At 71.4% G+C, this 57,671-nt stretch carries 42 protein-coding genes, 1 other RNA gene and 1 pseudogene (2 of these 44 only partly in view); 28 read left to right on the top strand and 16 right to left on the bottom strand.

Annotated features, from left to right (window positions below; genetic code table 11):
• The 5 genes from ABZ453_RS10775 to ABZ453_RS10755 all read right to left on the bottom strand — a co-directional run.
• Window positions 1-1,591, bottom strand: partial view of a bifunctional glycosyltransferase family 2 protein/CDP-glycerol:glycerophosphate glycerophosphotransferase gene (locus ABZ453_RS10775; RefSeq protein WP_359013706.1) — the 5' portion only. The gene continues 593 nt to the left of window position 1, outside the view; only the first 1,591 of its 2,184 coding nucleotides appear in the window; its start codon is at window positions 1,589-1,591; its stop codon lies beyond the left edge, outside the window.
• 134 nt (window positions 1,592-1,725) lie between these two features.
• Window positions 1,726-2,607, bottom strand: coding sequence for a carbohydrate ABC transporter permease (locus tag ABZ453_RS10770; protein WP_208785405.1), 882 nt, complete (start codon window positions 2,605-2,607; stop codon window positions 1,726-1,728).
• Window positions 2,604-3,956, bottom strand: a complete 1,353-nt coding sequence (locus ABZ453_RS10765; RefSeq protein ID WP_359013704.1) for a sugar ABC transporter permease — start codon at window positions 3,954-3,956, stop codon at window positions 2,604-2,606. The genes ABZ453_RS10770 and ABZ453_RS10765 overlap by 4 nt, the downstream gene beginning before the upstream one ends.
• 10 nt (window positions 3,957-3,966) lie before the next feature.
• Window positions 3,967-5,349, bottom strand: coding sequence for an ABC transporter substrate-binding protein (locus tag ABZ453_RS10760; RefSeq protein ID WP_359013761.1), 1,383 nt, complete (start codon window positions 5,347-5,349; stop codon window positions 3,967-3,969).
• Window positions 5,350-5,514: 165 nt separating this feature from the next.
• On the bottom strand, window positions 5,515-9,411 hold the full coding sequence (locus ABZ453_RS10755; protein ID WP_359013759.1) for an FHA domain-containing protein: 3,897 nt from the start codon (window positions 9,409-9,411) through the stop codon (window positions 5,515-5,517).
• A 431-nt stretch (window positions 9,412-9,842) separates the two neighbouring features.
• Here ABZ453_RS10755 and ABZ453_RS10750 point away from each other — a divergent pair, with 431 nt between their 5' ends.
• The 4 genes from ABZ453_RS10750 (at window position 9,843) to ABZ453_RS10735 (ending at window position 15,091) form a co-directional block, all read left to right on the top strand.
• The gene (locus ABZ453_RS10750; RefSeq protein ID WP_359013702.1) at window positions 9,843-11,510 is read left to right on the top strand and encodes a serine/threonine-protein kinase; all 1,668 of its coding nucleotides are present in this window, start codon (window positions 9,843-9,845) and stop codon (window positions 11,508-11,510) included.
• Between the two features lie 120 nt (window positions 11,511-11,630).
• Window positions 11,631-12,866, top strand: a complete 1,236-nt coding sequence (locus ABZ453_RS10745) for a serine/threonine-protein kinase (RefSeq protein ID WP_359013700.1) — start codon at window positions 11,631-11,633, stop codon at window positions 12,864-12,866.
• Between the two features lie 224 nt (window positions 12,867-13,090).
• Entirely contained in the window at window positions 13,091-14,197 is a 1,107-nt protein-coding gene (gene prfB, locus ABZ453_RS10740; RefSeq protein ID WP_356766300.1) for a peptide chain release factor 2, read from the top strand.
• A gap of 291 nt (window positions 14,198-14,488) precedes the next feature.
• A complete protein-coding gene (locus ABZ453_RS10735) occupies window positions 14,489-15,091 on the top strand; it encodes a hypothetical protein (protein WP_359013698.1) in 603 nt (200 codons plus the stop codon).
• A gap of 96 nt (window positions 15,092-15,187) precedes the next feature.
• Here ABZ453_RS10735 and ABZ453_RS10730 read toward each other — a convergent pair whose 3' ends face one another.
• Complete coding sequence (locus tag ABZ453_RS10730) at window positions 15,188-15,379, bottom strand: hypothetical protein (protein WP_133046263.1); 192 nt, start codon at window positions 15,377-15,379, stop codon at window positions 15,188-15,190.
• Between the two features lie 233 nt (window positions 15,380-15,612).
• On the opposite strand from ABZ453_RS10730, the gene ftsE reads away from it, so the two are divergent.
• From ftsE to ssrA, 5 genes are all read left to right on the top strand, one after another.
• Window positions 15,613-16,302 carry a cell division ATP-binding protein FtsE gene (ftsE, locus tag ABZ453_RS10725; RefSeq protein WP_030943440.1) on the top strand — a complete coding sequence of 230 codons (690 nt, stop codon included), beginning with the start codon at window positions 15,613-15,615 and terminating at the stop codon, window positions 16,300-16,302.
• Window positions 16,303-16,338: 36 nt separating this feature from the next.
• The gene (gene ftsX / locus ABZ453_RS10720) at window positions 16,339-17,256 is read left to right on the top strand and encodes a permease-like cell division protein FtsX (protein WP_133046265.1); all 918 of its coding nucleotides are present in this window, start codon (window positions 16,339-16,341) and stop codon (window positions 17,254-17,256) included.
• Between the two features lie 68 nt (window positions 17,257-17,324).
• Window positions 17,325-18,512, top strand: a complete 1,188-nt coding sequence (locus tag ABZ453_RS10715) for a S41 family peptidase (RefSeq protein ID WP_359013696.1) — start codon at window positions 17,325-17,327, stop codon at window positions 18,510-18,512.
• A gap of 104 nt (window positions 18,513-18,616) precedes the next feature.
• Complete coding sequence (gene smpB / locus ABZ453_RS10710; protein ID WP_359013758.1) at window positions 18,617-19,159, top strand: SsrA-binding protein SmpB; 543 nt, start codon at window positions 18,617-18,619, stop codon at window positions 19,157-19,159.
• A 98-nt stretch (window positions 19,160-19,257) separates the two neighbouring features.
• Window positions 19,258-19,652: a transfer-messenger RNA gene (gene ssrA, locus ABZ453_RS10705) on the top strand.
• 52 nt (window positions 19,653-19,704) lie between these two features.
• On the opposite strand, the gene ABZ453_RS10700 is transcribed toward ssrA, so the two are convergent.
• From ABZ453_RS10700 to ABZ453_RS10665, 8 genes are all read right to left on the bottom strand, one after another.
• A complete protein-coding gene (locus tag ABZ453_RS10700; RefSeq protein ID WP_359013694.1) occupies window positions 19,705-21,537 on the bottom strand; it encodes an AMP-dependent synthetase/ligase in 1,833 nt (610 codons plus the stop codon).
• Window positions 21,538-21,795: 258 nt separating this feature from the next.
• Window positions 21,796-24,744 (bottom strand): glycoside hydrolase family 3 C-terminal domain-containing protein, encoded by a 2,949-nt coding sequence (locus ABZ453_RS10695; RefSeq protein ID WP_359013692.1) that lies wholly within the window; start codon window positions 24,742-24,744, stop codon window positions 21,796-21,798.
• Window positions 24,745-24,795: 51 nt separating this feature from the next.
• Window positions 24,796-25,803, bottom strand: coding sequence for a LacI family DNA-binding transcriptional regulator (locus ABZ453_RS10690; protein WP_359013690.1), 1,008 nt, complete (start codon window positions 25,801-25,803; stop codon window positions 24,796-24,798).
• Window positions 25,803-28,052, bottom strand: a complete 2,250-nt coding sequence (yicI, locus tag ABZ453_RS10685; protein ID WP_359013688.1) for an alpha-xylosidase — start codon at window positions 28,050-28,052, stop codon at window positions 25,803-25,805. Before yicI ends, ABZ453_RS10690 begins: the two co-directional genes overlap by 1 nt.
• A gap of 10 nt (window positions 28,053-28,062) precedes the next feature.
• Window positions 28,063-28,887: a carbohydrate ABC transporter permease gene (locus tag ABZ453_RS10680; RefSeq protein WP_359013686.1), complete on the bottom strand. Its 825-nt coding sequence runs from the start codon at window positions 28,885-28,887 to the stop codon at window positions 28,063-28,065.
• A complete protein-coding gene (locus tag ABZ453_RS10675) occupies window positions 28,884-29,843 on the bottom strand; it encodes a sugar ABC transporter permease (protein ID WP_359013684.1) in 960 nt (319 codons plus the stop codon). The genes ABZ453_RS10680 and ABZ453_RS10675 overlap by 4 nt, the downstream gene beginning before the upstream one ends.
• Window positions 29,840-31,135, bottom strand: a complete 1,296-nt coding sequence (locus ABZ453_RS10670; protein WP_359013682.1) for an extracellular solute-binding protein — start codon at window positions 31,133-31,135, stop codon at window positions 29,840-29,842. The genes ABZ453_RS10675 and ABZ453_RS10670 overlap by 4 nt, the downstream gene beginning before the upstream one ends.
• A 101-nt stretch (window positions 31,136-31,236) precedes the next feature.
• Window positions 31,237-32,526, bottom strand: a complete 1,290-nt coding sequence (locus ABZ453_RS10665; protein ID WP_359013680.1) for an MFS transporter — start codon at window positions 32,524-32,526, stop codon at window positions 31,237-31,239.
• 84 nt (window positions 32,527-32,610) lie between these two features.
• Here ABZ453_RS10665 and ABZ453_RS10660 point away from each other — a divergent pair, with 84 nt between their 5' ends.
• The 7 genes and pseudogenes from ABZ453_RS10660 (at window position 32,611) to ABZ453_RS10630 (ending at window position 41,654) form a co-directional block, all read left to right on the top strand.
• Window positions 32,611-33,582 carry a LysR family transcriptional regulator gene (locus ABZ453_RS10660; RefSeq protein WP_359013678.1) on the top strand — a complete coding sequence of 324 codons (972 nt, stop codon included), beginning with the start codon at window positions 32,611-32,613 and terminating at the stop codon, window positions 33,580-33,582.
• A 288-nt stretch (window positions 33,583-33,870) separates the two neighbouring features.
• Window positions 33,871-34,710 carry a hypothetical protein gene (locus ABZ453_RS10655; RefSeq protein ID WP_359013676.1) on the top strand — a complete coding sequence of 280 codons (840 nt, stop codon included), beginning with the start codon at window positions 33,871-33,873 and terminating at the stop codon, window positions 34,708-34,710.
• Window positions 34,710-36,920 carry a bifunctional polysaccharide deacetylase/glycosyltransferase family 2 protein gene (locus ABZ453_RS10650; RefSeq protein ID WP_359013674.1) on the top strand — a complete coding sequence of 737 codons (2,211 nt, stop codon included), beginning with the start codon at window positions 34,710-34,712 and terminating at the stop codon, window positions 36,918-36,920. The genes ABZ453_RS10655 and ABZ453_RS10650 overlap by 1 nt, the downstream gene beginning before the upstream one ends.
• On the top strand, window positions 36,917-38,134 hold the full coding sequence (locus ABZ453_RS10645) for an acyltransferase (protein ID WP_359013672.1): 1,218 nt from the start codon (window positions 36,917-36,919) through the stop codon (window positions 38,132-38,134). Before ABZ453_RS10650 ends, ABZ453_RS10645 begins: the two co-directional genes overlap by 4 nt.
• A 72-nt stretch (window positions 38,135-38,206) precedes the next feature.
• Window positions 38,207-38,831: pseudogene (locus ABZ453_RS10640) on the top strand (Uma2 family endonuclease).
• A gap of 166 nt (window positions 38,832-38,997) precedes the next feature.
• Window positions 38,998-40,377, top strand: a complete 1,380-nt coding sequence (locus tag ABZ453_RS10635; RefSeq protein ID WP_359013671.1) for a nitrate/nitrite transporter — start codon at window positions 38,998-39,000, stop codon at window positions 40,375-40,377.
• A gap of 116 nt (window positions 40,378-40,493) precedes the next feature.
• Window positions 40,494-41,654, top strand: a complete 1,161-nt coding sequence (locus ABZ453_RS10630; RefSeq protein ID WP_359013669.1) for a uroporphyrinogen-III synthase — start codon at window positions 40,494-40,496, stop codon at window positions 41,652-41,654.
• An 81-nt stretch (window positions 41,655-41,735) separates the two neighbouring features.
• Here the strand turns inward: ABZ453_RS10630 and ABZ453_RS10625 are convergent, their stop codons facing one another.
• Complete coding sequence (locus ABZ453_RS10625) at window positions 41,736-42,275, bottom strand: anthrone oxygenase family protein (RefSeq protein WP_359013667.1); 540 nt, start codon at window positions 42,273-42,275, stop codon at window positions 41,736-41,738.
• 165 nt (window positions 42,276-42,440) lie between these two features.
• Between ABZ453_RS10625 and ABZ453_RS10620 the strand changes: the two genes are divergently transcribed.
• The 6 genes from ABZ453_RS10620 to ABZ453_RS10595 all read left to right on the top strand — a co-directional run bounded on the left by ABZ453_RS10620 (window position 42,441) and on the right by ABZ453_RS10595 (window position 49,820).
• Window positions 42,441-43,037 (top strand): ABATE domain-containing protein, encoded by a 597-nt coding sequence (locus ABZ453_RS10620; protein WP_208779849.1) that lies wholly within the window; start codon window positions 42,441-42,443, stop codon window positions 43,035-43,037.
• A 329-nt stretch (window positions 43,038-43,366) separates the two neighbouring features.
• Window positions 43,367-43,888, top strand: a complete 522-nt coding sequence (locus tag ABZ453_RS10615) for a sigma-70 family RNA polymerase sigma factor (RefSeq protein ID WP_010039908.1) — start codon at window positions 43,367-43,369, stop codon at window positions 43,886-43,888.
• Between the two features lie 47 nt (window positions 43,889-43,935).
• Window positions 43,936-44,700: a zf-HC2 domain-containing protein gene (locus tag ABZ453_RS10610; RefSeq protein WP_359013664.1), complete on the top strand. Its 765-nt coding sequence runs from the start codon at window positions 43,936-43,938 to the stop codon at window positions 44,698-44,700.
• A gap of 104 nt (window positions 44,701-44,804) precedes the next feature.
• Window positions 44,805-47,390 carry a UvrD-helicase domain-containing protein gene (locus tag ABZ453_RS10605; RefSeq protein ID WP_359013662.1) on the top strand — a complete coding sequence of 862 codons (2,586 nt, stop codon included), beginning with the start codon at window positions 44,805-44,807 and terminating at the stop codon, window positions 47,388-47,390.
• Between the two features lie 392 nt (window positions 47,391-47,782).
• Window positions 47,783-49,198: an NAD-dependent malic enzyme gene (locus tag ABZ453_RS10600; protein WP_359013660.1), complete on the top strand. Its 1,416-nt coding sequence runs from the start codon at window positions 47,783-47,785 to the stop codon at window positions 49,196-49,198.
• A 340-nt stretch (window positions 49,199-49,538) separates the two neighbouring features.
• On the top strand, window positions 49,539-49,820 hold the full coding sequence (locus tag ABZ453_RS10595; protein ID WP_006139383.1) for an HU family DNA-binding protein: 282 nt from the start codon (window positions 49,539-49,541) through the stop codon (window positions 49,818-49,820).
• A 167-nt stretch (window positions 49,821-49,987) separates the two neighbouring features.
• Here ABZ453_RS10595 and murA read toward each other — a convergent pair whose 3' ends face one another.
• Window positions 49,988-51,328: a UDP-N-acetylglucosamine 1-carboxyvinyltransferase gene (murA, locus tag ABZ453_RS10590; RefSeq protein WP_359013658.1), complete on the bottom strand. Its 1,341-nt coding sequence runs from the start codon at window positions 51,326-51,328 to the stop codon at window positions 49,988-49,990.
• Between the two features lie 255 nt (window positions 51,329-51,583).
• On the opposite strand from murA, the gene ABZ453_RS10585 reads away from it, so the two are divergent.
• From ABZ453_RS10585 to ABZ453_RS10560, 6 genes are all read left to right on the top strand, one after another.
• On the top strand, window positions 51,584-52,156 hold the full coding sequence (locus ABZ453_RS10585) for a YqgE/AlgH family protein (RefSeq protein WP_208779845.1): 573 nt from the start codon (window positions 51,584-51,586) through the stop codon (window positions 52,154-52,156).
• A 29-nt stretch (window positions 52,157-52,185) separates the two neighbouring features.
• Window positions 52,186-52,467: a DUF3039 domain-containing protein gene (locus ABZ453_RS10580; protein WP_133046286.1), complete on the top strand. Its 282-nt coding sequence runs from the start codon at window positions 52,186-52,188 to the stop codon at window positions 52,465-52,467.
• Between the two features lie 229 nt (window positions 52,468-52,696).
• Window positions 52,697-54,322 (top strand): beta-N-acetylhexosaminidase, encoded by a 1,626-nt coding sequence (locus tag ABZ453_RS10575; protein ID WP_359013655.1) that lies wholly within the window; start codon window positions 52,697-52,699, stop codon window positions 54,320-54,322.
• A 261-nt stretch (window positions 54,323-54,583) separates the two neighbouring features.
• Window positions 54,584-55,477, top strand: coding sequence for an FAD binding domain-containing protein (locus ABZ453_RS10570; RefSeq protein WP_356766253.1), 894 nt, complete (start codon window positions 54,584-54,586; stop codon window positions 55,475-55,477).
• On the top strand, window positions 55,474-57,474 hold the full coding sequence (locus ABZ453_RS10565; protein ID WP_359013652.1) for a 2Fe-2S iron-sulfur cluster-binding protein: 2,001 nt from the start codon (window positions 55,474-55,476) through the stop codon (window positions 57,472-57,474). Before ABZ453_RS10570 ends, ABZ453_RS10565 begins: the two co-directional genes overlap by 4 nt.
• A protein-coding gene (locus ABZ453_RS10560; protein ID WP_359013650.1) for a molybdopterin cofactor-binding domain-containing protein crosses the window boundary here: on the top strand, window positions 57,471-57,671 show its beginning. It continues 2,109 nt past the right edge of the window; the window shows 201 of its 2,310 coding nt (coding positions 1-201); the start codon lies at window positions 57,471-57,473; its stop codon lies off the right edge, out of view. Before ABZ453_RS10565 ends, ABZ453_RS10560 begins: the two co-directional genes overlap by 4 nt.

Here is a 57,671-nt window from a genome sequence, read left to right as displayed (position 1 = left end):
GGTAGTCGCGGGGGGCCGGGGCGTACAGCAGCGCCACCGAGTCCGTGGGAATGCCCAGGGACTCGCGCAACCGGGTCACATCTGCCGAAGTCGCCTTCTGGAACACGTCGTTGCGCGGTGAGCCGAGTTCCAGGGTGGTGTAGGCGCCCGGGAAGACACGTTCCCAGGTGAGGGTGGAGTGGCGGTTGGCGGACAGCAGGTGATCCCAGGTGTCGACGTCGTCGAGGAGCCGCCCGAAGTCCAGGTCCCGCGCTGCGGCCGGGCGTTCCTGGAGGTCGAGGCCCATGTGGCCGAGGGGGGTGCCCTGGTGGGCCCGGACCAGGATCTGGCCGGGGCGCTTGACCAGCCGGGGGTCGAGGGCGGTGTCGGCGACGAGGTACTTGCAGCGCGCCAGGGCCGTCCAGTGGGCGGCCGCGTCCGGGGCGTCGAGCCAGGTGGTGCGGATGTGCGGGACGAGGGCTCGGAACGCCTCCTCCAGGGCGCCCGGGGTGCCGCCACGGCCGTTGGACGCGGTGAACACGGCGCGGTCGGCGCGCACCGGCAGACACCGCTGGACGCGGTAGTGGACGCGCAGGGCCGTCGTGCGCAGGGACCCGAGCAGGCGCGTGGTGCGCTTGAGGGCGGTGCGGTGCAGGGCGGAGGCCGCCCGCAGGGTGCGGTACGTGCGGTGCAGACCCCAGCGGATCAGGGTGTGGCGCGGGGTGAGACGGGCGCCGGGGACGCGGTGGCGGCGGTAGTGGGCGCGGGCCCTGCGCAGGAACTCGGCGCGGGCCCCGCGCGGCAGCCGGCCCGGGCGGGTGAAGACGACGGCCAGGTGGTCGACCATGCGGCGGAACAACACCGGCCGCCAGCGGTCGAGTTCGGGGCGGCCGTCGACGTACGCGAAGACCCGGTCGTACTGCTCGAAGACGTCGAAGTGGCTGCGGCTCGTGGTGCCGAGGATGCTGCCCTGGCGGCGCTGGCGGTAGTGCACGCACACCCGGTCCAGGGTCGCCAGCGAGCCCGCCGCCATCAGGGCCGGGAACGTCCACGGGGTGTCCTCGTAGTAGCCCGGCGGGAAGGCGAGGGCCTCGCGCTCGACGAACTCCCGCCGGTACGCCTTGTTCCAGGCCACCATCAGCACGTTCAGCAGGCCGGGGCGGTCCTCCAGGCGGAAGGGCGCCGGGCCCTGCTCGGTGAGCTGCGCCGCGGCCTGGTTGCGGACGGTCTCGCCGGTGCAGTACGTGCGCGCGTAGTCGTAGACCAGGACGTCCGGCTCGCCCGTCTCCTTCAGCCGGTCGGCGATCATCCGCAGGGCGTGCGGGGTGAGGGTGTCGTCGCCGTCGAGGAAGACCAGGTAGTCGCCGCGGGCCTGCGCCAGACCGGCGTTGCGGGCGCGGCCGAGTCCCTGGTTCTCCGCCAGGTGCACGGGCCGCACCCGCGGGTCGCGGGCCGCGAACTCGTCGATGATCGCGCCCGAGCCGTCCGGCGAGCAGTCGTCGACGGCGATCAGCTCCAGATCCGCACAGGACTGCGACAGCACCGACTCCAGGCATGCGTGCAGATACGCCTGAACCTTGTACGCGGGGACGATGACACTGAACCTGGGCAAGGGGACATCCATGGGTCGCAGCGGGCGGTAGGACCTTGCCCGGGAACGGCCGATGGAGTGATTTGGTTACGGTTTCCTACGGCATACGGGGGACACCAGGTGAACGGTGTCCCCCGTTTCGGTTACCTCGGGGGCTACTTGACGGCGCCCGCCATGACCCCGGAGACGAACTGCCGCTGGAACGCGAAGAACACGACCAGCGGGATCACCATCGAGATGAACGCGCCGGGTGCCAGCACGTCGATGTTGTTGCCGAACTGCCGTACCTGCTGCTGGAGTGCGACGGTCAGCGGCTGCGACTCCGAGTTGGAGAAGACCAGCGCGACCAGCATGTCGTTCCACACCCACAGGAACTGGAAGATGCCCAGCGAGGCGATCGCCGGGGCGCCGAGGGGGAGGACGACGGTGAGGAACAGCCGGGTCTCGCCGGCGCCGTCCAGCCGTGCCGCTTCCAGGAGTTCACGGGGGATCTCCGCGAAGAAGTTGCGCAACAGGAAGATGGCGAACGGCAGTCCGAAGCCGACGTGGAAGAGGACCACGCCGATGATGTCGCCGAAGATCCCGATCTTGCCGAAGAGGTCGGCGAGCGGGATCAGCGCCACCTGGACGGGCACCACGAGCAGCGCGACCACGACCAGGAACCACCAGTCGCGGCCCTTGAAGTCCATCCAGGCGAACGCGTATCCGGCCATCGCGCCCAGCAGCACGACCAGCAGCGTCGCCGGGACGGTGATCCACACGGTGTTGAACAGCGCGTGCGTGATCGCGTCCTTCTCCAGCAGCGACTGGTAGCTCTTGGCGGTCAGCTGGCTGGGCGCGGTGAACACCTTCCACCAGCCCGAGGTGGCGATGTCGGTCGGGTCGCGGAACGAGGACACCAGCAGCCCGAAGGTGGGCACCAGCCAGAACACGGCGACCACGATCAAGAAGACCCGCAGCACCCCGCCCGCGGCGCCGCTCGCCACCCGCGCGGCGAAGGAGCGCTTGGCGCGCACGGTCGAATCGAGGGCGGTCACCGTTGCCTCTCCCTTCGCAGACGCCGGATGTTGACCCACATCACGGGCAGCACCAGCAGCAGCAGGATGACGCCGATCGCGCTGCCGACGCCCTCGTTGCCGCCACCGCCGAACGACGACAGGAACAGCTGCAGGGCAAGGACGTTGGCGTCGTCCTGACTGGGCTGCGGGGCGATGATGTAGACCAGGTCGAAGATCTTCATCACGTTGATCATCAGCGTGACGAGGACGACGACCAGGACCGGCGCGAGCAGCGGCACCGTGACCCGCCGGAACACCTGCCACTCGTTGGCCCCGTCGACCCGGGCCGCCTCCAGCAGGTTGCGGTCGACGCCGGCGAGGCCCGCCGCGATCAGCACCATCGCGAAGCCCGCCCACATCCACACGTACGCGCCGATGATCGCCGGCGTCACCAGCGTCGGGCCGAGCCAGTCGATGCCGCTGTAGGGCGCGGAGAAGTTCGAGGCGGGCAGCCGTACTTGGGCCCCCTCGGCCTTCGCCGGCAGGGTGAAGGTGCCGTCCGCGCCGCTCTTGGCGGAGGCGACCACCTTGCCGCCCTTCACGGCCTCCACCTTGACGCCCTTCAGCGCCTTCTCACCCGGGTCGACCTTGCCCTTCGTGCCGCCGCCGCCCAGCTTGAAGTCCAGCCAGACGGTACCGGTGATCCCGCTGCCGGTCGCCGCCCTGGCGTTCTCCGGGTTGCCGGGGAGCCGGTTGGGCGCGATGCCGACCAGCGGCAGCATCACCGGGGTGCCCGCGTGCACCGTCCCGGTCGAGGTGAACGAGCCGCCGCCGGACGGCTTCAGGTCGCTCGCCGTCGCGTTCGGCCGGGCGTCGGGATAGACCGACGACGACACGAACGTGTCGTGGATCGACTTCGCGACCGCGTTCGCCGCGCCCAGGTTGGGGTCCTGCTCGTAGACGAGACGGAAGATGATTCCGGCCGCGAGCATCGAGATCGCCATCGGCATGAAGACGATCAGCTTGAACGCCGTTCCCCAGCGCACCCGTTCGGTCATCACCGCGAAGATCAGCCCGAGCGCGGTGACGACGGCCGGAGCGACCGCCACCCAGATCGCCGTGTTGCGGACGGCGGTCAGGGTGCGGCTGTCGCTGAAGATGTCGCCGTAGTTCTTCAGCCCGACGAAGCCTGAGCCGCCGGCGTCGTAGAGACTGCGCCAGACCGAGTACCCGATGGGGTAGACCACGAGCGCACCGAGCAGCACGAACGCGGGCAGCAGGAACAGCACCGCCACCCACAGCCGTGTCCCCGTGACGCTCTTGCGCGGTTGGGCGGCGGGCGTCGGCAGTGCGCCGGCGCCCCCCGTCGCTTTCGCCACAGACGTCATGGCCCGACCGTCAGCCGGCGCCGTACGCCTTGGCGGCGTCGGCCTCCAGCTTCTGCTGGGCGCCCGCGACGTCCTTCGGGTTGCGCAGGAAGTCCTGCAGGTCCTTCCACTCGCCGATACCGGCCGTGCCGCCGAACGCCGCCGGCGCCTGGTCGGACATGTCGAAGCGGAAGCTGTCACCGGCGGCGAGCAGCTGCTGGGCGATCTGCTTGGTGATGGCGTCCTTGTAACTGGACATGTCCATCTCCTTGTTGGGGGAGAGGATGCCGCCCTGCGCCGCCCAGATCTGCGCCGCGTCCGTCGACGCCAGGAACGTCAGCAGGGCCTGCGCCCCCTCACCGCCCTTCAGCGCCACCGCCACGTCGCCGCCGCTGACCACGGGGGCCTGCGAGCCGACCGCCGGGAACGGGAACACCTTCGCGTCCGTGCCCAGCTTCGCCTTGGTGTCGCCGTTGATGTTCGCCGCGACGAAGTCGCCCTCGAAGACCATCGCGGCCGGGGTGTCGCCGGAGAAGGTCTGCGTGACCGACTTCGGGAACTCCGTGTTCAGCGCGCCCTTGGTGCCGCCCGCGATCAGGTCGTTCTTGCCCCACAGCTGGGCGAGCGTGGTCAGGGCGTCCTTGACCGAGGGATCCGTCCACTTGATCTTGTGGGCGGCCAGCTGGTCGTACTTCTCCGGACCCGCCTGCGAGAGATAGACGTTCTCGAACCAGTCGGTGAGCGTCCAGCCGTCCGCGCCGCCGATCGACACCGCCGGGGAGCCGGCGTCCGACAGCGTCTGCGCGGTGGTGAGGAAGTCCTTCCAGGTCTTCGGGGTGTCCTTGAGGCCGGCCGCGTCGAAGGCCTTGGTGTTGTACCAGACCAGCGACTTGTTGGCGGCCTTGGCGTAGACGCCGTACTGGGTGCCCTTCCAGGCGCCGAGGTCGACCCAGCCCTTGGAGAAGTTCTTCGTCAACTGGGCCTTGGCGTCCGCGCCGAGCGGCTTGAGCCAGCCCTTGTCCGCGAACTGGTGCAGGACGCCGACCTGGGGCAGGAACGCGACGTCCGGCGGCTGACCGCCCTGGATCTTCGTACCGAGGAACGTGGACGTGTTGTTGCCCGTCGGCACGAAGTCGATCTTGGCGCCGGTGCGCTTCTTGAACTCGTCCATGACCTTCATGAAGTTGTCCTGCTCGGCACCGGTCCAGACGGCGGCGACCTCCAGCGTCTGGCCGTTGAGCTTGGGGAGTTTCAGGCCGCTGCCACCGCCGCTCGCGCTCGGCGAACTGCCGCCCGAGCCGCTGCTCTTGTTGTCGCTGCCTCCGCAGGCGGCCAGCGAGAGCGCCGCCGCGAGGAGGGCGGCCGTGACCGCGACGGTCCTGCGTTTCCGGTTCCTGGTGCTCGTACTGCGCATCATTGCCCCGTTCTTCGTTCGTCGTCGAACGTCGAGCGCTGTCCCGTGCGATCTGGTCTACGCCGCGGGGTTGAGGGCGGCAAGACCGCGTGATGTGTCAACCGGGGGATCGTGACCGCCTCGTGACCAGGTGTCAGGCGGGCGCGCGGACACGCCCCGGACGGGTCACAGCAGCGAGGGGACCTCCGTGGCCGAGACCTCCCGGGCCGCCCGCTCCAGAGCGCTGGCGAGGAGGGCCAGGTCCGTCGGGCCGTTGCCCAGTTCCCGTACGGGGCGGCGGGTCGGGGGGTCGCCCATGCGGGGCCAGTCGAGCGGGACGACCGTGGGGCGCTGGGTCGCCGTGCGGGGGATACGGCCCGTGACCCGGCCGCCCTGGAAGGGCAGCGCCCGCCCGTCGGACCAGGTCAGCCGGCCGCGCCCGGGGGCGGGGTCGTCCGGGCCGGAGTCCGGGGCCTCGAGGGTGACGCGCAGGGTGGCCCGACGGGCCGGCTCCGACTCCGCGGTACGGCCGCCGGGTCCGGCCGCGGCGACCAGATGGACGCCGAGCCGCTCGCCCTCCCTCGCCACCGCCTCCAGGGCGCGTATCACCGAGCCCGCGGCGGGGCGGCCCGGGGAGCCGAGGGCGGGGGAGACGAGGGCGTCCAGGTCGTCCACGACCACGACGAGACGGGGCAGCGGGGGCGCGGCCTCCGTCTGCCGGCGGGCCGCGCCGGGGCGCAGCCGCATCGTCGCGCTGGGCGGGGTGTCGAGGTCGGCCGCGCCGGTGCCGCCGGGCGCCGCGCCGCGGGACGGTGTGCCGCGCTGGGCCACCATGCGGCCCGACAGCGCGCGGCCCGTGTGCCACTCGGCGAAGTCGGAACGGCCGAGCAGCTCCGCCCGGCGCTTCAGCTCCGCGCTCAGCGACTGGGCGAACTCCCGCATGCGGACGGGGTCGTTGGCGGTCAGGTGGGTCGTCACGTGCGGGAGGTCGGTGCACACCCGCAGGCCGTCCGACTGACCGTCGATCAAAACGACGCCGAGCCGGTCGGGGCGTTCGGCGGCGGCCAGCGACGCGACGACGGCCCGCAGCAGCTCGGTGCGGCCGCTGGCCGCGGGGCCCTCGATCAGCAGGTGCGGTCCGTCGGCCGTGAGGTCCACCGAGACCGGGCCGCGCGGCCCGGCGCCGAGTACGGCCCAGGCCCGTCCGCCGAGCGCGTGCGGGTCGTCCGCCGCGTCGGCCCAGCGCGCCATCAGGGATGCCGGGGTGGCCCTCGCCAGCCCCAACTCGTCCAGCAGCCGCGCCGACTGGGGCAGCGGCACGGACACGCGCGTGTCCCGCTCGACCCCGGAACCGTCCGGCCGCAGCGGTGCCAGGGCCCGCGCGAACCGCTCGGCCCAGGCAAGCGAGACGGCGTCGACGGCGGCGACGGTGCCGGGGGATATGGGGCCGGCGTGGGAGGGGCGGACCGGGGTCGGTTCGGGGGAGTGAGGGGGTATCGCGGCCGGGCTCGGGGAGGTACGGGGGCCGCCCGTGCCGACGGCAGCGGCGGAACCGGTACCCGCGTCTGCGCCCGGGGATGAGGCGGTGGTGCCGGTGCCGGTGTCGTGGCCGGGGGTTGAGGTGGCGGTGTCGGTGCGCCTGCCATGGCCGGGGGTTGAGGTGGTGCTGCTCGTGCCGCGGCTGGGAGCCGCCGTGCCGGGGGCGGGGGCGGGGGCGGGGACGGGGGCTGGGGCTGGGGAGCCTGCGTCCGGGCCTGCGGCCGAGATGCCGGACCCTGCGCCTGAGCCGGTGGTGGCGTCGGCGGTGATGAGACGGTCTGCGGGGGTCGTCGAGCCGGTGCGTGCTGACGCGGCCTCGGCCGCTTCGCCCGTCCCGTTCCCCGTCGCCGCCCCGCTCCTGGCGACCCGCATCAGCCGCAGTGCCGTCGCCACGTCGCCGCTGAGCAGGGCCACCGCTCCGCACGCACGGAACGTCGGGGCGATCGAGCAGGCCGCCTCGTACGTGTCGGTGACCGGGGACGCGGGCGACGCGGGTGCCGTCTCGGCGAGACAGACGACGTGGATGCCGGCCTCGGGGCCCCGCAGCGCGAGCCGTGCCACCGCCTCGCGCACCGTGGCGCCTCCGGGGTCGCCGTCCACCACGAGCACGGTGTACGGCCCGGCGAAGGCGGCGCCGTCCTCGTCGTCGGTCCGCGCCCAGGAGGGCCGGCGGACGGGTTCCTGCCGGGACGGACGCAGCGGGGCCGGGCCCGCCTCCGTGAGCTGGTCCTCCAGCCGGCGCAGGAGTTCGTCGGCGCGGGCCGTGGCCTGTTCGCGGTCGTAGGCGAGCAGGAGACGGCAGTCCTGCCCGTGGCCGGGGCGGAGATGGGGGAGCCAGCCCAGCCAGGACCACTCGGCGGTGCGCTCCTCCAGGGGCCGCGCGCGGTCCGCGCTGATCAGGACGATCTCCAGGGTCTGCGGGGAGTGCAGCGCGGCGAGCTGGGCCACGACCGCGCGGGCCAGCCCCGAGAGCCGGTTGCGGGGGCCGGCCAGGCCCAGGGCGCCGACCTCGCGCAGGTCCGCCGTCACCGGTACGGCGGGCAGCAGCCCGGAGCCGTCGGGCGCGGCCCGGTCCGCCGTGCCGAGCCGCACCGTGAGCGCCTCGGGGTGGGCGGGGCCGCGCTCCCACAGCCGGGGTCCCGGCCCGAGCGCCGTCAGCAGCAGGGCCGCCGGGTCCGGCCAGGTCTCCGGAGCCTGGGGGCCGACGGCGACCGGGGCGGGCCCGTCGGAGGTGACGGGGGGTGCGCTGTCCTCGTCGTACGCCTGCTCGGGCACCGCCTGCTCCGCACGGCTTCCGGCCAGCCGCCGGGCCCACGCCGACAGCCCCCCGCGCCTGCGCACCCCCTGCGGAATGTCGGTGCCCCGCAGGGGAGTGCCCTTGCGGCGGGCGGTCGCGGGGGTGGGGCCGATGAAGGAGCCGCCTTCGGCGCGTGCGTGTGCGTCGGCGCCTTCGAGCGGATGCGTGCCGGTGCCCGACGGCTCGTCGGCGCCACCTCGCGGGCGCGTCCCGGACGGTCCGCCGTCACTCGCCGGGCCGTGCGTGGCGGCACCGGGGTCCGACTCCAGCGCCCCGAGCCGACCCGCGTGCGTCTCCCCCGTGTCGTACGGCCCCGCTGTGCCGTACTCCGTCGCGTGGCCGTCGCCCGCACCCGTGCCCGTCTTCTCGATCCGCGGTGCCCCGCCCTGGCCCGGCACCACGACGGGCTCACCGGTCCCCGCGCGTACACCGCGCGACGGGGTGGCCGTGCCGCCCCCGTCCGCCACGCGTGCGTGCGGCACCGCCGGCGCCCCGCCCACGCCGTCCGCACCGCCGCCCGGTGCCGAACCGCCCAAGCCCACCGTGGCGCCCCCGGCCGCCCGGCCCGTGCCGTCGGCGGCGCTCCCGGAGGGAACCCGTACGCAGCCCTCGCCGTCCGGTGTCGTGGGCACCCGCGCCCCCGGTCCGCCCGCCGGTGCCAGCCGCAGGGCCGACTCGCCGATCCGCAGCAGCGCGCCCGGGGTGAAGCGCACCGGGCGGGTGCTCACCCGGCCGCCGTTCAGGGTCGTGCCGTTGGTGGAGCCGAGGTCGGCGACCGAGACGCGGCCGTCGGCGGCCACCGTCACGGCGCAGTGGACTCGGGAGACGTCCGGGTCGTCGAGCGGGACGTCGGCGTCGGCGGAGCGGCCGATGCGGATCTCGCCGCCGTGCAGCAGATGGACACCGCCCGCGTCCGGGCCCGCGACCACGTGCAGCTGGGTCGGGGCCTCGTCCAGCTCGGGGTGCGGCTCGGGCTCGGCGGGCGCGCCCAGCGCCAGCACCGCGCCGTCGATCAGCGGGGGCTCGCCCAGCGTGCAGCGCCGGTCGTCGAGCCGTTCCCCGTCGGCATACAGCACGACGGAGCCGGCCGCGGCGGCCTCCCCGGAGACCGCCGAGGCCAACGCGGAGGCGACCGCCGCCAGGGCGGTGCCGGCCGGTGCGGTGACCAGCATGTCGCAGCTCGCGGCGCGGCCCCGCGCCCGGTCGGGCGGGCCCAGCGGGTCCACGACGGTCAGCCGGATCTGCATCGCCGTCAGCGATCCCTTCTGCGCGGGCGCGGCGCGGACGCGGACTCGGGGAGATCCGTCGGACACTCCCGCCCCCCACCCCACACGAGCCCCACCCCACACGAGCACGTCGGCCAGTACGGAAGGCATCCTCGCACCTGCCACTGACAACACGCCCATGCCCCGGTCCCAAGTGATCTTGATTGGTCAGCTCTGCCCCCAAAAGTGCCTGACCAGTGGTGCGCGGGTGATCAGTTGAGATCGGTCACGTCCGGGCCGCGGCAACCGGCCGACCGGGTCGAGCGTCTTTCCTTCGAACGGGGACGGGAACCGGTACGTAAGTGGCACCGGAAGAGACAACGGAAGAGGCACGGAAAGCGGACAGGATGCCGCCCGGCGTGGCGGCACTACAGTGGGTCGGAACAGCAGGCAAGCGACAGGGAGCGCATGACGTGCGGCCGGTAGGCAGCAAGTACCTCCTGGAGGAGCCGCTCGGACGCGGCGCCACCGGGACCGTCTGGCGAGCCCGCCAGCGGGAGACCGCGGGGGCCGAGGCCGCCGTGGCCGGCCAGCCCGGCGAGACCGTCGCGATCAAGGTCCTCAAGGAGGAGCTGGCGAGCGACCCGGACATCGTGATGCGGTTCCTCCGCGAGCGGTCCGTCCTGCTGCGGCTGACCCACCCCAACATCGTCCGGGTGCGTGACCTGGTCGTCGAGGGCGATCTGCTGGCCCTCGTCATGGATCTCGTCGACGGTCCCGACCTGCACCGCTACCTGCGCGAGAGCGGCCCCTTCAGCCCCGTCGGCGCCGCCCTGCTCGCCGCCCAGATCGCCGACGCGCTCGCCGCCAGTCACGCCGACGGCGTAGTCCACCGCGACCTGAAGCCCGCCAACGTGCTGCTCGCGCAGAACGGCGGCCAGATGCACCCGATGCTCACCGACTTCGGCATCGCGCGCCTGGCCGACTCCCCGGGCCTGACCCGCACCCACGAGTTCGTCGGCACGCCCGCGTACGTCGCGCCGGAGTCCGCCGAGGGCCGCCCGCAGACCTCCGCGGTCGACATCTACGGCGCCGGGATCCTGCTGTACGAGCTGGTCACCGGCCGTCCCCCGTTCTCCGGCCAGTCGGCGCTCGAGGTCCTGCACCAGCACCTGAGCGCCGAGCCGCGCCGCCCCTCCACCGTCCCGGACCCGCTGTGGACGGTCATCGAGCGCTGTCTGCGCAAGAACCCGGACGACCGGCCCAGCGCGGAGAACCTCGCCCTGGCCCTGCGCGTGGTCGCCGAGGGCATCGGCGTGCACGCGAACTCCGCGCAGATCGCCGCCGCCGAGGGCGTGGGCGCCCTGCTCGCCCCCGACCCGCAGCCCGCCGCCGTCCCCGGCTCCGCCGACCCCACCCAGGTCCTGCCGCACGGCGCGGGCGCCTACGACCCGAACGCCGCGACCAACGTCCTGCCGACCACCGGACGCCCCGGCCCCGTCGGCGCCGCGGACCCCACCGCCGTACTCCCGAACACCGGGGCCGCGGACCCGACCGCCGTCATGCCGCCCGTGCCCCCGGGGCAGCAGCCCGAGCAGCCGCACCCCTGGCAGACCCAGCTGCGCGCCGCCCGCGACCGCAACGAGCAGACGCAGGTGCAGTACCTCGACCCGAACGAGGACCCGCTGCGTCGGCGCCCGCAGCGCCAGGTCGCCCGCCCGCAGCAGCCGCCGCCGCGCCCCCAGCAGCAGCGCCCGCCGCAGCGCGCCCCGCGCGGTCAGCAGGGGTACGGCTACCCGCAGCAGCAACAGCCCCAGCAGTACGCGCCGCCGCAGCACCAGCAGCCGCAGCGGTACGCGCCCGCGCCCGAGCCGCAGCGGCCGGTCCGCGAGCCCCGGCAGCCGCGTCAGCCGAGCCCCAACCGGATGAAGATCCCCGGGCTCGGCTGCCTCAAGGGCTGTCTGTTCATGGTCGTCATCCTGTTCGTCGCGGGCTGGCTGGTGTGGGAGCTGACCCCGCTGCAGGACTGGATCGGCACGGGCCGGGGCTACTTCTCGGAGCTCAAGCACTGGTACGACAACGTCAGCGGCTGGATCGGTGATCTGGGCAGTTCGTCCGGAAGCGGTGGCGGCGGCAACTGACCGCCCCGACCGTTGGCTTGGTGATTTGTCGACATCTGGCGGGTGATTTCCGTCTCCACGGTGAAGGCCGGCCCCTTTGACGCGTAGCTTTGGCGACAACACGCGTCAGTAGGAGCAGTCTTGGGACGGAAGATCGGCAGCCGGTACACCGCCAACCAGATCCTGGGGCGGGGCAGCGCCGGCACGGTGTGGCTGGGCGAGGGTCCGGAGGGGCCCGTCGCCATCAAGCTGCTGCGCGAGGATCTCGCGTCCGACCAGGAACTCGTCGGCCGCTTCGTGCAGGAGCGCACGGCGCTGCTGGGCCTGGAGCATCCGAACGTCGTCTCCGTCCGTGACCTCGTCGTCGACGGCAACGACCTGGCGCTGGTCATGGACCTCGTGCGCGGCACCGACCTGCGCACCCGCATCGACCGCGACCGGCGGCTCGCGCCGGAGGCGGCGGTGGCGATCGTCGCGGACGTGGCCGACGGGCTCGCCGCCGCCCACGCGGCCGGGGTCGTGCACCGGGACGTGAAGCCGGAGAACATCCTCCTGGACATGCAGGGCCCGCTCGGCCCCGGCGGCGCGCACCCGGCGCTGCTGACGGACTTCGGCGTGGCCAAGCTGATCGACTCGCCGCGCCGCACCCGGGCCACGAAGATCATCGGCACCCCGGACTACCTGGCGCCGGAGATCGTGGAGGGGCTCCCGCCGCGGGCCGCGGTGGACATCTACGCCCTCGCGACCGTGCTGTACGAGCTCCTGGCGGGCTTCACGCCGTTCGGGGGCGGCCATCCGGGAGCCGTGCTCCGGCGGCATGTGACGGAGACGGTGGCGCCGCTGCCCGGCATTCCCGACGAGCTGTGGCAGCTCCTCGTCCAGTGCCTGGCCAAGGCCCCCGCCTCCCGGCTGCGCGCCTCCGAGCTGGGCGTACGGCTGCGGGAGCTGCTGCCGCTGGTCGCGGGGATGCCGCCGTTGGACGTGGACGAGCCGGACGTGGAGCCGGCGGAGGAGGCCGAGGAGGCGCAGACCGTGCCGGCGGGGGAGCCGGTGCGGCGGCGGGGCGCGGTGCCGCTGGTGCCGGGCGCGAAGCCTGCGGACTCCAACCGGGACACTCACACGTCGATGCGGGTGCCGGGGCCGGACGAGCTGGCGGGCGGTGCGCGGGGCACGGCGCGGGTGCCGCGGGCGGCCGGGGCGCCGCGGCCGGGGTCGGCGCGGCACCGGGCCGTGACACGGCGTCGGCGGCTGGTGCTGGGGGTGGCGGCGGTGGTGCTGGCGGCCGCGGTCGGGGTGGGCACCTGGCTCGCGACGTCGGGGGACGACGCGGGGGCGTCACCGCAGGACACGAGGCATTCGGCGCCGGCGTCGCCGTAGGGCGGGCGGCTTCTTCCGCCCCCGCCGCCCCTGCCCGTCGCGTCCCCAGGGGGCGCGCCCCTTCGACCCCGCTCCCGGGGGCTGGCCCCCTGACCCCCGCTCCTCAAACGCCGGAGGGGCTGAAATGCGCCACCGGAGGGGCTGGATGTGGCACCGAGGGGCTGGCGGGGCCGGACACGAGATGGTCGGGCGAGGACGGTTGCCACAGCCGTTAGGCTGGAGGTGTGGCAGTCGTCGATGTATCCGAAGAGCTCAAGTCCCTCTCCTCGACCATGGAGTCGATCGAGGCCGTTCTGGACCTCGACAAGCTGAGGGCAGACATCGCCGTGCTCGAGGAGCAGGCGGCCGCGCCGTCCCTGTGGGACAACCCGGACGAGGCGCAGAAGATCACCAGCAAGCTGTCCCACCTCCAGGCCGAGGTCAGGAAGGCGGACGCGCTGCGCGGCCGGATCGACGATCTCGCCGTGCTGTTCGAGATGGCCGAGGAGGAGGACGACCCGGACACCCGCGCCGAGGCCGAGTCCGAGCTCGCCGCCGTCAAGAAGGCGCTGGACGAGATGGAGGTCCGCACGCTGCTCAGCGGCGAGTACGACTCCCGTGAGGCGCTGGTCAACATCCGCGCCGAGGCCGGCGGCGTCGACGCCGCCGACTTCGCGGAGAAGCTGCAGCGGATGTACCTGCGCTGGGCGGAGCAGAAGGGCTACAAGACCGAGCTCATCGAGACCTCGTACGCGGAGGAGGCCGGCATCAAGTCGACCACCCTCGCCGTGCACGTGCCCTATGCCTACGGGACCCTCTCCGTCGAGCAGGGCACGCACCGGCTGGTGCGCATCTCGCCCTTCGACAACCAGGGGCGCCGGCAGACCTCCTTCGCGGGCGTCGAGGTCCTTCCGGTCGTCGAGCAGTCCGACCACGTCGAGATCGACGAGAGCGAGCTGCGCATCGACGTGTACCGCTCCTCCGGGCCCGGCGGCCAGGGCGTCAACACCACCGACTCCGCCGTCCGCATCACCCACCTGCCCACCGGCATCGTCGTCTCCTGCCAGAACGAGCGGTCGCAGATCCAGAACAAGGCCACCGCGATGAACGTCCTGCAGGCCAAGCTGCTGGAGCGGCGCCGGCAGGAGGAGCAGGCCAAGATGGACGCCCTCAAGGGCGACGGCGGCAACTCCTGGGGCAACCAGATGCGGTCGTACGTGCTGCACCCGTACCAGATGGTCAAGGACCTGCGCACGGAGTACGAGGTCGGCAACCCGGAGGCCGTTTTCAACGGCGAGATCGACGGGTTCCTCGAGGCCGGAATTCGCTGGCGCAAGCAGCAGGAGAAGTAACTCCCCCCATCGCTTTGTCGACATGACAACTGCCGTCCACCGGGCGGCAGTTGTCGTTTGTCTGGGTTTTACATCACACTCACAGGTTCCAACTCCCAGTAAAAGACGTGCATCTGGACATTGCGCGCGCAACGGCCTTGACGTTGCTGTGAAAAGTGGGAAGGGTGAAGCGTGGCATGCGTATCTCTGGGGCGCATGTGAACCGGGGGAACGCGCAAGCCTGCCACCCCCGTCGATCACGGCCCCCGAGCGCCGCCTCGACGACGATGAGCTACTGGGGGTAGCAACCTTATGACCAAGAAGACGCGGATCCGCGCCGCGCGGATAGCCGCCGGTGTCGTGATCGCGGCCGGAGCGTCGCTGACCGCCGCGGGTGCCGCTTCCGCGCTGGACCTCACCGCGAGCGTGGACAACAGCGGTGTCGCCGTGAACGTCAACACCGGCACGGACGACGACCCGACGAGCGCGCCGCCCACCCCGACCGACCCGGCCAGCCAGCTGCCGACCGACCCGGTCAGCACGCCGCCGGCCCCGCCGACCTCCGAGCCCCCGTCCGACCCGAACGAGCCCACCGGGGACCCGACGGAGCCCACCGACCCCGCGACCTCCGCGCCCACCCACGGCGGCGGCACCGGCAGCAACGGCGGCGGCAACAGCAACACCGACCCCGACGGCGGCTCCGGCACCTCCGCGCAGGAGGAGGGCTCCTCCGCCCTCACCGACACCGGTTCGGCCGCCTCGTCCAACACCTCGGCGCAGGGCGCGCAGCTCGCCGAGACCGGTGCCGGCCAGACCGCGTTCCTGGTGGTCGGTGCGGCCACGATGATCGCCGGTGGCATCGGCTTCCGGGTGCTGCCCCGCCTGATGGGCGGCCGCGGCGGAGCGGCTGCCTGACGGTAGCCGTACGCGCACGGACCGTGTGCGCGGTGTACGACGAAGGGCCCGGAGCGTCACTCACGCTCCGGGCCCCGCTCGGTCTCGGGGACCGCCCTAGGCGGTCTGGTGCGCCAGCAGCGCCACGGCGGCGATCAGCGCCGCGATCAGCGCGATCAGCGCCACGGGGTTCAGTCCCGCCAAGAAGTTCTCCTGCTGCAGCCGCTCGCGGTTCGCGCGGCACACGGGGCACCGGCCCTCGCTCACGGGCGCCGCGCAGTTCGCGCACACCAGCCGGTCGTACGTCATGCGCTCGCCCTCCTAGCCCAACGGTTCCATGAGGAGAACGTCCGTCGGTCCCGGAACGTTCCCTTCTCTACTGTGCCAGGTTCACCCGACCGGTGCGCGGGGGTCGCCCTCAGGGGCAGGCCGGGGCCGGCACAAAGCGCACAAGCCCGGCGTAACCCGTCCTGTGCCTGCGATCGCCCACCCGGGTCGCGTATGGTCACGCTCATCTACCCCCGGCTACCCGTGGTGCATCCGTGATCCGATTCGACAACGTCTCCAAGGTCTACCCCAAGCAGACCCGCCCCGCACTCAGGGATGTGTCCCTGGAAGTGGAGAAGGGCGAGTTCGTGTTCCTCGTGGGGTCCTCCGGCTCCGGAAAGTCCACCTTCCTGCGGCTGATCCTCCGCGAGGAGCGGTGCAGCCACGGTCAGGTGCACGTCCTGGGCAAGGACCTCGCGCGCCTCTCCAACTGGAAGGTGCCGCAGATGCGCCGCCAGCTGGGGACGGTGTTCCAGGACTTCCGGCTCCTGCCGAACAAGACGGTGGCGGAGAACGTCGCCTTCGCGCAGGAGGTCATCGGAAAGTCGAAGGGCGAGATCCGCAAGTCCGTGCCCCAGGTGCTCGACCTCGTCGGGCTCGGCGGCAAGGAGGACCGGATGCCCGGCGAGCTCTCCGGTGGTGAGCAGCAGCGCGTGGCCATCGCACGCGCCTTCGTCAACCGCCCCAAGCTGCTCATCGCGGACGAGCCCACCGGCAACCTCGACCCGCAGACCTCCGTCGGCATCATGAAACTGCTGGACCGGATCAACCGGACCGGTACGACCGTCGTGATGGCCACGCACGACCAGAACATCGTGGACCAGATGCGCAAGCGCGTCATCGAGCTGGAGAAGGGCCGCCTCGTCCGCGACCAGGCACGCGGCGTCTACGGCTACCAGCACTGACCGCGACCGTCCCCGGAAAGGCCCGAAGAAGACGCCATGCGCGCCCAGTTCGTACTGTCGGAGATCGGTGTGGGTCTCCGCCGCAACCTGACGATGACGTTCGCCGTCATCGTCTCCGTCGCCCTGTCGCTCGCCCTGTTCGGCGGGTCGCTCCTGATGAGCGACCAGGTCACCACGATGAAGGGCTACTGGTACGACAAGGTCAACGTCTCGATCTTCCTCTGCAACAAGAGCGACGCCGAGTCCGACCCCAACTGCGCCAAGGGCGCGGTCACGGACGACCAGAAGAAGTCGATCCTCGCCGACCTGCAGAAGATGGACGTCGTCCAGAAGGTCACCTACGAGTCCCAGGACGAGGCGTACAAGCACTACAAGCAGCAGTTCGGTGACTCCCCGCTGGCCAGCTCGCTCACGCCGGACCAGATGCAGGAGTCGTACCGCATCAAGCTGAAGGACCCGCAGAAGTACCAGGTCATCGCCTCCGCCTTCAACGGGCGTGACGGGGTGCAGTCGGTGCAGGACCAAAAGGGCATCCTGGACAACCTCTTCGGGCTGCTCAACGGCATGAACTGGGCCGCGCGGGCGGTGATGGCGCTGATGCTGGTGGTCGCGCTGATGCTGATCGTCAACACCGTGCGCGTCTCGGCGTTCAGCCGTCGGCGTGAGACCGGCATCATGCGGCTGGTCGGCGCCTCCGGGTTCTACATCCAGGCGCCGTTCATCGCGGAGGCCGCGGTCGCCGGGCTGATCGGGGGGACGGTCGCCTGCGGATTCCTGGTGATCGCCCGGTACTTCATCATCGACCACGGCCTGGACCTGTCCCACAAGCTGAACCTGATCAACTTCATCGGCTGGGACGCCGTTCTGACCAAGCTGCCGCTCATCCTCGCGACGAGCCTGCTGATGCCCGCGCTGGCCGCGTTCTTCGCGCTGCGCAAGTACCTGAAGGTGTGACGCATGCCAAGAGGGCCGTACGGGCAACCGCCCCTGCGGCCCTCTTGCGTTGTCCTAGACTCACCGGCATGTCAGGCCGCGACCTGTTCTGCCAGCCCCGCCGCATCCGCCGCGGGGCCGCCCTGACATTGGTCTTCGCGAGCGTGCTGGTGGCCGGAGCGGCGACCGGCTCGTTCCCCGAACTCGACCGGGCCGACCGCAAGTCGGCGTCCGACGCGGCCCGCACGGCCCTGGCCGCCGACCGCCACGAGGACGTGGCCAAGGCCGCCCAGGAGGCCCTCGCGGACGGCAAGTCCCCCATGGAGGCCGCCGAGCGGGCCGTCAGCCGCAGCGGGGACCGCTGGGGCGCCGTCTATTCCCAGGGCGAGTACGAGGAGTTCGAGGAGGCCCTCGACGGCCGGTACACCGGCGTCGGCCTGTGGGCCCGGCGGGAGCGGGACGGCCGGATCGAGGTGACCAGGGTGGCCCCCGGGTCGCCCGCGGCGGCCGCCGGCATCCGCGGCGGCGACCGGCTGCGCAGCGTCGACGGACAGCAGGTCGCCGGGCAGCCGGTGACGGAGGTCGTCTCGTTGCTGCGCGGCGACGCCACGGACGCGGCGGCCGGCACTCAGGTGCGGCTCGGGTTGCAGCGCGGCACGCACGCGTGGACCAAGACCCTGCGCCGGGCCCGGCTGTCCACGGACTCGGTCACCGTTCGAGAACTCGCCGGCGGGATCACCGTCATCAAGATCTCCGCGTTCACCAAGGGCGTCGGCGAGGACGTCCTTGGCGCGGTCCGCCGGGCCCCGGCCGGCGCCGGCATCGTCCTGGACCTGCGCGGCAACTCCGGCGGTCTGGTCACCGAGGCCGTCACCACCGCCTCCGCCTTCCTCGACGGCGGGCTCGTCGCGACCTACGACGTCGACGGCGAGCAGCAGGCCCTGCACGCCGATCCCGGCGGCGACACCACCAGACCCCTGGTCGCGCTCGTCGACGGCGGCACGATGAGCGCGGCCGAGATGCTCACGGGAGCCCTGCAGGACCGCGGGCGCGCGGTCGTCGTGGGCTCGCGCACCTTCGGCAAGGGCTCCGTCCAGATGCCGAGCCGGCTGCCCGGCGGGTCCGTCGCCGAACTGACCGTCGGGCACTACCGCACCCCCTCCGGCCGCGGTGTCGACGGCCGGGGCATCACCCCGGACCTCGAGGTCGACCAGGCCGACGGCCCCACCGCCGTCCAGCGGGCCGAGACGGTGCTGAGCGGACTGGGCGACGACTGAGGGCATCCGCCCGGGACCCGGCGGGGCCCGTGACGGCCTCCGGATAAGGACTGGCCCTCCCACCCCCGCGTAGTGCGAAAATGGACGGCACTATGAGCAAGGGAATGTACGTACCCAAGGAGTCCCAGCCCAAGCAGGGCGGGACGGCCGCCACGGCCAAGGACGGCGAGAAGGGCGGCAAGCGCAAGATCGTCGCGCAGAACAAGAAGGCCCGGCACGACTACGCGATCATCGACACCTACGAGGCCGGGCTCGTCCTGACCGGCACCGAGGTCAAGTCGCTGCGCCAGGGCCGCGCCTCGTTGGTGGACGGCTTCGTCCAGGTCGACGGGGGCGAGGCGTGGCTGCACAACGCCCACATCCCCGAGTACGCCCAGGGCACCTGGACCAACCACTCCGCGCGCCGCAAGCGCAAGCTGCTGCTGCACCGCGAGGAGATCGACAAGCTGGCGGTCAAGGCGGACGAGACGGGTCACACGATCGTGCCCCTCGCCCTGTACTTCAAGGACGGCCGGGCGAAGGCCGAGATCGCGCTCGCGCGAGGCAAGAAGGAGTACGACAAGCGCCAGACCCTGCGCGAGAAGCAGGACCGCCGGGAGTCGGACCGTGCGATCGCGGCGGCCAAGCGCAGGCAGCGGGGCGCCTGACCCCGCCCGGTGGGAATACGGTGGCACCGGGCCGCGTTGGTCACGTACGATGGCACCAACACCGGATGAACCCGGTGTGAGCATTGAAAACAACACATGGGGATGATCGGTTTCGACAGCGGATGTCGAAGCAGGGGAAGCGTGTCGAGGAAGCGGCCATGATCTCGTAAACCACAGGCCGAAACAAATAATCGCCAATTCCAAGAGCGATTCTCCCGAGCTTTTCGCTCTCGCTGCCTGATCAGGTAGTGATCGAATAGCTCCTTAATGGGAGTGTCAGCCCGGGGGTGTTCCCGACCCGGATCCTGGCATCAGCTAGGGGACTAAACCTTGATCCCGGTCACGGGGTGAAGAGGGAAATCAAACAGTGACTGGGCCCGTCGGCGACTTGTTCGCGTGATCGCCGGGGCCGAGAAAATCACAGCGAACTGCACACGGAGAAGCCCTGATTCCGCACCGTTGGACGCGGGTTCGATTCCCGCCATCTCCACCTTGCACCACCGTACGAGCGGCGCCCTTCGGCAACGAGGGCGCCGTTCGTCGTTTCAGGACCGCTTGTGGTACAGCGCCTCGATGTCGTCGGCGTGTGCCTCCGCGATGGCGTTCCGCCGTAATTTGAGCGATGGCGTGATCAGCCCCTCCTCAACCGTGAAGGGGCGGGCCAGGACGCGGAACGTCCGGATGGACTCGGCCTGCGAGACGAGGGTGTTGGCGGCCATGACCGCCCGCCTGATCTCTGTCTCGAGGTCCGGGTCGGCCACGAGTTCCGCCGCGCTGAGGGGCGGTTTGCCGCGCATCGAGAGCCAGTGCTTCACCGACTCGGGGTCGAGGGTGATGAGCGCGGCGACGTAGGGGCGGTCGTCGCCCACGAGCGCGCACTGGGCGACCAGGGGATGGTCCTGCACCCGTTCCTCCAGCAGGAGCGGGGACACGCTCTTGCCGCCGGAGGTCACGATGATCTCCTTCTTCCGGCCGGTGATGGTGAGATAGCCGTCCCCGTCGAGGCTCCCCAGGTCTCCCGTGCGCAGCCACCCGCCGATGAGGGTCTGCCGGGTGGCCTCCTCGTCGTTGAGGTAACCGTCGAACAGGGTGTGCCCGCTCACCAGGACCTCGCCGTCGTCGGCGATGCGCACGGTGGTCCCCGGGATCGGCCGGCCGACCGTGCCGTAGCGTGTGCGTTCCGGCGGGTTGATCGTCACGGCGGCGGCCGTCTCGGTGAGGCCGTACCCCTCGTAGACGGAGATGCCGGCGCCGGCGAAGAACAGTCCGAGGCTGCGCTTCATGCCCGAACCGCCGGACAGGGCGTGGCGCAGCTGTCCGCCCATGGCGGCCCGCAGCTTGGCGAAGACGAGCCGGTCCCAGAACTGGTGCCGCAGCCGCAGACGGGTGGATGGGCCGGGTCCGGTTCCCCACGCGCGGGCCTCCGTGGCCTGCGCGTACTCGACCGCGACGGAGACCGCGCGGTCGAACGCCTCCCCCTTGCCGGCCTTCTCCGCCGTGCGCCGGGAGGAGTTGAAGATGCGCTCGAAGATGTAGGGGACGGAGACGATGAACGTGGGCCTGAACGCCGCCAGGTCCGGGAGCAGCGCCGACGCGGTCAGTTCCGGTTGGTGACCGAGGCGGACACCGCCCCGGATCGCGGCGACCTGCACCATCCGTCCGAAGACATGCGCCAGCGGAAGGAACAGCAGCGTCGAGGCCTGGTCGTTCTTCCGGGAGTGGAACACCGGGTCCCAGCGGCTGACGACGGTGTCCGTCTGGTGCATGAGACTGCCGTGGGTGATGACGCAGCCCTTGGGGCGTCCCGTCGTCCCGGACGTGTAGATGATCGTGGCCACCGTGCTCGGGACGACCGCCTGCCGTTGCCGGTGGACCTTGGCGTCGTCGATGTCGGCTCCGGCGTCGAACAGTTCCGGCAGCAAGTCGGCGTCCAGCTGCCACAGGTACCGAAGGAGCGGCAGCCGGCTCATGGCGCGGGCCACTGTCATGGCGTTGTTCTCGTTCTCCACCATGATCGCCGTGACCTGGGCGTCGTGGAGGATCCAGGTGACCTGCTCGGCGGAAGCGGTCGGATAGACCGGGACCACCTGGGCGCCTATCGTCCAGCAGGCGAAGTCGAACAACGTCCACTCGTAGCGGGTGCGGCACATGATGGCGACCCGTTCGCCGAAGCGGACGCCCCGGGCCAGCAGGCCCTTCGCCAGGGCCAGTACCTCGGTGCCGAATTCGGCGGCCGTGACGTCGAGCCAGTTCCCCTGTGCGTCTTTCCAGCCGAGCGCGACGGCTCCCGGGTCCTCGGCCGCGCGGTCGAAGACGGCGTCGGCCAGACCGCCCACCGGCCGGACCGACTCCAGAGGAGAAACAGCAAATTCGCGCATCTTCGGCTCCCTCGCGCGCTCTAGTAGGCGCGAAAGGTAGCGCAATTCTCCAGGTGTAACTCGCGGTAAACCCAATCGTCCCAAAAGCGGAAAACCACTTGAAACAGGGCGCACAAAGGCCTGTGTACAACATCAAACGGCCGCAAAACAACCACGTCCGAACACGGAACCCCGACATGACCTGCACTTTCGGCTCACAAGCGGGGCCCGTGCTTACGTCAGCGGCTATCTGCTTCAGCGCCGCCACATCTCGGAGTGTTACTCCTGACCGTCATTCAATGAATTCCGTTCAACGCTAGCACGCAGGGCGAACGTCGACAGCCGTACGCCCTTCGAAAGCACCAGGTACACGTCCGTCCGGCTTTTCGCCGCCGCCGACAGTTCCGCCGTCACCGTCGCGTAGTCGTACGGCGACGACGTGCCGGCGAAGGGGGCGGATCCGGCGAGGGGACCGGTGGGGGAGCCCAGCCGGACCTCGACCGTCCCGGCGGAACCGGCGACGCGGGCGGTGAACTCGCCCGCGCCCTTGCCCCCTCGCGTGTCCGCGAACTTCAGCCACGCTCCGTCGGAGGCCGCCGCCACCGCCGTACCGCTCGCCTTGGACTCGTCGACGAGCGAGATCCCCGCGTAGTCGTCGAAGTTCTCGGCGCGGGTGGTCCGGGACAGGTCGCGGGGCGGGATGGTCTCGCCGCGCACCGCCCAGGACGTGCGGGCGCGGACGTCGGAGGACGAGGAGCCGACCAGCACGTCGTAAGTGCCGCTCTCCACCACCCACTGGGAGCGGGTGACATCCCAGTGCGCGAGGTCCGACGGCGCCACCGTCAGCCGCACCGTCCGCGTCTCGCCCGGCTTCAGCGTGACCCGCGCGAAGGCCTTGAGCTGCTTCAGCGGCTGCTTGTCGCGGGAGACGCGCTGGTGGACGTAGAGCTGGGCGATCTCCGTGCCCGTCCGGCTGCCCGTGTTGGTGATCGCCACCTGGTAGCCGCCGTCCACGCGCCGCAGGCCGCCGTAGCGGAAGCGGGTGTACGACAGGCCGTAGCCGAAGGGGTAGAGGGGGCTGCCCTTGAAGTACTGATAGGTGCGGTCGGACTTGATGATGTCGTAGTCGAGGAGGGAGGGGAGGTCGGACTCCGACCGGTACCAGGTCTGGGTCAGACGGCCCGACGGGTTCGCGTCGCCGTAGAGGAGGTCGGCCAGCGCGTTGCCCGTCTCCTGGCCCGCGTGGGTGGTCCACAGGAGCGCGGGGACCTCCTTCTGGAGGCTGCCGAGGGTGGTCGGATAGCTGTTCTCGACGATCACGACCGTGTGCGGGTTGGCCCGGTGCACCGCCTTGACCAGGGCTTCCTGCGCGGGCGCCAGACCCATGTCGGTGCGGTCGTGGGCCTCGCGGCCGTTGATCGACGGGTCGGAGCCGACCACGACCACCGCGGTGTCCCTGCCCTTCACGGCGGCGACGGCCTCGTCCACGCCGCTGCGGACGACGTCCTTGGTGTAGTGGGCGGCCTGGTCCTTCGCCACCAGACCCAGCGTGCCGTCCGCGCCCGTCGGGCCGAGGTAGACCGGGTTGGTCCACCAGGACTCCTGGGTCTCGTAGCCGGCGTAGCGAAGGAGATACGTGCCGTCGTCCTGCCGCTCCAGCTTGAACTGCTGTTGCACGAACCAGCCGTTGGGCTGGGTCTGGTCGTTGACGAAGGCCGACCAGTTGTAGCCGACGTACCTGCCGTTGGCGGCCGAACGCAGGGTCACGATCCCCGAGCCCCAGTCGAAGGCGTCGAACTGGGAGGTCGCGCCGGACGCGTCCGTCTCCTTCAGGGCCGCGCCCGCCTCCCCCGTGCCCGCGGTCACGTACTTCCCGGTCGCCGTGTCCTTCAGCGCGATCCGGTCCACGCCCTCGCTGCTCGCGACGGACGTGCCGAGCTTGGCCGCGATGCCGTCCTTCGGGGTGACGGCGTAGGGAAGCGTGCCCGAGTACCAGTCGGTGTGGAGGGTGTCGGCGAGCGGACCGACCACGGCCACGTCCTTCGCGGATCTGCTGAGCGGCAGTGCGCCCTTGTGGTTCTTCAGCAGCACCGCCGCCTCGGTGGCCGCCGTGCGGGCCAGCGCGCGGTGGGCCGGGCTGTCGATGACGGACGCGTCGATGGAGCCGTACCGGCCGCCGCCCGGGTCGAACTCGCCGAGCCGCACCCGGACGCTCAGCACGTCACCGGCCGCCTCGTCGATGTCCGACTCCTTCAACAGGCCGGACGACAGCGCCGACTTGACCGCGCTCGTCGTCGGGCCGGAGTCGGTGTCGTTGTCGGTGAAGCTGTCGATGCCCGCCTTCAGCGCGGCCGCGTCGGCCTCGGCCTGGGTGCCGTAGTACCGCTGGCTGCCGACCAGGTTGCCGGGCGCGTAGGCGTCGGTCACGTTCAGCAGCCGCTGCGAGGTCCAGGTGCGGACGGTGTCGTCGAGGGCCGGACTCACCGTGTTCGGGCGGCCGTTGACGAGGTTGTAGGAGGACATCACGCCCGTCGCCGCGTCCGCCGCGATCGCGGGTTTGAAGGCCTGCTCGTCGTATTCCTTCAGCACGCGGGGGCGCAGCTCGGAGGAGGTGGTGTCGCGGTGGACCTCGTTGTTGTTGGCGAGGAAGTGCTTGATCGTCGGGGCTGTCTTGAGGTGGTCCGGATCGCCGCCGGTAAGGCCCGTGCCGTACGCCGTCGAGATCGACCCGGTCAGGTACGGGTCCTCGGAGTAGCCCTCCTCATTGCGGCCCCAGCGCGGGTCGCGCAGCAGGTTGACCACGGGCGCCCAGAGGTTCAGCCCCCAGCCGGCCGGACGGGTCTGCTGGAAGCCCCGTGCCTCGTCGCCGACGGCCGAGCCGACCTGCCGGATCAGGCCCGGGTCCCAGGTGGACGCCAGCCCGACCGCCTGCGGGAACACAGTCGCCCTGCCGAGCCAGGCCACCCCGTGCAGGGCCTCGGTGCCGGTGCGGAAGGACTGGATGCCGAGGCGGGGGATGGCCGGCTCGTACTGGTGGAGGAGGGAGATCTTCTCCTCGAGGGTGAGGCGGGAGAGCAGGTCGTCGACGCGCTTCGAGACCGGGAGGTCCGGATCACGGAAGGGGTAGGCGGTGTCGTCGGCGTGGGCGGGGACGGTGGCGCCCAGGCCCGCGACGAGGGCGAGGGCGACCAGGACGGTCGTTCTGGGTCTGCTTCGCTTGCCTTTCATGTCACGGCTCCTTCGAGTAGGGCCTTGCACAAGGGCGTTGACCGGACGGGATCAGGCGTCGCGCGGTGCCGTGCTCGCCCGCTCCGTCATCCGGGGCGGCAGCAGCGTCGCCTCGGGTACGGCACTCCCGCCCAGCTTCTTCATCAGCAGCTGCACCGCCCGCTCGCCCACCTCGGCGGAGGGCAGGGCGACGGAGGTGACGGGGACGCGGACCGACTCGGCGAGTTCGTCGGGGCAGATCGCGGTGACCGAGAGGTCGCCGGGGACGCGGAGCCCGAGCTGCTCGAAGGCGTCGATCAGCGGCTCCAGGATCGGCTCGTTGTGGACGACGACCCCGGTCAACGCGGGCTGCTCCCGCAGCAGTTGCTCAGCGACCAGCCGGGCCCCGGCGGGCGTGGCCTCACAGGGGTGGACGGAGGAGGACAGCCCGCCGCGGTCGGCGGCCGCGGTGAAGCCCTGGACGACCCGCTGGGCGAACGCGGTCTGCCGGACGTACACCTCCGGCGGCGACCCCACCAGTGCCACCACCCGATGGCCCAGCCGCGCCAGATGTTCCACGCACGCCTCTCCGGCCGCCTTGAAGTCGAGGTCGATGCAGGTCAGCCCGTCCGCGTCGGACGGGAACCCGATCATCACCGACGGCCGCTCCAGTGAGCGCAGCAACGACAGCCGGGGATCGTGCAGTTGGACGTCCATCACGATCAGCGCGTCCACCAGCGCCGTGTCCGCGACCCTGCGCAGCCCGTCCTCGCCCTCCTCCTGGGTCAGCAGCAGCACGTCGTGGTCGTACCGGCGGGCGGTGGTCACCACGGACACCGCGAACTGCATGACGACCGGGACGTGGATGCCGGCCCGTAAGGGCACGACGAGCGCCAGGACGTTGGAGCGACTGCTGGCCAGGGCGCGGGCCCCCGCGTGCGGGCGGTAGCCCAGCTCGCGGATGGCCGCCTCGACCCGCTGCCGGGTCTCCTCGGAGATGGGCCGCTTGCCGCTGAGCGCGTAGGAGACGGTGCTGGGGGAGACCCCGGCGTGCCGCGCCACATCGGTGATCTTCACCATCAGCCCAGCTCCAGGGAGAGGAACCCGGTCCCCGCCTTGGCCGCCGCCGTCCGCTCCCCGGCGGCCAGGCTCCACGGCGCCACCGGATCACCGCACGAGGCCCGCAGGGTGTCACCTTCGCGGACGACGGTGAAGGTGACCTCGCCGACCGCAACCGTCACCTGCGCGCCCCGCTCGAGGCCGAACACCCGCAGGGTGACCCCGTCGGCGTGGTCGTAGTCGGGCCGGTCGGTCACCGCCCCCACCGGGATCACCGCCCCCGGCCGGACCAGCAACGGCACGCTCAGGAACCCGTGCCGTTCCCGTACCCAGCGCGGCCCGGTCACCGTCCTTCCGCTCAGGAAGTGGGTCCAGGTGCCCTCGGGCACGTAGTAGCTCACGTCCCCCTCGTCGCTGAACACCGGCGCCACCAGCAGGTCCGGCCCGAGCATGTACTGCCGCTCCAGATGCGCGCACCCGGGATCGTCCGGGAACTCCAGCACCATCGCCCGCATCACCGGCACCCCCTCGGCGTGCGCGGTGCGCGCGGCCTCGTAGAGGTACGGCATCAGGCTCAGCTTCAGCCGGGTGAACTCCCGCAGCACGTCCACGGACTCCTCGTCGAAGAGCCACGGGACCCGGTAGGAGGAGCTTCCGTGCAGCCGGCTGTGCGAGGACAGCAGGCCGAACGCCAGCCAGCGCTTGAACAGTTCGGGCGTCGGCGTGCCCTCGAAACCGCCGATGTCATGGCTCCAGTACCCGAAGCCGGACAGCCCCAGCGACAGCCCGCCGCGCAGCGACTCCGCCATCGACTCGTACGTCGCCTCGCAGTCGCCGCCCCAGTGCACCGGGAACTTCTGGCTGCCGGCGGTCGCCGAGCGTCCGAAGACCACGGCCTCGCCCTCGCCGCGGTGCTTGCGCAGCACGTCGAAGACGGTGCGGTTGTACAGGTACGTGTAGTAGTTGTGCATCCGCTCCGGGTCCGAGCCGTCGGACCAGGCGACGTCGAGGGGCACCCGCTCGCCGAAGTCGGTCTTGAAGCAGTCGACGCCCTGCGCGAGCAGCGCCTCCAGCTTCGCCGCGTACCAGTCGCGGGCGGCCGGGCTGGTGAAGTCGACCAGCGCCATGCCCGGCTGCCACATGTCCCACTGCCAGACGCTCCCGTCCGGCCGCTTCAGCAGATGCCCGAGCGCCTTGCCCTCCGCGAACAGCGGGGAGCGCTGGGCGATGTAGGGGTTGATCCACACGCAGATGTGCAGGCCCCGGTCCTTGAGCCGGGTCAGCATGCCCTCCGGGTCGGGGAAGACCCGCGGGTCCCACTGGAAGTCGCACCAGTTGAACTCGCGCATCCAGAAACAGTCGAAGTGGAAGACCGACAGCGGCAGTTCGCGCTCCCGCATGCCCTCGATGAACGAGGTGACCGTCTCCTCGTCGTACGACGTCGTGAAGGACGTCGACAGCCACAGACCGAACGACCAGGCGGGCGGGAGCGCCGGCCGCCCGGTGAGGGCGGTGTACTTGCGCAGGATCTCCTTCGGACTCGGCCCGTAGACGACGTAGTACGTCAGCTCCTGCGTCTCGGCGCTGAACTGGACCCGGGACACCGCCTCCGAGCCGACCTCGAAGCTGACCTTCCCCGGATGGTCGACGAAGACGCCGTAGCCCGCGTCCGTCAGATAGAACGGGACGTTCTTGTAGGCCTGTTCGGTCGCGGTGCCGCCGTCCGCGTTCCAGATGTCGACGATCTGGCCGTTCTTCACCAGGGGGCCGAACCGCTCACCGAGGCCGTACACGCTGGTGCCCACACCCAGGTTGAGCTGCTCGCGCAGATAGTGCGCGCCCGTCGCGTCCCGCATGATGCCGATGCCCTTGGGGCCGCTGGAGGTCAGCGTGCGGCCCTGGGCGAGGAAGTCGACGTGCCAGGTGCCGGTGCGGGCCACCCGGACCGACAGCGCACCGGAGGTCAGCGTCGCGTGCCCCTCGTCGTAGGAGACCTGCGGGCTGAACTCCGTGCCCTGCAGTTCGAACTCGGGCCCGCGCGGCTGCTCGCCCTCGAAGTGGGTGAAGGTGACGCCGATGACGTCCGGCATCGGCGTGTGCGCGCTGATCGTCACGACCGGTCCCTTCAGCAGGTCGCCGCGGTGGCGGATGGGCTGCGTCGGCGCGTGGATCTCCAGCGAGTCGTCCGTGGCGGTGACGTCGAGTACCTCGACGGGGTGAGCCGCGGTGACGCCCTCGCGCAGCAGCCAGTAACCATCGGTGAACTTCACGTGGGGGTCCTTACTTGACGGCACCGACGGCGATGCCGCGGGTGAGGGTCCGCTGGAAGACGAGAAAGAACACGATCGCCGGGAGGACGCCGAGCAGGGCGGCCGCGTTGGTCATCGTGGCGTCCATCAGGCGCTGGCCCTGGAGGACGCCGAGCGCCACCGACACCGTCTGGTTGTCGTTGGAGATCAGCATGACCAGGGGGAGCAGGAACTCGTTCCAGGTCCAGATGAAGAAGAAGACCAGCAGTACGCCGATCGTCGGCCGGCTGACCGGGACGACGATCCGCCACAGCACCTGCCACTTGTTGGCGCCGTCGATCCGGGCCGCCTCGATGATCTCGCGCGGGAACTGGCCCAGGACGGAGGAGAGGAGGTACGTGCCGAAGGCCGCCTGGATCACCGTGAAGACGATGATCACGCTCAGCCTGGTGTCGTACAGGCCCACCTGCTTGCTCAGGTAGTAGAGCGGGTAGACCAGCGCCTCCTGCGGCAGCATGTTGGCGAGCACGAAGAAGGCGAGCACCCAGGTGCGGCCCTTGATCCGGCCGATGCCGATCGCGTACGCGTTGAGGACGGACAAGATCGCGGCGAGGACCGCCACCGAGCCGCTGACCAGGACCGAGTTGAACAGCTTCTGCCCGTAGTCGACACGCTGCCAGAAGTCCTTGAGGCCGTCCAGGTAGAGCCCCTGGGGGAGGCTCAGCGGGCCGTGCTCGGAGTACTCGGCGGGTGACTTGACCGCGTTGACGGCGACGATCAGGAACGGGACGACCATGAAGAGGGCCGCGATGCACAGGGCGATCAGCACCGGGTAGCGGCGCAGGGCGGTGGTCATGCGCTCTCTCCCTCCTCGCTGCGGGTCTGGAGTCTCAGCAGGATCAGGGAGAGGGCCAGGATGATCACGGTGAGCACCGTGGAGATCGCGGCACCGTAGCCGACCTGCGTCTTCTCGAAGAACGTGGTGAAGGAGAAGTAGGACGGCACGTCCGTCGCCCCGCCCGGCCCGCCCTTGGTCAGCACGTACACCGCGCCGAACACCTTGAGCGCGGCGATCGTGCACCAGGTCAGGACGACATAGATCTCGGGCCGGATCTGCGGCAGCGTGATGTGCCAGAACCGCCGCCACCAGCCGGCCCCGTCCAGCTCGGCCGCCTCGTACAACTGCGGGTCCACGCGCTGGAGTCCGGCCATGAGGACGACCAGCGGGAAGCCGATCTGCACCCACACCATCACGCCCATCACGCTGTAGAGCGCGATGTCCGGGTCGCCCAGCCAGTCCTGCTGCCAGGAGCCCAGCCCCACCGCCTTCAACAACTCGTTGAGCGAGCCGTTGTCCGGCGCCAGGATCCAGCTCCACACGATGCCGGCGACCGCGATCGGCAGCACCTGCGGGAGGTAGAAGCAGGCCCGAAGCACCGCGGCCCACCTCGACCCGAAGTGCTTGCCGATGTAGTCGAACAGGGCGGCCGCCAGGACCAGCCCGAGCACGGTCGGTACGGCGGCCATGGCGACGACCATGAACAGGCTGTGCCGGAAGGACGCCCAGAACTCGGAATCGTCCAGCAGTTCGCGGTAGTTGGCGAGGCCGGTCCACTTGGGGCTGCCGACGCCCTGCCACTCGGTGAAGCTCACGCCCGTGTTCATCAGGAACGGGACGATGATGATCGCCGTGAAGGCGAGGACGCCGGGCAGCAGGAACAGGGCGTACGAGTCGCGGGTACGGGGGCGGCGCGGGCCGGTGTGCGGATCGGCGCCGACGGCCCGCGTACCCCGTTCGACGGTGACCGTCATTGCTGCGGCACGCCCTTGTCGTACGCCTGCTGGAGGTTGGAGAGGTAGGCGTCCGGCTTCTCGTTGCCGGTGATCAGCTTCTGGGTCTCGGAGACGAGGGTGTCGTAGAAGCCGTTGACCGGCCAGTCCGGGTAGAAGGCGAGGCCGTCACGCTTGCTCACCGTGTTGAAGTTGGCGATGAGCTGCTGGGACTTGGGGTCGGTGATGGAGCCGGTGTCGGCGGCGACCGGGATGCCGCCCTTGTTGCCGAGCAGGTTCTGGATCTTCTTCGACATGGTGATGTCGATGAAGTCGTAGGCCAGGTCCTTGTTCTTGGCGTTCTTCGGGACCACCCAGAGGTTCCCGCCCGAGCCCAGGGTCAGGTTCGAGCCCGGCCAGAGGGTGGTGTCCCAGGCGAACTTGGCCTCCGACTGGAAGCGGCCGTACCACCAGCTGCCGGAGAACAGGATCGGCGCCTTGCCCTGGATCCAGGAGACGCCCGCGTCCTCGGCCTTGGTGCTGGTCGACTTCTTGCTGATGTAGCCCTTCTTCACCCAGTCGGCGAAGGTGGTCGCGCCGTAGGTCCAGGCCGCGTCGTGGAAGTCGGTCCTGCCCTTGTACAGCTCGTACTTGTCGACCCACGAGCGGTCGGCCTTGGAGAGGGCGAGCTGGTAGAGGTACTGCTGGGCCATGTATTCGGCACCGGAGTCGGCGAGCGGGGTGACGCCCTTCTTCACGAAGGCGTCCATGGCGGCCGTGAGTTCGTCGAACGTCTTCGGCTCGGCGATCGCGTACTTCTTGAACAGGTCCTTGTTGAAGTAGACCATCGTGTACTCGGCGTAGTTGGGCACGCCGTACCACTTGCCGGAGCCCATGACGCCGTTGCTGTCGTACTTGCTGGTCGTGGCCACACCCGGGCTGAGCAGCTTGTCCCAGCCGCGCCGGGTGACCTCCGCCGACAGATCGGTCAGCAGGCCCTGTTTCGACAGCTGGCCCGCGGTCGCGTTGCCCTTGTTGTACTCCATGAGGTCGGGCGCGTCCGAGGAGTTGAGGATCATGGGCGCGGTCTTCTGGATCTGTTCGAAGCCCTTCTCCTCGAACTTCACCTTCACGCCCGGGTGTTTGGCCTCGAACTCCTTGATCGCCTCGTTCCAGGCCACGCCCATCGCGCTGTCGGGACCCTCGTAGTGCCAGAGCTTGAGCGTCTTGGCGTCGGAGGAGCCGCTGTCCGAGCCGCCGCAGGCGGTCAGCAGCAGCGCCCCGCTGAGGAGCGCGGCCGCGACCGCCGTCACACGCCTTCGTGCCGTCAACATCCCGTGCCTCCGCAGGAGTCGGATGGGTAGTCGTCGAATCGTTTCGACGCCAGGCGTCGAAGCGCTTCGACGGAGGACGGTAGGTGCGGGCTGTGGGCGCGTCAACGCATCTGACGTGAATCGCTGTTCGGAGTACGTGTGCCGAGGGAGAGCAGGAGGGCCAGCGCGGCGGCCGTCACCGGTGCTCCGTAGGCGGCCGTCGGCGACAGATGGTCCACCAGCCAGCCGCCGGTCGCCGAGCCGCAGGCGATCCCGCCGAGCAGTCCGGTCACCGCGAGGGTCATGCCCTCGTTGAGCCGGCCCTGAGGGGTGTGCCGCTGGACCAGCGTCATGGTGGTGACCATCGTCGGGGCGGTCGCCATGCCGGCGATCAGGAGGGCGAGCGCGAGGAGCGGGAGCGAGCCGGTGAGGGAGGCGGCGAGCAGCGGCAGGGTCAGCAGGGCCGTCATCGCGGCGACGCACCACGTCAGAGGCCGGCCTACGGGCCCGGCCGGCCCGAGCGCCCCGAACAGCAGTCCCGCCGCGCATGATCCGGCCGCCTGCAGCCCGAGGGCCACGCCCGCCGCCGACCGGTGCCCCTGCGCGTCCGCGAACGCGATCGTGACGACCTCCGTCGAGCCGAACACCGCGCCCGCAGCGAGACAGACGGCCAGCAGCGGAGGCATCCCGGGGGCCCGCAGGGGTGACCCGGCCGGGCTGCGGCGACGCACGGGCGGCTCGGTCGAACGCTGCGCGGCGAACAGCAGGACGCCGGTCAGCAGCAGCACCGCCCCGGCGAGCGTGCCCGCCTCCGGGAAGAACGTCCCGCACAGGAAGGCCGCCAGCACCGGGCCCAGCATGAAGCACAGCTCGTCCGCGGCCTGTTCGAAGGAGTTCGCGGTGTGCAGGGCCCGCTCGTCGTCCCCGAGCAGGTGGGCCCAGCGGGCGCGGGACATGCCGCCGGTGTTCGGGGTCGTCGCGGTGGCGGCGTAGGAGGCGAAGAAGGTCCACGCGGGGGCGTCGTAGTGCACGCACAGCAGCAGCGCGAGCGAGCCGAGGACAGCGACCGCCGTGGCCGGTACGGCGATCCGGGCCTGCCCGTGCCGGTCGACGAGCCGGGCGATCCAGGGGGCGACCAGCCCGGTCGCCGCGAGCCCGGTCGCGGTGACGGCTCCGGCGAGGGCGTACGAGCCACGCGATCCGGCGATCATCATCACCGCGCTCAGGCTGAACATGCCCATCGGGAGCCGGGCCAGCAGGTTCCCGAGGGTGAAGGCGCGGGCGCCGGGGACGGCGAAGAGGCGGCGGTAGGGGCCGGGCGGGCGCTCCCGCCCACGGGGGCCGAAGTCGACGGCGACGAGGGTGTCGGCGGTGACGGTGAACAGCGGCGCTGTCCTGGTCGGTTCGGGCATGTGCAGCACCGTCGCCCCGGAGCGGTCGCCGCGTCCAACACCTGCTGCTCCTTGATCCACGCACTCCCGTTGTAAATTCGCCGGATGTCCGCACCCCGTCACCTCGACCCCCGTCTCCTGAGTGCCTTCGTCGCCGTCGCCGAGGAACTGCACTTCACCCGGGCCGCCGCCCGGCTCCACCTCGCCCAGCAGGCGCTCAGCCGGGATGTGCGGCGGCTGGAGCGGGAGCTCGGGACCGAGCTGTTCGTGCGCAGCACCCGGCAGGTGACGCTCACGCCCGACGGCGAGCGGCTGCTGCCGTACGCGCGCCGGGTGCTCGAGGCGCAGGACGACCTGCTCGGCGCCTTCGGACAGGCCCGTCCGCTGCTGGTCGACCTCAACTCGCCCGGCCTGGTCACCGGCCGCCGGGTGCTGCACCGGGCGCGTGAACTCGCCCCCGGGCACGAGCTGATGGCCCGTTACGAGAGCGGCCTGACCGGCGCGGCCCAGGAGTTGCTCGCCGGGCGGCTGGACGCGTCCTTCGGCCGGTTCGCGGGCCTGGACCCGGCCCTGCGAGGCGGTCTTGAGCACCTGCTCGTGCGGTACGAGCCGATGGCGGTCGTGCTGCCCGAGGACCACCGGCTGGCGTCGCTGGAGGCGGTGCCGCTGACCGCGCTGGCGGGCGAGACCGTGTACGCGGGCGCCGGAAACCCCCGCACCCCCGAGTGGACGGACCTCGCGCGCCGGCTCTTCGACGGCCGGGGCATAGCCGTCGCCCCGCCGGCGCCGCTGGCCGTCGGCGACGAGGAGTTCGAGCGGATCATGGCCAAGATGCGCAACCCGATCCTCGCCGTGGTGGACTTTCCGGCCATGCCGAGGACCGTGCTGCGGCCCTTGATCGACCCGGTGCCTTTGTCGCCGGTGTCACTTGTGTGGCGGAAGGGCCTGGTGCACCCGGGATTCGACGCGCTTCGGCGGGCCGCGCTGGAGCTGTCGGCCGCCGAAGGATGGCTGCGGCGGCCGGTCGACGGATGGATTCCGGCCATGGATCTGGACCCGGCGCGCACCCACTACTGACACACGGCGCACACGGATCCTCCTTCTGCGCTACATTCGTGGCCCGAGCACCTAGTGGTAAGGGGGGCGCAAGATCCCGGTGGGGGCCGGGTTCTGCGGCGAGTGCTCGGTGTCGTGTGCGCGCCCGGAACGGTCTCGTGGGGGATGTGCGTGCGCGTGAAAAAGTGGCGAGAAGACGCCCAACTGGAATGGCCCGAACCGCCATCAGGGGGCGATGCTCTCTCGGCGACCGGAAAAGTCGCCGAAGCGAACAGAACCCAGTCGTTTCCGGCCACCGGACGAAACGAAGTGCTCGGTGCCGGTCATGGCGGAAACTCACCGGACGGCTTCGACGCCTTCCGCAGCGGCCCCGCGGCTTCCCGAGGCCCCGCGGCTTCCCGTGACCCCTGGGCGGCGTCGGCCGACCCGGAGCACACCCATGACCCGCACGAGGTGACCGTCCAGCTGGACGGGGCCGGTCTGCGGCAGGACCTGAGCCCGCGGAAGGCCGAGCCCGGGCCGGCCGCTCCCGCCGACCCCTCCGACGCACCCGTGTTCGTGGACGAGTCGGGCCGCCGCAGCCGCACCTTCCGCCGACTGGGCATCGCCATCGGCATCGCCTGCGCGGTCTACGCCGTCGTCATCGTCGTCACCCTGCTCTCCGGCAGCTCCGACGCGCCCTGGCTGCCGGTGCCCGGCCAGCAGGACGACACGCCGGCCGGCCAGGTCGACACCTCGCCCGCGCCCTCGGACCCCGCCCGGCCCGCCGGCACCGCCGGTGTCACACCGGGCCCCACACCGGCCGCGAGCGACGGCACCACCCCGTCGCCCGGTGCGCGCGCCACCGCGCCCGGAGCATCCGCCGACCCGTCGGCGCCGGCCACGTCCGCCGACCCCACGCCGACACCCACCAAGTCGCCCACCAAACCGGGAACCGGCCTCGGCAACCCCAGCCCGCCGGCCTCCACCAGCCCGCCCCCGTCCGGCTCGCCCGACCCGAGCCCCAGCGTCGGCACGAGCTCCCCGTCCACGCCCCCAGACGGCCCCGGCACGGTGGCCGACGGACCGAGCACACGCCACCCCGTCGCCGGGGAAGCGGCCGGACCGGCCGCCCCGCTCGCACGAACGTCCCCGGAGAACACCCTCTGATGGCTTCCCGCACCACCCGCCGGCAGGCCGCCTCCGCCACCCCCGACGGCCTACGGCGCCGCCGCCTGCCCCTGCGTCTGCTGCTGCCGCTGCTCGTTCTCGTCGCGCTCGTGGCGATGCTGATGCTGCGCGGCTACGTCCACAGCGAGATACTCGCCGACCACCGCGTCCGGCCCGAGGCCGCCACCGGCGAGGTCCCGGAGAGGATCCTCGACGGCGGCCCGGTCATCGACACCCGCAGCGGCCGCACCACCAGCCTGAGCGTGCCCGACCACCGCCTCGTCCTCACCTTCGACGACGGCCCCGACCCGACCTGGACCCCGAAGGTCCTGGACGTGCTGAAGAAGCACCACGCGCACGCGGTCTTCTTCGTCACCGGCACCATGACCTCCCGCCACCCCGGCCTGGTCCGAAGGATGGTGGCGGAGGGCCACGAGGTCGGCCTGCACACCTTCAACCACCCCGACCTCTCCTACCAGTCGAAGAAGCGCATCGACTGGGAGCTGTCCCAGAACCAGCTGGCGCTCGCGGGCGCCGCCGGCATCCGCAGCTCGATCTTCCGCCCGCCCTACTCCTCCTTCGCCGACGCCATGGACGACAGGTCCTGGCCCGTCACGCGGTACATCGGCACCAAGGGCTATCTCACGGTCGTCAACAACACCGACAGCGAGGACTGGCGAAGGCCCGGCGTCGCCACGATCATCCGCAACGCCACCCCGCGCGGCGGCAAGGGCGCCGTCGTCCTGATGCACGACTCCGGCGGCGACCGCCACCAGACGGTGCGGGCCCTGGACCGGTTCCTGCCCGAGATGCAGGCGAGGGGCTACCGGTTCGACAACCTCACCGAGGCGCTCGACGCGCCCAGCGCGCTCCATCCGGTCACCGGCGCCGAGCTGTGGAAGGGCCGGGCGTGGATCTTCCTGGTCCGGGCCGCCGACGACATCACCGGCGTGATGGTGGCCGGCCTCGCGGTGATCGGCGCCCTCGTCATCGGCCGGTTCGCGCTGATGCTGCTGCTGTCCGGCGCGCACGCCCGCCGGGTCCGGCGGCGGGACTTCGGCTGGGGGCCGCCGGTCACCGAACCGGCGTCGGTGCTCGTGCCCGCGTACAACGAGGCCAAGTGCATCGAGAACACGGTCCGTTCGCTGATGGCGAGCGAGCACCCCATCGAGGTGATCGTCGTCGACGACGGCTCCGGCGACGGCACCGCGAGGATCGTCGAGGCGATGGGCCTGCCCGACGTCCGGGTCGTGCGGCAGCTGAACGCGGGCAAGCCCGCCGCCCTCAACCGGGGCCTCGCCAACGCCCGCCACGACATCGTCGTGATGATGGACGGCGACACCGTCTTCGAACCGTCCACCGTCCGCGAGCTGGTGCAGCCCTTCGGCGACCCGCGCGTGGGCGCCGTCGCCGGCAACGCGAAGGTCGGCAACCGGGATTCGCTGATCGGGGCCTGGCAGCACATCGAGTACGTGATGGGCTTCAACCTCGACCGCCGTATGTACGACATCCTGCGCTGCATGCCGACGATCCCGGGGGCCGTGGGGGCCTTCCGCCGCTCCGCGCTGGAGCGGGTCGGCGGGATGAGCGACGACACGCTCGCCGAGGACACCGACATCACGATGGCCATGCACCGCGACGGCTGGCGGGTGGTGTACGCCGAGAAGGCGCGCGCCTGGACCGAGGCGCCCGAGACGGTCCAGCAGCTGTGGTCCCAGCGCTACCGCTGGTCGTACGGCACCATGCAGGCGATCTGGAAGCACCGGCGCGCCCTCGTGGAGCGGGGTCCCTCGGGCCGCTTCGGCCGGGTGGGACTGCCGCTGGTGTCGCTGTTCATGGTGGTGGCCCCGCTGCTCGCCCCGCTGATCGACGTCTTCCTCCTGTACGGCGTCGTGTTCGGCCCCACCGAGAAGACGATCGTGGCCTGGCTCGGGGTGCTGGCGATCCAGGCGATCTGCGCGGCATACGCCTTCCGCCTCGACAAGGAACGCATGACCCATCTGATCTCGCTCCCCCTGCAGCAGATCCTCTACCGCCAGCTCATGTACGTCGTGCTGCTCCAGTCCTGGATCACGGCCCTCACCGGCGGCCGGCTGCGCTGGCAGAAGCTGCGCCGCACGGGGGTCGTGGAGGCGCCGGGCGGGCCGGTGCCGCGCCAGCGCGGCCGTACGAGCAGTACGAGCAGCAGTGATCGGAGGCCCGTGGCATGAGGCAAGGACACCCGACCGACGTCCCGCACCGGCCGGAACCTGCGCCCGCGCCCGCTTCCGCGCCGGGGAAGCCGGCCCGTGACCGGTACCTGGACCTCCTGCGCTCGATCGCCCTGGTCCGGGTGGTCGTCTACCACCTCTTCGGCTGGGCGTGGCTGTCGGTCCTCTTCCCCTCCATGGGCGTGATGTTCGCGCTCGCCGGCTCGCTGATGGCACGGTCGCTCAGCCGCCCGGCGCTGAGCGTGGTCCGCGGCCGGGTCCGCCGACTGCTGCCTCCCCTGTGGGCGTTCAGCGCCGTGGTCGTGGCCATGATGTTCGCGGACGGCTGGAACCCGCTGAAGGACCCGGACACCGGGGGCGCCTGGGGGGTGGCGGACCTCCTCAACTACGTCGTCCCGGTCGGCGCCCCGCCCTACCCCTGGCACCTCGGCACCGACGGGGGCCTGTTCGACTCCACCTGGGCGGACCAGGCGGCGGGACCGCTGTGGTACCTCCGCGCCTATCTGTGGTTCGTGATCGCATCTCCGCTGCTGCTGTGGGCCTTCCGCCGCGCGCCGTGGCCGACGCTGCTCGCCCCGCTCGCCCTGACGGCGATCGTCGGCACCGGTGTCGTCACGATCCCCGGCGAGACGGGGAACGCCGTCACCGACTTCGGGACGTACGGCGCCTGCTGGGTCCTGGGCTTCGCCCACCACGAGGGGCTGCTGCGACGCGTCCCCCGTTACCTCGCGGTCTCCGGCTCGGCGCTGGTGATGGCGTTCGGGCTGTGGTGGGCGTCGGGCCATCCCGGCGAGGACGCCTGGGACCTGAACGACATCCCGCTGGCCCAGGCGACCTGGTCCCTCGGGTTCGTCGTCATCCTGCTCCAGTACTCCCCGTCCTGGCAGGAGCTGCCGGGCCGCCTCGCCCGCTGGGACAGGCTGGTGACCCTCTCCAACAACAGGGCCGTCACCATCTACCTCTGGCACAACCTCCTGATCATGGCGACGTTCCCGATCATCGACCGCGCCTACGACCTCCCCTTCATGGACAGCGACACGGCGTCGTCGGCCCTGGACTCGACGTACGGCTTCTGGACGTTCGTCCTGATCTGGCCCCTGATCGGCCTGACGATCCTGGCGTTCGGCTGGATCGAGGACCTGGCCGCCAGACGCAGCCCACGCCTGTGGCCCGACGGAAGGCGACGCGGGGGAGCCCGACGGATCACTCGTTGAGGTGAGGCCCGTGTGTCATTCCCCCTGGGTACGCTGACACGACAGGCGAGACTCCGTCCCATGGGAGCACCGATGAGCGCCGTACGCGACGACCGGCCGGACGACGAGCCGGCGTACCGCTGGCCGATTCCGCCGGCCGAAGGCTGGACCGCGGACGACCTCGACCGGATTCCGGGCCTCCCGCCGCACACGGAGTTGATCGACGGGAGTCTCGTCTTCATGAGTCCGCAGACTCGATTTCACAGCCGGACCATGCGTCTGCTGGACAACGCTCTGCTGGAACAGGCACCAGCGCACTTGGACGTCGACCGTGAGATGACGGGTCAGACTTGACCTGAAGAACCGCCCCGAGCCGGACATCGTGGTCTTCCTCGCCGAAGCGGTGACCGGTCCGAACCAGACCTCCTACAACCCCGAGGACATCCTCCTCGCCGTGGAAGTCGTCTCCGCCGACTCGCGTGAACGGGACCGCGAGGTCAAGCCCCGTAAGTACGCGGCCGCGGGCGTGCCTCACTTCTGGCGGGTGGAGCAGGACGGCGACAAGGGGCTGCCGGTCGTCTACGTCTACGAACTCGACCCGGCCACCGGCTCCTACGGACTCACCGGCATCTTCCACAACCGCCTCAAGGTCTCCGTGCCCTTCGAGATCGACATCGACCTCACTCCCGGGCCTCCCCGCTCCGGGAGCCGTTCGTAACGTGCGGGGTCGGAACCTCTCATCCCGCCCCCGCGTCGGGTGAGAGCAACGTTCCCTTCCGGTCACCCGGTGCCACAGGGCGGTAACGCCGCCTCCCTACCTTCGGGATTCATCACCGCTCATCTGCCCCAAGCACGACCGAGCCCCGGAGCACCGTGGAGGCGTCATGACAGCCCCTAGTACAGCCCCCGCATCCAGCAGGGGAGGCCGCTGGATCCAGCAGTGGGATCCCGAGGACGAGGCCTTCTGGAACGAGACCGGAGAGAAGATCGCCAAGCGCAACCTCGTCTTCTCCGTGCTCTCCGAGCACATCGGGTTCTCGATCTGGACCCTGTGGTCCGTGCTGGTGCTCTTCATGGGGCCGGAGTACGGGCTGACCCCGGCCGACAAGTTCCTGCTGACGTCGATGGTCACACTCGTCGGCGCCGTCGTCCGCGTCCCCTACACCTTCGCCGTCGCGATCTTCGGCGGCCGGAACTGGACGATCATCTCGGCCGGTCTGCTGCTCATCCCCACCGTCGCCGCGTTCGCGGTGATGAAGCCCGGGACGTCCTTCGACACCTTCCTGCTCGTCGGCCTGCTGGCCGGCATCGGCGGCGGCAACTTCGCCTCCTCGATGACCAACATCAACGCCTTCTTCCCGCTCAGGAAGAAGGGCTGGGCGCTCGGCCTCAACGCGGGCGGCGGCAACATCGGCGTCGCGGCGATCCAGCTGGTGGCCCTCGCCGTCATCGGTGCCAGCGGCGGCCCGCGCCTGCTGCTCGGGATCTACATCCCGCTCATCGTCGTCGCCGCGGTCCTCGCCGCGCTCTTCATGGACAACATCGAGAACGTGAAGAACGACACCGGCGCCGCCAAGGACGCCGCCCGGGACGCCCACACCTGGATCATGTCCGTCCTCTACATCGGGACGTTCGGCTCCTTCATCGGCTACAGCTTCGCCTTCGGGCAGGTGCTGACCAACCAGTTCGGCCGTACGCCGCTGCAGGCCACCTACCTCACCTTCATCGGCCCGCTGCTCGGCTCGCTGGTGCGGCCCGTGGGCGGCTGGCTCGCCGACAAGTACGGCGGCGCGAAGATCACCCTCTACAACTACATCGCCATGGCCGCCGCCACCGCAGTCCTGGTCCTCGCCAGCATGCAGAAGTCGCTCCCCCTGTTCGTCACCGCGTTCGTGGTCCTGTTCGCGCTCGCCGGCCTCGGCAACGGATCGACCTTCAAGATGATCCCCGGCATCTTCCAGGCCAAGGCCCTCTCCCAGGGGCTTCAGGGCGAGGAAGCGGTCAAGTACGGGCGCCGGCTCTCCGGTGCCTCGATGGGCCTCATCGGGGCGGTGGGCGCGCTCGGCGGCGTCGGGATCAACATGGCCTTCCGGCAGTCCTTCCTGTCCTACGGCTCCGGAACCGGCGCGTTCGTCGCCTTCCTCGCCTACTACGCTCTCTGCTTCGCGGTCACCTGGGCCGTATACCTTCGCCGCCCGGCCACAACCACCGAGGCCGCGACCGCCTCAGAGGCGAAGCCGCAGCTCAGCTATGCCGAGGTGTGACGTAACACCGCCGACATGAAGCCGAACCGAGCCTGTCACGCGCCGTTGACAGGCTCGTTCGGCATTGCAGGTACCGCGTACCTCCTGTATGACGACTCGAGTTCGGGACGAGAGCCATGGACGACGAACAGCAGCGACCGCAGCCCGGTCAGCACGGCCCGCTCGCGGGATTCACCGTGGGTGTCACGGCCGCGCGCCGGGCCGACGAACTGGGCGCTCTGCTGCAGCGACGGGGAGCCGCCGTCGTGCACGCGCCCGCCCTGCGCATCGTGCCGCTCGCCGACGACAGCGAACTGCTGGCGGCGACGAAGGACCTGATCGACCTGGCACCCGACGTGGTCGTGGCCACGACCGCCATCGGCTTCCGGGGGTGGGTCGAGGCCGCCGACGGGTGGGGGCTCGGGGAGCCGCTGCTGGAGCGGCTGCACGCGGTGGAGCTGCTGGCGCGCGGACCCAAGGTCAAGGGGGCGATACGGGCCGCCGGGCTCACCGAGGACTGGTCGCCGTCGAGCGAGTCCATGGCCGAGGTGCTGGACCGGCTGCTGGAGGAGGGCGTCGACGGGCGCCGGATCGCCGTACAGCTGCACGGTGAGCCGCTGCCCGGGTTCGTGGAGGCGCTGCGGGCCGCGGGCGGCGAGGTCGTCGGGGTGCCGGTGTACCGGTGGATGCCGCCGGAGGACATCGGGCCGGTGGACCGGCTGCTGGACGCCGTCGTCTCGCGGGGCCTGGACGCGATCACCTTCACCAGCGCGCCGGCCGCGGCGTCCCTGCTGAACCGGGCCGAGGAACGGAGGCTGCTGCCGGAGCTGATCGCGGCCCTCCACCACGACGTACTGCCCGCCTGCGTCGGACCGGTCACCGCTCTGCCGCTGCAGGCGCGTGGCGTCGACACCGTTCAGCCGGAGCGGTTCCGGCTCGGGCCGCTGGTGCAGCTGCTGTGCCAGGAACTGCCGGGCCGGGCGCGCGCCCTGCCGATCGCCGGGCACCGGGTGGAGATTCGGGGGCACGCGGTGCTCGTCGACGGGGAGCTGAGGCCGGTGCCGCCCGCGGGGATGTCCCTGCTGCGGGCACTGTCCCGGCGGCCGGGGTGGGTGGTGGCCCGCTCGGAGCTGCTGCGTGCCCTGCCCGGTGCCGGGCGCGACGAGCACGCGGTGGAGACGGCGATGGCCCGCCTGCGGACGGCACTGGGGGCGCCGAAGCTGATCCAGACGGTGGTGAAGCGGGGGTACCGGCTGGCGTTGGACCCGGCTGCGGACGCGAAGTACGCGGACGTCTGAGGTGGGGCGCCCGGCGTTCCGGGTGCCGTCTGCCGGGGCCTGCCGGCTCCCGGGCCCCCTTCGGCCCGAACGGCCGCGTCCTCAGACTCCCCCGGACGGGACGCCGCTGGGGGCACCGCTGGACGGGCTGATATCGCCCCTGCGCCGGAATGCCCCGTACAGCACCAGCCCCCGCGTCAGGCACACCAGCGCCACCGTCGACAGCACCGCGCGCACCGCGTTCCATGCCACCCACGCGTGCTCGAAGTGCTCCCGGGCCGCGGTCGGGTCGCCCGCGCGGGAAAGGCTGTCGTTGAGGGGGATGTTGAAGGCCATGGTCGTCAGGAAGCCGGCGGTGTACGAGGCGAGGGCCGCCCACACCCACCAGCGGCACGGCTGTCCCCGCAGCTGCCACGCCGACACCGCCGTGAGCAGCAGCGCGCCCATGAAGGAGAGGAAGAACACCGGGTTCTGGATCACGTCGTTGATGTCGTTCATGACCTCGACGTAGATCCGGTCGTCGCTGCGGGCCAGCGCCGGCATCACGCAGCAGGCGAAGATGTAGTAGACCCCGGCGATCAGTCCCATGGCGACCGTGGCCGCGCCCAGTACGAGTCCCGTGGCAGTCCTGTTCCGTGTCATGCCTCAAGTCAACGGACGGCGCGGCGCCCCGGACATCGCCGAGACGCGCACTCCCATACGCGCTCGTCCAATCACCCCGCCGGCACGAGGGGTTCCGGCCGCGCGGGCGGACGGGCACTGTAAGGGGAACGGTTCTCCACCCCAGCCCCAGGCGGTGACAGGCACATGGCACTGGGTACGGTCTCGGTCCCTCACGAGCTGCGCTTCGACGCCGGGCGGATCTGCCTGGACCTCCTGGCGACGACGCATCCCGAGGAACGGTTCGACTCGGTCGAGGTGCTGTGCGCCTGGATCGTGGGCGCGGGACTCGTTCCGCCGGGCACGTCACTGGCGCACGCCGACCCGGGCTGGCTGGTCGGCTTCCGAGAACTGCGAGCCCGGATCGGCCAGTTGGTGCGCGGCGCGCTCGCCGCCGTACCCAGGCCGTCGTACGACCTCGCGCTCGTCCGCGTGAACGAGCTCGCCAGGACCGCGCCGCCGGCCCCGCGTGCCGTGCGCGGCGAGGACGGGGTGCTGGTCAGGGAGTTGGACGGGCCGCCGGAGTGCGCGGCGCTGCTCGGGGCGATCGCCCGGGACGCCGTGGAGCTGCTCACCGACCCGGTCGCGCGGGCGGGACTGCGGCAGTGCGAGGGGGACAACTGCCCGATCTTCTACGTCGATTCGTCCCGGGGACGTAGGAGGCGCTGGTGCTCCAGTGAGGTCTGCGGGAACCGCGAACGGGTGGCCCGGCACCGTCGCAGGGTGGCCCTCACCCGGGCCTAAGTGTCCTGATTGCTCCGTACGCCAGGTAACGGGCATTCTGGTGTCGAAGTGATTTCGACAACATCCCGTTTGCCTCCGGCCCCCCCTGGGCAGCCGGCTCGATCTTGCCGATGTGGCAGAAATGTAAAGATCGCGGGGTGGGAATGTGCTCTCATGTCCCACTCATCACGTCACCCCGAAGAAAACTGTCGTGCCTCTTTGAACATGACGGAGACCACATCCGTACCTGTGCACGAGCGACCGACTGGGGGAACCCCCGGACATCGGAGGTGGGCGTGCGCAAGGATTCCGTCGTGGCCAATGAACGTGGATCGAGGGCCCGACATCGCATGTCCCAGCCCTCGGAACCTGATGAGGAGCTGATGCGTGCCCTGTACCGGGAGCACGCCGGACCTCTCCTTGCTTATGTACTGCGCCTGGTCGCCGGAGACCGGCAGCGCGCCGAGGACGTGGTCCAGGAAACGCTCATCCGTGCCTGGAAGAACGCCGGCCAGCTCAATCGAGCGACCGGATCGGTACGCCCCTGGCTGGTGACGGTCGCGCGCCGCATCGTCATCGACGGCCACCGCAGCCGGCAGGCCCGGCCGCAGGAGGTCGATCCGTCGCCGCTGGAGGTCATCCCCGCGGAGGACGAGATCGACAAGGCGCTGTGGCTGATGACGTTGTCCGACGCGCTCGACGACCTGACCCCGGCCCACCGGGAGGTGCTCGTCGAGACGTACTTCAAGGGGCGTACCGTCAATGAGGCGGCCGAGACGCTGGGCATTCCCAGCGGAACGGTGCGGTCACGGGTGTTCTATGCCCTGCGGTCGATGAAGCTGGCTCTGGAGGAGCGGGGGGTGACGGCATGAGTGTTTACGGGGGATTCGGAACGGGTGGTTCGGGTATGTCTGGCCCCATGATGGGATCTCCGGGCCCGAGCGAGCACGAAACGGTCGGTGCCTACGCCCTCGGCATCCTCGACGACGCCGAGGCGACCGCCTTCGAGGCGCATCTCGCCACCTGCGAATGGTGCGCCCAGCAGCTCGACGAGCTGGCGGGGATGGAACCCATGCTGGCGGCGCTCGCGGACCTGCCGGGGACCGGCACGCCCGCGATCGGCGAATCGCTCTCCGCACGGCCCAGCCCACGGCTCGCGGAGAAGCTGGTCGACGAGGTCGCCGAGCGCCGGGCGGTCAAGCGCCGCAAGGGCTTCTACCTGGTCGCGGCCGCGGCCGCGCTGATCATCGGCGGTCCGCTCGCGGTGATGGCCGCGAACGGCGGCGGCAGCTCGGGCGGCACCAACGCCACCCCGCTGGCGGCCGGCGCCAAGGCTGCTTTCGGTCAGATCTCCGACAAGGTGTCGGCGACCGACTCCTCCACCAAGGTCCAGGCGACCGTGGCCATGGAGAAGAAGGACTGGGGCACCTGGGGCGTCGTCGAGCTCAGCAACGTCAAGGGACCGCTGAAGTGCTCGCTCATCGCCGTCGGCAAGAACGGCGAGCGCGAGACCATGTCCTCCTGGTCGGTCCCCAAGTGGGGCTACGGCGTCCCGAACGCCAAGGTCGAGGAGGCGAAGCAGCCTCTGTACGCGCAGGGCGGCGCCGCCTTCCAGCCCAACGAGATCGACCACTTCGAGGTCATGACCTTCGACGGCAAGAAGCTCGTCCAGGTCGACGCGTAGCACTTGTCGGTCTCCTCGTGGGACCGACGCGCGCCGCCACGTAGCTTTGACGGGTCCCCTTCGCGTACGGTTGACGGCTGCCCAGCACGTCAGAAGGGGGCCCGGTGGCCGCTCAGGCTCAGCAGGAAACCGCGGTCGGCTCGGATCACGACTCCGTACGGGACCGAGAGATCAGCGTCGAACAGGAACACCTGGACCGGGTCTACCGGCGGCTCGAGGAGAAGATCCACGAGGCCGAGTTCCTGATGAACGACGCGGCCAAGCGCGGCCAGGTCGGCACACCCGGGGCGCTCGCCGAGCGGGACGCCCAGGTCTTCCGGGCCGGCATCCATCTCAGCCGGCTGAACAACGAGTTCGAGGACTTCCTCTTCGGGCGGATCGACCTGCTGCTCGGCAAGGACGGCAAGAAGGGGCCGGACGGCGCGTACACCGCCGTGGAGCCCGCCGAGGGCGCCGTGCGCGAGGACGGCACGGCCGACATCGCCGAGACGCTGCACATCGGGCGGATCGGTGTCCTCGACGCCGAGTACGCGCCCCTGGTCATCGACTGGCGGGCGCCCGCGGCCGCCCCCTTCTACCGCTCCACCCCCGTCGACCCCGGCCGGGTCGTACGGCGCCGGGTCATCCGCTCCAAGGGCCGCCGCGTCCTCGGCGTCGAGGACGACCTGATGCGCCCCGAGCTCAAGGCCCGCCTCGACGGCGAGGAACTGCCCGTCATCGGCGACGGCGCCCTGATGGCCGCGCTCGGCCAGGCCCGTAGCCACACCATGCGGGACATCGTCGCCTCCATCCAGGCCGAGCAGGACCTGGTCATCCGTGCCCCCGCCGCCTCGGTGACCTACGTCGAGGGCGGTCCCGGCACCGGCAAGACCGCCGTCGCCCTGCACCGCGCCGCCTACCTCCTCTACCAGGACCGGCGCCGGTACGCGGGCGGCATCCTCATCGTCTCCCCGACCCCCCTGCTGGTCGCCTACACCGAGGGCGTCCTGCCCTCCCTCGGCGAGGAGGGCCAGGTCGCCATCCGCGCGATCGGCTCCCTGGTCGACGGCGCGGAGGCCACGCTGTACGACTCCCCGTCCACCGCCCGCGCCAAGGGCTCGTACCGCATGCTCAAGGTCCTGCGGAAGGCGGCGCGGGGCGCGCTGGAGCTGGGGCCGGACGGGGGGCCGGGCGGTCCGGGTGCCGGGGGGCGCCCGCCCGCCGCCTCACATGCCGCCGCACCGGACTCCGTCGCCTCCCGCCGCCGTGCCGGCCCGGGCTCCGGCCGGCGCGGCGTCGGAGAGGAGGGCCCGGACGCCACGGACGACACGGGCGAGGCCGCCTTTGCCGGGCCGGACCGCCCGGAGCAGCTCGCGTTCGGGGACGGGGACGGGGCCGGCGACCGGAACGGGAACAGGAGCGGGGACGGCTTCGGCGCGCTCGCAGCCGCGCCGGCGCCCGCCGGGCCCCCCACCCGGCTGCGCGTCGTCGCCTTCGGGCGTCGGCTGGAGCTGGAGGCGGGCGCGCTGGAACGGATCCGTCGCACCGCCCTCGGCGGCACCGCGCCCGTCAACCTGCTGCGCCCCCGCGCCCGCAAGCTGCTCCTCGACGCCCTGTGGGAGCAGTCCGGCGCCGGCACCCGGCACAGCGACCCCGAGCTCGCCGCCGAACTGCGCTCCTCCTTCGACGAGGACATCACCACCGAGGACTCCTTCACCGAGTTCCTCGACGCCTGGTGGCCCGAGCTGACCCCGCGTGCGGTGCTGGAGGCGATGGCCGACGAGCGCCGGCTGGGCCGCTGGGCCCGCCGGATCCTCAACCCCGGCGAGGTCCGCCGCGTCGCCCGCTCGCTGCGCCGCGACGGCCTCTCCGTGCACGACATCGCCCTGCTGGACGAGCTCCAGTCCATCCTCGGCGTCCCCGCCCGGCCCCGGAAGAAGCGCGAGCTGGACCCGCTGGACCAGCTGACCGGCCTGGAGGAGCTGATGCCGGTGCGCGAGGAGTCGCAGCGCGAGCGCGCCGAACGCCTCGCGCAGGAGCGCACCGAGTACGCCCACGTCATCGTCGACGAGGCTCAGGACCTCACCCCGATGCAGTGGCGGATGGTCGGCCGCCGCGGCCGGCACGCCACCTGGACGGTGGTCGGCGACCCCGCCCAGTCCTCCTGGTCCGACCCCGACGAGGCGGCCGAGGCCCGCGACGAGGCCCTCGGCACCCGCCCGCGCCGCCGCTTCCAGCTGACCGTCAACTACCGCAACCCCGCCGAGATCGCCGAACTCGCCTCCAAGGTCCTCGCCCTCGCCATGCCGGGTGCCGAGTCCCCCTCGGCGGTCCGCTCCACCGGCGTACAACCGCGCTTCACCGTCGTACGCGACTCCCTCGCGCAGACCGTCCGCGCCGAGGCCGCCCGCCTCCTCGACCTCGTCGACGGCACCGTCGGTGTCGTCGTCGCCATGCAGCGGCGCGAGGAGGCGGCCCGCTGGCTCGCCGGACTCGGCGACCGGGTGGTGGCGCTCGGCAGCCTGGAGGCGAAGGGCCTGGAGTACGACGCCACGGTCGTCGTCTCCCCGGCGGAGATCGCGGACGAGTCCCCGGCGGGACTGCGGGTGCTGTACGTGGCCCTCACCCGGGCGACCCAGCAGCTGACGGTCGTGTCGGCGGAGCGCGACCAGCCGGACCCGGCCGGGGTGCCGGACCTGCTCAGAGATTAGAAGGAGATGAACTCTCGTGACGGGAATGGCCTGACGGGATCCGTTTGTTAGCCTGGATGCGACACCGGCCCGATCCAAGCCCCCGGGCCCAACCTTCGTCCCTGAGAGGGACCACTTGCCGCGAGGCGAGCATGGCGGGTCGGTGTCACTGACGTCGAAGAGGTCCGCGCCCAGCAGGGCGCGGACCTCTTTTGTTGCGAACAAAACGATCGCAATCCGGGGCGGCTAACGCCTACTCAGCAGTAGGTGCGACCATCGGACGGCATACCCAGCGTCAAGGTGGCTGCGTCTCCCGGGGGGCAACCCCCGGACCCCCGGCAGAAAGAACGGGTCGGCTGGGACGACCGGCGCAGATACCGCGCGGCGAACCTGAGTGAAAGAGGAAGTCGGCCATGGCAACGGCGCCCAGCGTCTCCTACTCGATGACGGTCCGGCTGGAGGTGCCCGCGAGCGGAACCGCCGTCTCGCAGCTCACCACCGCCGTGGAGTCCTCCGGAGGCTCGGTGACCGGCCTCGACGTCACCGCCTCCGGTCACGAGAAGCTCCGCATCGACGTCACCATCGCCGCCACCTCCACCAGCCACGCCGACGAGATCGTCGAGAAGCTGCGCGGCATCGAGGGCGTCATCCTCGGCAAGGTCTCCGACCGTACGTTCCTGATGCACCTCGGTGGCAAGATCGAGATGGCGTCGAAGCACCCCATCCGCAACCGTGACGACCTGTCCATGGTCTACACGCCGGGCGTGGCCCGCGTCTGCATGGCGATCGCCGAGAACCCCGAGGACGCCCGCCGTCTGACCATCAAGCGCAACTCCGTTGCGGTCGTGACGGACGGCTCCGCCGTGCTGGGCCTCGGCAACATCGGCCCCAAGGCCGCCCTCCCGGTCATGGAGGGCAAGGCGGCCCTCTTCAAGCGCTTCGCGGGCATCGACGCCTGGCCGCTGTGCCTCGACACCCAGGACACCGACGCGATCGTCGAGATCGTCAAGGCGATCGCCCCCGGGTTCGCCGGCATCAACCTCGAGGACATCTCCGCCCCCCGCTGCTTCGAGATCGAGGCGCGGCTGCGCGAGGCCCTCGACATCCCCGTCTTCCACGACGACCAGCACGGCACCGCGATCGTCGTCCTGGCCGCCCTCAAGAACGCACTTCGCTGCACCGGCAAGGCGATTGAGAACATCCGGGTCGTCATGTCCGGCGCCGGCGCGGCCGGTACCGCCATCCTCAAGCTGCTGCTCGCGGCCGGCGTGAAGAACGCCGTCGTCGCCGACATCCGCGGTGTCGTGCACGCCGGGCGGGAGGACCTGCGGGAGGCTCCCGCGGACTCGGCGCTGCGCTGGATCGCCGACAACACCAACCCCGAGGGCCTGACCGGCACGCTGAAGGAAGCCGTTCGCGGAGCCGACGTGTTCATCGGCGTCTCCGCCCCGAACGTGCTGGACGGGGACGACGTGGCCGCCATGGGCGAGGGTGCCATCGTGTTCGCGCTCGCGAACCCCGACCCCGAGGTCGACCCGGCGATCGCCCGTCAGACGGCGGCCGTCGTGGCCACCGGCCGCTCCGACTTCCCGAACCAGATCAACAACGTGCTGGTCTTCCCGGGCGTCTTCCGCGGTCTGCTGGACGCGCAGTCCCGCACCGTCAACACGGAGATGATGCTGGCCGCCGCGAGCGCGCTGGCCGACGTGGTGACCGAGGACGAGCTCAACCCGAACTACATCGTCCCGAGCGTCTTCAACGACAAGGTCGCGGGCGCGGTGGCCGGTGCGGTGCGGGAGGCGGCCAAGGCGGCGGGCGCCACGTCCTAGACGTGGCGTACGGTGCTGGACGGGCCTGTCGCGGCTTGGCGGGCCTGTCGTACTGTGGGCGGACTGTGAGCATCACCACGACGTGCCGCACCGGCGAGTCGTGGAACCGGGCGCCTCTCGCCACCCTCTAGGGTGGCGGCCACGCTCGCGCCTCCTCGGCCCGCGTTTCGTGTGACCCCCTAGGGTGTACTCACGACTCCAACGGGTGCCGGATTGGCTTTCCCGTCGCAGGTAGGGGCAGGATGCGTCCCTGGGCGCGAGCGCATCGGCTTCGCTGTGCCAATGTGCGGCTCTGCCGCGTGGCACACCCCAACGGCAAGAAGAACACGGGAGTAACAACATGAACCGCAGTGAGCTGGTGGCCGCGCTGGCCGACCGCGCCGAGGTGACCCGCAAGGACGCCGACGCCGTTCTGGCCGCGTTCGCCGAGACCGTCGGCGAGATCGTCGCCAAGGGCGACGAGAAGGTCACCATCCCCGGCTTCCTGACCTTCGAGCGCACCCACCGTGCCGCTCGCACCGCGCGCAACCCGCAGACCGGTGACCCGATCCAGATCCCGGCCGGCTACAGCGTCAAGGTCTCCGCGGGCAGCAAGCTGAAGGAAGCCGCCAAGGGTAACTGAGCGCTCCGCTTCGAGCGCCGGGTGACTGCGGGTCGTTTCTCGGCCGACGGGACCGCCGTGGCTGGTCGCGCAGTTCCCCGCGCCCCTGAGGGGGCGCTCAACACAACGCCGATGGGGCGGTCACCCGGACTCGGGTGACCGCCCCATCGGCGTTGGTGCGACTGGTGTTATCCGAGCGCCTTGCCCGGCAGTTCCACCTTCGCTCCGAGCTCCACGAGCTTCTCCATGAAGTTCTCGTAGCCGCGGTTGATCAGGTCGATGCCATGGACCCGGGACGTGCCCTGGGCGGCGAGGGCGGCGATGAGGTAGGAGAAGCCGCCGCGCAGGTCGGGGATGACCAGGTCAGCGCCCTGGAGCTTGGTCGGGCCGGAGACGACGGCCGAGTGCAGGAAGTTGCGCTGGCCGAAGCGGCAGTCGGAGCCGCCCAGGCACTCGCGGTAGAGCTGGATGTGCGCGCCCATCTGGTTCAGCGCGGAGGTGAAGCCGAGGCGGGACTCGTACACCGTCTCGTGGATGATGGACAGACCCGTGGCCTGTGTGAGGGCCACGACGAGCGGCTGCTGCCAGTCCGTCTGGAAGCCGGGGTGCACGTCCGTCTCGAGGGCGATCGACTTCAACTGCCCGCCGGGGTGCCAGAAACGGATGCCCTTCTCGTCGATCTCGAAGGCACCGCCCACCTTCCGGTAGGTGTTCAGGAACGTCATCATCGAGCGCTGCTGCGCGCCGTGGACGTAGATGTTGCCCTCGGTCGCCAGCGCCGCCGACGCCCAGGACGCGGCCTCCAGCCGGTCCGGGAGCGCCCGGTGGGCGTAGCCGCCGAGCTGGTCCACACCCGTGATGCGGATGGTGCGGTCGGTGTCCATCGCGATGATGGCGCCCATCTTCTGCAGGACGCAGATGAGGTCCTCGATCTCCGGCTCGACGGCCGCGTTCGACAGCTCGGTGACCCCCTCGGCGAGGACGGCCGTCAGCAGTACCTGCTCGGTCGCGCCGACGGACGGGTACGGCAGCCGGATCTTCGTGCCGCGCAGCCGCTGCGGAGCCTCCAGGTACTGCCCGTCCGCGCGCTTCTCGATCCGCGCGCCGAACTGCCTGAGCACGTCGAAGTGGAAGTCGATGGGCCGGCCGCCGATGTCGCAGCCGCCGAGACCGGGGATGAAGGCGTGGCCGAGGCGGTGCAGCAGCGGGCCGCAGAAGAGGATCGGGATCCGGCTGGAACCCGCGTGGGCATCGATGTCGGCGACGTTCGCGCTCTCGACGTGCGTGGGATCCATCACCAGTTCGCCCGGCTCCTCACCCGGACGGACCGTCACCCCGTGCAGCTGCAGCAGACCGCGTACGACACGCACGTCACGGATGTCCGGAACGTTGCGCAGTCGACTCGGCGAGCTGCCCAGCAGGGCGGCGACCATGGCCTTCGGTACGAGGTTCTTCGCACCGCGGACACGGATCTCGCCCTCCAGCGGGGTTCCGCCGTGGACAAGCAGGACATCGTCGTTGACGGTCATGTATCTCGCGTTCCGATGAGTCGGGCAGGGGCCAGAAGGGAAAGGGTAATCGCCGCCCACCCCCCTTCTGTAAGCCCAAGTACCGCCCAGCTACGTCATAGCTCTGTCACAACACGGCCCGTTCACCGCCGGGCACGTGGGGTCACCGGCCGTCCCGTGCGCCCGCCGCGTGCCTCTTTGAGCCCTGAGCTGCATTCCCCCTCCTTACGCCGATTGCCTCCCCACGCCCGGGGAAGATGCGGGATCATGTCTGGCATGACCGAGGTGTCCTCGCTCACAGGGCGGTTGCTCGTGGCAACGCCCGCCCTGGCGGACCCGAACTTCGACCGTGCGGTGGTGCTCCTTCTCGACCACGACGAGGAGGGCTCCCTCGGTGTCGTCCTCAACCGTCCGACCCCCGTGGACGTCGGCGACATCCTGGAGGGCTGGGCGGACCTCGCCGGCGAGCCCGGGGTCGTCTTCCAGGGCGGCCCGGTCTCCCTCGACTCGGCGCTCGGAGTCGCCGTCATCCCCGGCGGCTCGTCCGCCGACGGGGCACCGCTGGGCTGGCGCCGGGTGCACGGCGCGATCGGACTGGTCGATCTGGAGGCTCCGCCGGAGCTGCTCGCCTCGGCCGTGGGCTCCCTGCGGATCTTCGCCGGGTACGCGGGCTGGGGCCCCGGTCAGCTGGAGGACGAGCTGGTCGAGGGCGCCTGGTACGTCGTCGAGTCGGAGCCCGGGGACGTCTCCTCGCCGTCCCCGGAGAGACTCTGGCGCGAGGTGCTGCGCCGCCAGCGCAACGAGCTGGCGATGGTGGCCACGTACCCGGACGACCCTTCGCTCAACTGATGCCTGTGAGCTTCAGTACCCTTGGCGATATGAGCACTCTTGAGCCCGAGCGCGGGACTGGTACGGGGACCCTCGTAGAGCCGACGCCGCAGGTGTCCCACGGCGACGGCGACCACGAGCGCTTCGCCCACTACGTCCAGAAGGACAAGATCATGGCGAGCGCCCTCGACGGCACCCCCGTCGTGGCGCTGTGCGGCAAGGTGTGGGTACCGGGCCGCGACCCGAAGAAGTACCCCGTCTGTCCGATGTGCAAGGAGATCTACGACTCCATGGGCGCCGGCGGTGGCGACAAGGACAAGGGCGACAAGTAACCCGTAACGCCCGAGGCTCGCAAGGCCCCCGGGGCGCCGTTGGGCGCGCCCCGGGGGTCTTCGTATGATGTTGTGCGCAGTGAAACGCGCATTGCGCATGGTGCAACGCGTGCTCCGGAGAACCTTTCTGTGAATTCCTCGCCGCGACCGACGTGACGCAATTCCGGTTTTCCCTCATCCCGGCCTGAACGGCTTCCTGTTCGCAGGGTGTTTTCTGAGGAGTGACGTGATGGATGTGATTCCGAAGCCCGCCCGCACACACCGGCACGGCCCCGGCTTCTGGGAACTCGGACCGCGGACCGGACTGTCGGTGGGAAAGGGCGCGGACGGCACGGCACGCTGGCTGCGCGGCACCCTCGGCGCCGCCACCGGCCTGCCGCTCGCTCCCGCCGACGGGGACGGCGACGACGTCCTGCGCCTGTCCGTCGACCCGGCGGAGACCGGGGAGCTGGGCGCGGAGGGCTACCGTCTCGACGTCCTCCCCAGCGGCGCGCACCTGGTCGGAGGCGGCCCCGCCGGTCTGTTCTGGGGTGCCCAGACGCTACGTCAGCTGCTCGGCCCGGACGCCTTCCGGCGCGCCCCGCTGCCCGGCCGGACCTGGCGGCTGCCCCTGGTCCGGATCGAGGACTCGCCGCGCTTCGGCTGGCGCGGACTCATGCTCGACGTTGCCCGGCACTTCATGCCGAAGGAAGGCGTCCTGCGCTACCTCGACCTCATGGCGGCGCACAAACTCAACGTCTTCCACTTCCATCTGACGGACGACCAGGGCTGGCGCGTCGAGATCGAAAGGTATCCCCGGCTCACCGAGGTCGGCTCCTGGCGGTCACGGACGAAATTCGGTCACCGCGCCTCGAAGCTGTGGGAGGAGAAGCCGCACGGTGGCTTCTACACCCAGGACGACATCCGGGAGATCGTCGCCCATGCCGCCGAGCGGCATATCACCGTCGTCCCCGAAATCGACGTGCCGGGACACTCGCAGGCCGCCATCGCCGCGTACCCGGAACTCGGCAACACGGATGTCATCGACACCACTTCCCTCTCCGTCTGGGACAACTGGGGAATCTCTCCCAACGTACTGGCCCCCACTGACACCACCCTGCGTTTCTACGAGGGGGTGTTCGAGGAACTCCTCGATCTCTTCCCCTCCGAGTTCATCCATGTCGGGGGTGACGAATGCCTCAAGGACCAGTGGCGGCGATCGCCCACCGCGCAGGCCCGCATCGCGGAACTCGGCGTCACCGACGAGGACGGTCTGCAGGCGTGGTTCATCGGCCACTTCGACACCTGGCTGAGCGCGCGTGGGCGCAGGCTCATCGGCTGGGACGAGATCCTGGAGGGCGGCCTCGCCCCGGGTGCGGCCGTGTCCTCGTGGCGCGGTTACGCCGGCGGGGTCGCCGCCGCGCGGGCCGGCCACGACGTCGTCATGTGCCCCGAGCAGTACGTGTACCTGGACCACCGCCAGGCCGGCGGCGCCGACGAGCCGGTCCCGATCGGGTACGTCCGCACCCTGGAGGACGTCTACCGCTTCGAGCCCGTTCCAGCGGAGTTGACGCCGGAACAGGTCCCGCACGTCCTCGGCACGCAGGCCAACGTGTGGACCGAGGTGATGGAGGACCAAGGGCGCGTGGACTACCAGACCTTCCCGCGCCTGGCCGCATTCGCCGAGGTGGCGTGGAGTTCCCTGCCGGCCTCCCGGGAACGGGATTTCGCCGACTTCGAGCGGCGGATGAGCGCCCATTACCGGCGGCTCGACGCCCTGGGCGTCGCCTACCGGCCACCCGCCGGACCCCGTCCGTGGCAGCGGCGCCCCGGAGTCCTCGGCCGTCCGATCGAGGGCACGCCCCCGAACAGGTAGCTCACGAACGGGTAACCGGGCGTCCCGAACAGGTGGTGGAAAAACGTCGCAAGCATCACCGAAGAGTGCCAAATCGCGCGCAGTGGTGATGTTGTGCGAAAACGGACCATCTCCCTGATGAGGGGGGCGAATGCCGCCTAGCGGACCCCCGTCTTCGGGTGCCTCGAAGATGTGCCAGAGTTGCCACGTCCGCCCTGTCAGCACGTACCGTACGGCAACACAGGTGGGACCAGGTGGGGGCAGCGGGAAGGGGCAGCCGGTTTGACCACGCACGCACCGCAGGCGGCGCAGGCCGTCGCGCTGCCCACGACCCTGGACGAGGCCGTGGCGGCGCTCACCGCCGTGCCAGCCGCCGTCCCCGTGGCGGGCGGCACCGACCTCATGGCCGCCGTCAACTCCGGGCAGCTCAGGCCGGCCGCGCTGGTCGGCCTGGGCCGGATCAGCGAGATCCGCGGCTGGCAGTACCTCGACGGGCACGCCCTGCTCGGCGCGGGCCTCACACACGCGCGTATGGGCCGCCCCGACTTCGCGGCGCTCATCCCCGCGCTCGCCGCCGCCGCGCGCGCCGCAGGCCCGCCGCACATCCGCAACGCGGGCACCCTGGGCGGCAACATCGCCTCGGCCGCGCCCACCGGGGACGCGCTGCCGGTGCTGGCCGCCCTGGAGGCGACACTGATCATCGCGGGCCCGGGCGGAGCCCGCCGGGAGATCCCGGTGTCGCATCTGCTGGCCGGCGTCGACATGCTGCGCGGCGGCGAACTCATCGGGTACGTGCGCGTGCCGCTGCTGCACGCGCCCCAGGTCTTCCTGAAGGCGACGGGACGCACCGGACCGGGCCGCGCGATGGCCTCCGTGGCGCTCGTCCTCGATCCCGCCCGGCGCGGGGTGCGGTGCGCCGTCGGTGCCATAGCGCCGATGCCGCTGCGTCCGCTGGACGCCGAGCAGTGGGTCGCCCGGCTCATCGACTGGGACAACAACCGCACGATCGTCCCCGAGGCCCTGCACGCCTTCGGCGAGTACGTCGCCGCGGCCTGCATCCCCGATCCCGTTCCCGAGGCGGACGGCACCGTTCAACCGCTCCCGCCCGCCGTACTGCACCTGCGGCGCACCGTCGCCGCGCTGGCCCGACGAGCACTGGGGAGGGCGCTGTCGTGACCGACGACCAGCACGGAGAGGGCACGCCCCGCAGCGGAGGCCGCTGGGACCCGCTGCCCCAGGGTGACTACGACGACGGCGCCACCGCCTTCGTGAAGCTCCCCGAGGGCGGCATCGACGCGCTCCTGGCCGCCTCCGACAGCCCGCTGGCCGCGCGGGGTCACGGGTACGTGCCCCCGCAGATAACGCCCGGCGCGGGGACCGACCAGGGGGCAGCCGGCCCGTGGGGCGCCCCCGCCGACGGCTCCCAGTGGCCCGACCCCAACGCCGCCGCGCCCACCGGGGGCGACGACCGCTTCACGTACAACCCCGCCTCCACACAGCAGTGGACCTACGAGGATCCGCAGCCGACGGGACACACGCCCACCTCCGCGCCGGGTCACGACGTGACCGGCCAGTGGTCGATCCCGGTGGCCGACGGCGACCTCCCGGACGAATCGGGCGAGTTCACCACCTCGTCCCTGGTCCAGCAGTGGGGCGGCACACCGCCGGCGACGCTCCCGGGAGGCGCCGCGGCCCCCTGGGCGACGGAGGCGGCGGGCCGGCCCTGGGACCAGCCGGAGGCACCGGGCGCCGAGGACGGCACCGGCCGCCCCCACGAGTCGTCGACGGGGACACTCCCCGGCCGGACGCACGACGCGCGGACCGGGACCGGATACGACCCGCAGGACGGCACCGCGCACGAGCAGTCCTCGCCGCGTTCCGGCGTCGAGCCGGGCGCGTCGGCACCGGAGCCCTCGGGCCACGCGCCCGCGGGAGCGGACCGGCCGGAGTACACGTCCGGGCCCGCCCACGACCGCGAGCAGCAGCACGGCACCCCGTCTCCGACGGCCGAGTACGCCGGGCAGCCGCACCCGGCCGGGACCCCGGGCCACGCCCCCGAGCACGACGGCGGGGCGGACGAGCGCCCGCCCGGGAACGCCGGCCACCCCGACGCCCGCGCCCACGGCGCCGGGGGCGACGAGCACCCGCACATGGCCGGGGACCGGGCCGCCCACGCCGCCGACCACACCTCCGGTGGCTCCGCCCCGGCCCGCCTCGCCGATCCCGGTGAGCCCTACGAGTCCGCCGCCGATGCCGCCGTAGCCGCCTCACAGGCCGCTCAGGGGGCCGGTGAGGCCGCCGGGGTGGGCGAGGGGGCCCAGGGGGCCGCGGAGGCCGCTGAGGGGGCCGTGAAGGCCGCCAGGGCGGTGAACGCCGTGGCCGGAGCGCGGGACGCGGGCGAGGCGGCCGACGCCGCGACCGCCGACGGCCCTTCGGACGACCCCGACGCCACCCGTGCCGGACCGGCCCCGGCGGATCAGCCGGACTCGGCCGAGGAGCCGTCCCCGCTGCCCCCCGCCGAGGAACACCCCCTCGCCTCCTACGTCCTGCGCGTCAACGGTGTCGAACGGCCCGTGTCCGACGCCTGGATCGGCGAGTCGCTGCTGTACGTGCTGCGCGAGCGGCTGGGCTTGGCCGGCGCCAAGGACGGCTGCTCGCAGGGCGAGTGCGGGGCGTGCAACGTGCAGGTCGACGGGCGGCTCGTGGCCTCCTGCCTGGTCCCCGCCGTGACCGCCTCCGGCAGTGAGGTGCGGACCGTGGAGGGTCTCGCCGAGGACGGCCAGCCCTCGGACGTGCAGCGCGCGCTCGCCCGGTGCGGCGCCGTGCAGTGCGGCTTCTGCGTACCCGGCATGGCGATGACCGTGCACGACCTCCTCGAGGGCAACCCGGCGCCCAGCGAGCTGGAGACGCGCCAGGCTCTGTGCGGCAACCTGTGCCGCTGCTCCGGCTACCGGGGCGTCGTCGAGGCCGTCAAGGACGTCGTCGCCGAACGCGAGGCGCACGCCGCCGCCGAGGCCGCCGAACACGACGGCGACGAGGCGCGTATTCCTCACCAGGCGGGCCCGGGTGCCGGCGGCGTCAACCCGTCGGCGTTCGAGTCACCCGGGGCCATGAACCCAGGGCCCAGGGGACCGCGTGACCAGGCGTACGGACAGGACGGAGGCCAGGCGTGAGCAACGAAGCCGCCACCGCGACCACCACCGCGGAGGCTGCACCCGCCCCCGAGCCGCTGCCGCACGGCCTCGGCGCCTCCCTGCCGGCCGCCGACGCCCGCGCCAAGACCGAGGGCACGTTCCCGTACGCGGCCGACCTGTGGGCCGAGGGCCTGCTGTGGGCGGCCGTCCTGCGCTCCCCGCACGCCCACGCGCGC

This window comes from Streptomyces sp. NPDC005799 (assembly GCF_040630525.1).
Classification (GTDB): domain Bacteria; phylum Actinomycetota; class Actinomycetes; order Streptomycetales; family Streptomycetaceae; genus Streptomyces; species Streptomyces griseorubiginosus_B.
This window is presented reverse-complemented; position numbering and strand designations above follow the sequence as displayed.

What these genes read in the sequence shown, in the direction of transcription:
- ABZ453_RS10580 (WP_133046286.1), top strand. Translation starts at nt 52,186, where the DNA reads ATGAGCACTCTTGAGCCCGAGCGCGGGACTGGTACGGGGACCCTCGTA.
- ABZ453_RS10670 (WP_359013682.1), bottom strand. Translation starts at nt 31,135, where the DNA reads ATGTTGACGGCACGAAGGCGTGTGACGGCGGTCGCGGCCGCGCTCCTC.
- ABZ453_RS10765 (WP_359013704.1), bottom strand. Translation starts at nt 3,956, where the DNA reads ATGACGTCTGTGGCGAAAGCGACGGGGGGCGCCGGCGCACTGCCGACG.
- ABZ453_RS10635 (WP_359013671.1), top strand. Translation starts at nt 38,998, where the DNA reads ATGACAGCCCCTAGTACAGCCCCCGCATCCAGCAGGGGAGGCCGCTGG.
- murA (WP_359013658.1), bottom strand. Translation starts at nt 51,328, where the DNA reads ATGACCGTCAACGACGATGTCCTGCTTGTCCACGGCGGAACCCCGCTG.
- ABZ453_RS10615 (WP_010039908.1), top strand. Translation starts at nt 43,367, where the DNA reads ATGTCCCAGCCCTCGGAACCTGATGAGGAGCTGATGCGTGCCCTGTAC.
- ABZ453_RS10630 (WP_359013669.1), top strand. Translation starts at nt 40,494, where the DNA reads ATGGACGACGAACAGCAGCGACCGCAGCCCGGTCAGCACGGCCCGCTC.
- ABZ453_RS10700 (WP_359013694.1), bottom strand. Translation starts at nt 21,537, where the DNA reads ATGCGCGAATTTGCTGTTTCTCCTCTGGAGTCGGTCCGGCCGGTGGGC.
- ABZ453_RS10620 (WP_208779849.1), top strand. Translation starts at nt 42,441, where the DNA reads ATGGCACTGGGTACGGTCTCGGTCCCTCACGAGCTGCGCTTCGACGCC.
- ABZ453_RS10715 (WP_359013696.1), top strand. Translation starts at nt 17,325, where the DNA reads ATGTCAGGCCGCGACCTGTTCTGCCAGCCCCGCCGCATCCGCCGCGGG.
- ABZ453_RS10690 (WP_359013690.1), bottom strand. Translation starts at nt 25,803, where the DNA reads ATGGTGAAGATCACCGATGTGGCGCGGCACGCCGGGGTCTCCCCCAGC.
- ABZ453_RS10760 (WP_359013761.1), bottom strand. Translation starts at nt 5,349, where the DNA reads ATGCGCAGTACGAGCACCAGGAACCGGAAACGCAGGACCGTCGCGGTC.
- ABZ453_RS10695 (WP_359013692.1), bottom strand. Translation starts at nt 24,744, where the DNA reads ATGAAAGGCAAGCGAAGCAGACCCAGAACGACCGTCCTGGTCGCCCTC.
- ABZ453_RS10600 (WP_359013660.1), top strand. Translation starts at nt 47,783, where the DNA reads ATGGCAACGGCGCCCAGCGTCTCCTACTCGATGACGGTCCGGCTGGAG.
- ABZ453_RS10665 (WP_359013680.1), bottom strand. Translation starts at nt 32,526, where the DNA reads ATGCCCGAACCGACCAGGACAGCGCCGCTGTTCACCGTCACCGCCGAC.
- ABZ453_RS10595 (WP_006139383.1), top strand. Translation starts at nt 49,539, where the DNA reads ATGAACCGCAGTGAGCTGGTGGCCGCGCTGGCCGACCGCGCCGAGGTG.
- ABZ453_RS10680 (WP_359013686.1), bottom strand. Translation starts at nt 28,887, where the DNA reads ATGACCACCGCCCTGCGCCGCTACCCGGTGCTGATCGCCCTGTGCATC.
- ABZ453_RS10625 (WP_359013667.1), bottom strand. Translation starts at nt 42,275, where the DNA reads ATGACACGGAACAGGACTGCCACGGGACTCGTACTGGGCGCGGCCACG.
- ABZ453_RS10650 (WP_359013674.1), top strand. Translation starts at nt 34,710, where the DNA reads ATGGCTTCCCGCACCACCCGCCGGCAGGCCGCCTCCGCCACCCCCGAC.
- ftsX (WP_133046265.1), top strand. Translation starts at nt 16,339, where the DNA reads ATGCGCGCCCAGTTCGTACTGTCGGAGATCGGTGTGGGTCTCCGCCGC.
- ABZ453_RS10660 (WP_359013678.1), top strand. Translation starts at nt 32,611, where the DNA reads ATGTCCGCACCCCGTCACCTCGACCCCCGTCTCCTGAGTGCCTTCGTC.
- ABZ453_RS10755 (WP_359013759.1), bottom strand. Translation starts at nt 9,411, where the DNA reads ATGCAGATCCGGCTGACCGTCGTGGACCCGCTGGGCCCGCCCGACCGG.
- ABZ453_RS10645 (WP_359013672.1), top strand. Translation starts at nt 36,917, where the DNA reads ATGAGGCAAGGACACCCGACCGACGTCCCGCACCGGCCGGAACCTGCG.
- ABZ453_RS10735 (WP_359013698.1), top strand. Translation starts at nt 14,489, where the DNA reads ATGACCAAGAAGACGCGGATCCGCGCCGCGCGGATAGCCGCCGGTGTC.
- ABZ453_RS10575 (WP_359013655.1), top strand. Translation starts at nt 52,697, where the DNA reads ATGGATGTGATTCCGAAGCCCGCCCGCACACACCGGCACGGCCCCGGC.
- ABZ453_RS10675 (WP_359013684.1), bottom strand. Translation starts at nt 29,843, where the DNA reads ATGACGGTCACCGTCGAACGGGGTACGCGGGCCGTCGGCGCCGATCCG.
- ABZ453_RS10610 (WP_359013664.1), top strand. Translation starts at nt 43,936, where the DNA reads ATGATGGGATCTCCGGGCCCGAGCGAGCACGAAACGGTCGGTGCCTAC.
- ABZ453_RS10585 (WP_208779845.1), top strand. Translation starts at nt 51,584, where the DNA reads ATGACCGAGGTGTCCTCGCTCACAGGGCGGTTGCTCGTGGCAACGCCC.
- smpB (WP_359013758.1), top strand. Translation starts at nt 18,617, where the DNA reads ATGTACGTACCCAAGGAGTCCCAGCCCAAGCAGGGCGGGACGGCCGCC.
- ABZ453_RS10730 (WP_133046263.1), bottom strand. Translation starts at nt 15,379, where the DNA reads ATGACGTACGACCGGCTGGTGTGCGCGAACTGCGCGGCGCCCGTGAGC.